This is a genomic window from Clostridioides sp. ZZV15-6597 (genome assembly GCF_020657815.1).
GTDB lineage: Bacteria > Bacillota > Clostridia > Peptostreptococcales > Peptostreptococcaceae > Clostridioides.
Map to the genome: position 1 here is coordinate 1 of NZ_JAGWCT010000030.1, position 43583 is coordinate 43583.

A 43583-nucleotide genomic window follows, 5' to 3' on the forward strand; every position below is an offset into this window, starting at 1 on the left:
CTATTATTATTATGGGAATATTAAATAATAGCATATTGGTATATAATATATATGTTACAAAAATAGAGAATCTTTAGGAGTGATATAATTTGGAAAAAAAATTAATTATAATAGATGGAAATTCAATAATAAATAGAGCGTTTTATGCTTTGCCAGAAATGAATAATAAAGAAGGCTTAAAAACTAATGCTATATACGGATTTACGACAATGTTGTTTAAAATAATAGATATATATAAACCAACACATATAAGTGTAGCTTTTGATAGAAAAGCACCTACATTTAGACACTTAGAGTATAAAGAGTATAAAGCAGGAAGAAAGGGAATGCCAGATGAATTAGCGGAGCAATTACAGCCACTAAAAGACCTTTTAGATAAATTTAAAATAAATAGATTAGAAATAGATGGTTATGAAGCTGATGATATTATAGGAACTGTTTCTAAAAAAGCAGAGGATAATGGATATAAGGTATACATAGTAACTGGAGATAAAGATGCCATTCAACTTGCTTCAGATAAGACTACTACTCTTATAACAAAAAAGGGTGTAGGAGAAGTTGAAGAATATGATTTTAACTCTGTAATTGAAAAATATGAAATGACTCCAACTCAGTTTATTGACTTAAAAGGGCTTATGGGAGATAAGTCAGATAACATACCAGGAGTACCTGGAATAGGAGAAAAAACAGGAATAAAACTTATAAAAGAGTTTTCTAGCATAGAGAATTTAATAGAAAATACAGATAAACTTAAAGGAAGTGTAAAAAAGAAGATAGAAGAAAATAAAGAAATAGCCATTCAAAGTAAAAGGCTTGCAACAATTATAAGGGATGTACCAATAGAAGTAAATTTAGATAGTATGATTTTTGGCGATTATGATAAAGATGAACTTTTAGATAAGTTTAGATATTTTGGATTTACAAGTCTTTTATCAAGATTAGTTGATTTGGTTGACTCAGATGATACTGAACAAGTAGAAGAAAAAATAGAAATATTAAAATTAAAAGATATAGATAAATTTATAGACGAAGTAAATAAAAAAGGACAAGTTATTTTAAAAACTGTTAGAGGACAAGGTAATATACTTGAAAAAAATATAATATATATCTTTATAAGTGTAGATGGAGAAAAAATATATTATATAGATTCAGATGAGATGACAAAATTAGATGGTATACTTTCAAATAAAGAAATCAAGAAATTTGGATATAATTTAAAGGATGATTATATATCTTTAAAGCCATATAATATAAACTTGGAAAATATAAATTTTGATATAACAATAGCTGAGTATTTAATAGATTCTACTTCATCTACCTCATATGACTGTAGTGCTATAGCTATGAAATACTTATCAAAAAAAGTTAAATCAAAAGAAGAATTACTAGGTAAAGGTGTTAAATCTAAGAACTACGAAGATTTAGAATTTGAAGAGTTAGCTGAGTATATGGGGCAAATAATATGCACAGTTAAAGAAACAATTCCTATGATGGAAAGAAGTTTAATCGATATGAGTATGGATGGTCTTTTTTATCATGTAGAAATGCCTTTAGTGGAAGTTTTAGGACATATGGAGTATGAAGGTATAAAAGTAGATAAGAGTATATTAGATGACCTAAGCATTGAGTTTAAAGAAATAATTTCTACACTAGAAAAGGAAATCTATGAATTATCAGGAGAGCCATTTAATATAAATTCACCAAAACAATTAGGTGTTATATTGTTTGAAAAATTAGAACTTCCAATAATCAAAAAAACTAAGACTGGATACTCAACTAATGCAGATGTTTTAGAAAAATTAAGGGATAAACATCCAATAATCGATAAAATAACTGAGTATAGACAAATAGTAAAGCTGAACTCTACTTATGTTGAAGGTCTTCTAAACATAATAAATCCAGAAAGTAATAGAATTCATTCATCATTTAATCAAACTATAACAACTACTGGAAGAATTTCATCTACAGAACCAAATCTTCAAAATATACCTATAAAAATGGAAATGGGTAGAAAAATAAGAAAGGTGTTTATTGCAGATGAAAATTGTAAGCTAGTTGATGCCGATTACTCACAAGTAGAACTTAGAGTTCTTGCACATATGAGTCAAGATGAAAATATGATAGAAGCATTCAAACATAATGAAGATATTCATACTAAAACAGCTTCACAAGTTTTTAATGTTTCTATGGAAGATGTAACTAGTGAGCTAAGAGGTGCAGCTAAGGCAGTAAACTTTGGTATTATATATGGTAAAAGTGATTTTGGATTGGCGGATGATTTAAATATACCTGTTCCAAAAGCAAAAGAGTATATAGAAAGTTATTTTGCTAAATATCATAAGATAAAAGAGTTTATGGACACTACAGTAGAAAAGGCTAGTGAAGATGGTTATGCTGTGACTATCTTAAACAGAAGGAGATATATACCAGAAATAAAGTCTAGCAATTTTATGGAGCGAAATAGAGGGAAGAGATTTGCAATGAATGCACCAATACAAGGAAGTGCAGCAGATATAATAAAGATTGCTATGATAAATGTTCACAAAAAGTTAGAAGAAAATAATTTGAAATCAAAACTTATACTACAAGTTCATGATGAATTGATAGTTGAAGCAATTGACGATGAAATAGATATAGTTAAAAAAATTGTAAAAGATGAAATGGAAAATGCTGTAAATATGGATGTTCACTTAGATGTAGATTTAAATGTTGGTAGTTCGTGGTATGAGACAAAGTAGGTGATTTTATGTTGATATTAGGACTTACAGGAGGAATAGGCTGTGGAAAAAGCAGCCTATCAAATATATTTAGAAAATTTAACATTATTATAGTGGATGCAGATATTATATCTAGACAAATATTTGATGATAAGTTGTTATTAGAAGCAGTATTTAAACATTTTGGTCGAAATATAAAAAAGGATGATGGGACTTTAGATAGAAAAGCTCTTGGGAAAATAGTTTTTAATGACGAAGAAAAACTTAATGAGTTAAATAATCTGACACATCCAATAATAAGAGAAAAAATAATAAGTGATATAGAAGAAGCCAGAAAAAAAGGCGAAAAGATAGTAATATTAGATGCAGCAATATTAGTAGAAAGTGGATTTTTGGAAATAGTAGATAAGCTATTAGTGGTTACTTGTAAACAAGAAGTACAAATTAGCCGAATACAAAAGAGAGATAATTGTAGTAAACAAGAAGCACTTAGCAGAATAAATTCACAAATGAGTCAGGAAGAAAAATCCAAATATGGTGATTATATAATAGATAATTCGGGAACAATAACTGAATTAGAGAATAAAGTATACAAATTTATTGAATACATGAAGGAGAATTGGCGTGAATAATAAGAAAGTATTGATTCTATCTATTTTTATAATCTTATTTGGGGCACTATTAATGGAAAGTAAAATAATACATAAGTTTTTGTATCCTAAAAAATACTCAGAGTATGTAGAAAAATATTCTAAAGAATTTAATTTAGATGAAAATATAGTTTACAGTGTCATAAAGGCAGAAAGTAAGTTTAATAGTTCTGCTGTTTCAAAAAAAGAGGCCAAAGGGTTAATGCAAATACTAGACATAACTAGAGATTGGGGAGCGGAAGAACTGAATCTAGAAAATATCGATATTTTTGACCCAGAAACTAACATAAGAATTGGTTGTTGGTATTTAAATAAATTATATAAAGAATTTGGTTCATTGGATTTAGTAATAGCTGCATATAATGGTGGTTCAGGTAATGTAAAGAAATGGTTAGAAAATAACGAATATAGTAAAGATGGAAAGAATCTACATGATATACCTTTTGAACAAACTTCAAAGTATGTAGAAAAAGTAAAAAATAATTATAAAAATTATAATAAGATATATGGCGAGAAGGGGAAAAACTAATGAAGAAAATAAAAATCTTAACAATAATTTTAGCTATAACTCTTATGATAGTTGGTTGTAGTAATACAAAAACAAAACAAAGTAGTAGCGAATCAAGTATTAAAAGTCAAAGCTCTATAGATGCCAAATATATAAACTTAACGATGGTGACTCCTAAGACTATAAACCCTATAACAAATACTGATAAGTCTGTTGGCTACATAATGAACTTAATCTATGATGGTTTGTTTACAATAGATGAAAACTATAATGTAACTCCTCAATTAGTGAAGGAGTACAATATAGCTCAAGATGGAATGAGTATAGATATAAAGCTAAATGATGCAAAATGGCATGATGGGAAAGCTGTTACTTCAAATGATGTAAACTATACAATTGGTTTAATTCAAAAAAGTGCAGAAAGTCCATATAATGAATTTACAAAAAATATAGCTTCTGTAAATATTAAATCAGATAAAGATTTTACAATAAAATTTAAAGCTAAATATGCTTTTTCTATTGATAGTTTAATTTTTCCAATAGTATCTCAAAATCATTTAGATTCAAAAGATGTAAATGACAAAAATAATAATATGATAGGAAATGGGAAATATAAAATAGAATCATATACAGAAAGAGAAGGAATGATTTTATCTGTGAACAAGGATTACTATGAAGAAGTTCCTAAAGCTATGAAAAATGTAAAAGTGGGAATGGTTCCTAATGAAGATGCTAGAACATCTATGGTTATGGCTCTTGATAGTGATATAACAAATGTTACACTGAATGATTTGAGCAAATTTCAAGAAAAAGAGTTTAATATAACAAAATATCAAGGTAGAGATTATGAATGTGTATTATTTAATTACAATAATTCTTTTTTTAAGGATGTCAATTTTAGAAAAGCAATTGCACATTCTATAAATAAAAATAGAATTATTAGTGAAGGTTATATGGATGATGCAACTCCTGTTAATTTTCCACTTAACTCAAAATCAAAATATTATAGTAGTGATGTGAAAGATTTAGAATACAATAAAGATAAAGCAATTGAGTATCTTAATAAAATAGAATATGCAAATATAAATGCAGTGAATACAAAAAATGATAAAGTAGATAAAAAACAAAAAAAATCAACTAAAAAAAATACAAAAAAACTTACTGCTGAAGAACAAAAAAAGGCTGAACAAGAAGAAGCTGAGAGAGTAAAAAAAGAAGCTGAAGATAAAAAAAATAAAGAAAAAGATGAAGTAAAGAAAAGACTTTCTGAAATGAATTTAAAAATAATAGTAAATAAAGATAATAGTGAGAGGCTAAAAACATCACATATAATAAGTGAAAACCTAAAAGCTATAGGAATAAACAATACAATAAATCAGTTATCAGATAAAGAAATGGAAAGTGTGCTTAATTCTAAAAATTACGATTTAGCATTGGTAGGGTGGAATTTATCGAGCGTACCAGATGTAAGTAGTATAATAGCAAGCAGTGGATATACTGATGATAAGTTAAATGGATATATGTCTGCACTGACAAGTTCTGCATCTGAAATTGAAACAAAGAAAGCATATAAAGTTGTACAGAAGTATGTTAGAGACAATGTAACATTTATCAGTTTAGCTATTAGAAACAACTATATTGTAAGCAATAGTAGACTAAAAGGAAAAATTACTCCAAATGAATTTGATGTATATGAGGGAATCTCTAACTTAGATATAAGCTCAAATGAATCAAAATAAATTAAATGATTAATTTATATTTAAAAAATTTAAACTGTATGATAAAATACCCTTATAGGGTATAAGGAGGTAATTGATATGAAAAAGAAACTATTAGTAGAAGGTATGAGTTGTGGACACTGTGTAAATCATCTTAAAACTGCATTAACAGAAGATATAGATGATGTTGAAGTTTTAGATGTAGATTTAGAAAATAAATGTGCATCTGTAGACATGAAAGATGATGTGTCAGTTGATAAGTTAAAAGAAGTAATAGCAGAGTTAGGTTTTGAATTAAAAGGAATTGAATAAAAAAATAATAAAATAAAAAAAGACCTCTATTGGGGGAGTAATAGAGGTCTAAAAATGGGGGAGATTGAGTATGTTTGATTTTACATTACTATTATCTCCCCTTTTAAATTAATATATACATAAAAAGTAAAAAATTTCGAGAAAGATTCACATTTCTTAAACTTTTTGAATATACTATAAATAGCTAAGGGAGGGAGTATCATGGAGTCTAGAGGATATAAAGAAGATTTAAAAAAAATGATACTTGATATGGCCCACAAAGAACTTGAGAGTTATGTATCACAAAAAGGAGCAAAAAAATACTTTGAAGGTAATTTGGATAAAGTTATTAATAATAATATAAAAAAATTCAATCAAAGTATTGGTCTTAATAGAGTATATTTAAAAATGTTAAAAAAGTGTGCATATCAAGAAAGTGTAACTTCGATATCAAGAACCATCAAAAAAGAAACATTATTTAAATCAAAAAAAGAGCTATTTGCTTTTTCAGAGTACTTAAAGCTTAATGTTAATAAGCGACTTTCATATAATCAGATTTTAAGAAAAATATCAAGGTATATATACTATAATAGAAATTCATATGCTCAAAAATACGTTACTTTCAAAAGAGGAGATGAAGAATATCTTTTAGAACCTGAGAAAATAAAAGATGAATTGATATCAAGCTATAGGTCAAAAACTAGAGAAGATATGAAATCAATAGCAAAACTTTTGGATATAGAAATAGAGGAAGATTATAGTGCTGAAGATATTAGAAAAAAAGTAATAAACTATATTATAAAAGAAAAAATTAAAAATTAAATATAAAAATTTTAAAAAATAAGTTCTATTATTTTACACAATCAAGATAACTTGAGTACAATTTTTTCATGTGTTTAATAGAACTTATTCTTTTTTTGACATATTCTTTTAAATAATTTAATGCTACTTAGGTATTACACAGCATTATTCAAATTTTTAACTTAATTTGATTTAAATAAAGTTATAATAATGATATAATATAAAAAAAGTAAAAATTGGAGAGTGATTTCAAAATGAAGTTTAGTTTTTGCCATAATAATTTTAATGTTACTAACTTAGAAAAAAGTTTGAATTTTTATGATAAAGCTTTAGGTCTAAAAGAAGTAAAACGTAAAGAAGCAGAAGATGGAAGTTTTATACTAGTTTATTTAGGAGATGGGATTACTAGCCATACATTAGAGTTAACTTGGCTTAGAGATTGGGATAGACCATATAATTTAGGGGATAATGAGTTCCATTTGGCTTTAGAAGTTGAAGAGTTTGATGAGGCAAAAAAACTTCATAAAGACTTAGATTGTATATGTTTTGAAAATGAAAGTATGGGAATTTATTTTATAGCGGACCCAGATAATTATTGGATTGAAATACTTCCTAAGAATCATTAATTTTAAGAATATAATTATAATTTCTTTACAATTAATAATAGAATAAGTTATCATTAAAATATAGTTCTTAAAAATGGATAATAGTGGTATGACTTTATGATTATAAAAATATGTTGGGGGGAGTGATAGTAGTGAAGAAAGCTATAACGGCTTTAGGGATTGGAGCAGTAGCAGTATCTGTTAGTTCTATACATGCAAGTGCCCTTGAAAAGGGAGTTGTGACAGCTAGTGCTTTAAATATAAGAAGCGGGCCAAGTGCTGATTGTGACAAAGTAGCAAAGTTATACAAGGGAAAAACTGTAGAAATTTTAGAAAAATCTAATGGATGGTATAAAGTAAGAGTATCAAGTTCTGTTGTTGGCTGGGGAAGTGCAAAATACATATCAACGAGTGGTTCATCTGGAAGTACTTCAAACCAAAATAATTCAACATCAAGTGGAACATCTATTAGTGGGAATGGAAAAGTAAATGTCAGTTCTAGATTAAATATAAGAAGTGGTGCAGGTACAAACTATTCATTAGTTGGTAAAGCAAATAATGGAGATGTAGTAAAGCTATTAGAACAAAGTAATGGATGGTATAAAATAAAACTATCAAATGGAGTTACTGGATGGGCTAGTAGTCAGTATATCTCAAAAACATCAGAAGATGTTGGAACAAATAATTCTAATTCAAGTAATACTAATAACAATAATAACGACACTGATAAAAATCAATCTAGTGAAGTATCGCTTGAAGGCAAGAAGGGGAAAGTAACATCCACTGTAAGTTTAAATGTAAGAAGTGGCCCTGGGACAAGCTATTCTGTAATAGGAAAATTAAGTGGTGGAGATGTTGTTGAGCTAAAAGCCAAAAATAATGGATGGTATAAAGTGAAATTATCAAATGGGACAACTGGATGGGTAAGTTCTAGTTATATTTCTGAGACTAATGAAGGATTAAAAGAAAACTCTAGTTCATCGTCTAATAGTAATTCCCAATCTAATAGTAATTCAAACTCTTCATCTATTGGAAATTCAGATAAATCGACTGTGAATGGTTCAAAAGTAGTAGACTTTGCATATACCCTTATTGGAATACCATATCAATGGGGGGCCTCAGGTCCAGATAAGTTTGATTGTTCTGGATTTACACAGTATGTTTTTAAACACTCAGTTGGACTTTCTATCCCAAGAGTTTCTAGAGAGCAAGCTCAATTTGGAAGTGCAGTTTCTATGGGTAACTATGCACCAGGAGATTTAGTTTACTTTGATACTGATGGAGATGGAGCAACGAACCATGTAGGTATATATGTAGGCAATAGTAAGTTTATACATTGTAGTGGAACTCAAACTAATCCTAATAAGGTTAAAGTGGACAATTTGACTACTTCATATTGGTCTAAAGCATTACTTGGAGCAAGAAGATTCGCTTAGTAGATATAATTTTTATTAAAAAATTAAAATAAATAAGTTTTCTATTCATAAATTGAGACTCTTAAAAATATACTTTATTAATAATATAATTTTGGGAGGGGACAAACTAATGAATAGAAGAAAGACGATATACAGAGGATTTAATAATAATAGACATAAGATAGATGTGCGTAAGTATATAATAACTATTGCTTGTTTATGTCTAATTGGCTATTATTCTTATACAAAAATAAAAGATAGCAAGATGTTAGAGTATATATCAGCTAAAATACCATTTCTAAATAGTTCATCAGATATAACTTATAAAGATATATCTGATGAATTAAATGCCATAAAAAATGGAAAAAAATCTAAATCGCAAACCAATTCAAAGGATAATCAAAATAATAATTCAGAAAAAGCAGTAAATAATACCAAGGAACCAGAAGAGGTAAAATTAGCTACTATTGAAGGATGGGATATATATACTATCCAAGTTGCTGCAATAGATAATGATGATGATTTGAAAAAAATACAAACATCATTAGTTAGTAGCGATATACCTTTTTCAGTTATGGAGAAAGATGGAGTAAAAAAAATACAAACATACTCTTCTTTTGATGAAAATGAAGTTAGAAAACATATGAGTTCTATAAGAAAAGTATTTCCAGATGCGTTTTTATCTCATTTAGATGCACCTATGCTATCTTTAGAATATACAAGCAATTATGCTTATATAGATAGTATATCAAAAGAGTTAAATAAATTAATAACAAACTTTAAAGAAGAATCAAGTTTTTGGTCGAATGATGAAAATAATGTAGATATGGAAAAATATAATACTATTTTGACAAATAGAAAGGCAATATCACAAAATATATCAAAAGAAGCGGAAAAGATTGATTATTCTGAAATGCGTTTATTTAAAGATAATTTAATTGGTTATGTAAACAACATAAACGAAAAAATTGATACTGCCTCAAAAGCAGCAAATGAAGAAAAATATAGTGTAAGTAAAAGTCTACTTTTATCATCTATGCAAGAGTATTCTTTGTTTATAAATTCTATAAAATAAAATACAGAAAATTTAGACTTTAGAAAGCTATAGGAAAAGGATTGTTTAATAAGACAATCCTTTTCCTCGTTTTAACTTAATAAAGAGGCATTGATTTATAAAATAAATTATAAAAATAGGGATATTTTTTTAACAATTGTTAAGATTTTTTAATATATATAGTATACTTATAGAAGGCAGAAAAAATGTTTTTTTATAGATAAGGGGGTAAAACAATGAAACTCTTAACTTTTAAGGGAGGGATACATCCTCCATATAGAAAAGAGTACTCTAACACAAAGGCACTTGAAAAAGCTCAAGCTCCAAAGATAGTTTACATTCCTCTTCAACAACATATAGGGGCACCAGCTAAACCTATTGTTGAAGTTGGTGATGAAGTAAAGTTTGGGCAAAAAATAGGTGAACAGCAAGGTTTCGTTTCATGTAACGTTCATTCTTCAGTATCAGGTAAAGTTATTGCTATTGAACAACATGAAGTACCAGGTGGTTCAGCTCAATGTGTAGTTATAGAAAATGACTTCAAGGAAGAATTACATGAAAGTGTTCAACCAAAAGGTCAGTTAGAGGATTTGAGCAAAGAAGACATAGTAGGTATCATAAAAGAGGCAGGAATAGTAGGTATGGGTGGAGCTACATTCCCTAACCATGTAAAAGTATCTCCTCCACCAGATAGTAAAGCAGAAGTAGTTATATTAAATGGGGCAGAATGTGAGCCATATTTAACTGCAGACCACAGATTAATGGTGGAAAACCCAGAAGATGTTGTATTTGGTTTAAGAGCATTAATGAAAGTATTAGATGTTAAAAAAGGATTTATAGGAATTGAAACAAATAAACCAGATGCTATAGAAGCAATTCAAAATGTAGCTAAAGATTATAGTGAAATCGAAGTTGTTGGCCTTCAAGTGAAATATCCACAAGGAGCAGAAAAACAACTTATTTATGCGTGTACAGGTAAGGAAGTTCCATCAGGCGGATTGCCAATAGCAGCAGGTGCAGTTGTTGACAACGTTGCCACAGCAGCTCAAATAGCTAAATCTATTAAAACAGGGATGCCTTTGGTAGAAAGAATTACTACAATAACAGGTAGTTGTATCAAAGAACCTAAAAACCTAATAACAAAAGTTGGTACATTAGTTTCAGAAATAATAGACCAATGTGGTGGTTTTAAAGAAGGTAAAAAAGTTGGTAAAGTTATAATGGGTGGACCTATGATGGGTATGACTCAATATACTATTGAAATAGCAACTAATAAAGGTTCTTCAGGAATTTTATGTTTAGATGAAGAAGAATCACGTACACCAGATGTTCAAAATTGTTTAAGATGTGGAAGATGTACAGATGTATGTCCATCATTCTTACAACCACTTTTCATAAGTGCATATTCTTTGAAGGAAGATTATGACACAGCTGAATATCATAGAGCTATGGATTGTATAGAATGTGGGTCTTGTTCATTTATTTGTCCAGCAAGAAGACCATTACTTCAATCTATAAGATCAGCAAAAAGAGAAATAGGAGCAAAGAGAAGAAAGCAAGCTGCTCAGAAATAAAGAAAGTTAAGGGGGAAAAACGATGGAAAATAAGTTGATAGTATCATCTTCTCCTCATGTGAGAAGTAATGAAGATACTTCATATATAATGAAACAAGTTATTATAGCACTCCTTCCAGCAGCAGTAGCAGGAGTATACTTCTTTAGACTTAATGCATTGAGTGCTATGTTTTTTTGTATACTTGGTACAGTAGGTACTGAATTTTTATATCAAAAACTTATGAAGCATAAAAGTACTATAGGAGATTTTTCAGCTGTTGTAACAGGATTATTATTAGCATTTAACGTACCAGCATCACTTCCTTGGTGGATGTGTCTAGTAGGAGGAATATTTGCAATATTAGTAGTTAAAATGGTATTTGGTGGAATTGGATGTAACTTTGTCAATCCAGCACTTGCTGCAAGAGCATTTTTATTAGCATCATTTCCAGTAGCAATGACTGCTTGGACTCAACCAGGTGTTAATTGGATAGGTAAAAATTTAGATGCAGTTACTACAGCAACACCATTAAGTTTTTTGAAAAATGGAGCAGCAGGATTAGCTGACCTTTCTAGTAATGGAATCAGCCTTGCTGATATGATGATTGGTAATATTGGTGGATGTATAGGTGAAACATCAGCAATATTATTATTATTAGGTGGAGTATACCTAATGTATAAAGGCATAATAAATTATGTTATCCCAGTATTTTACATAGCAACTGTATTTATATTAACATTCCTTTTAGGTGGATTTAATATAAATTTTGCAATATATCAACTGTTTGCTGGAGGCCTTATGTTAGGTGGATTCTTCATGCTTACGGATTATACAACTTCGCCTATGACTAAAAAAGGTCAAATCATATATGCTGTATTAGCAGGTCTTATAACAACTGTTATAAGAATGTATGGTGGATATCCAGAAGGTGTATCTTACTCAATACTACTAGTAAACTGTCTTGCACCACTTATAGATAAGTTTGTTAGAAACAGAGTGTTTGGGGAGGTGGCTAAATAATGAATAGTATGGTAAGACTAGGTGGAACTTTACTTGCTATAAGTGCAATAGCCTCATTAGCACTTGGAGCTACAAATCAAGTTACAGCTCCAGTAATAGAACAAAGAAACATACAAGCAAACAATGAACTTAGAAAAGCAGTACTTCCAGAAGCAAAAGAGTTTAAGGAAATGAAGGAAAGTACTTATAAAGACCTTGGAGATGGTCTTATAGCTGAGGTATATGAAGGATTAGATGGTTCTGAGGTAGTAGGATATACTTTAAAAGCTAAACCAAGTGGATATGGTGGAGAAATTGAAGTTATGGTAGGTATATCAGCTGATGGCCAAGTTACAGGTGTTGATATTGGTAATATGACAGAAACAGCAGGACTTGGAGCAAAAGCTAAGGATGATGCATTTAAAGGTCAATACAAAGGAAAAACTGCTGAACCTCTTGAAGTAGCAAAAGGAAGTACAACAGCAGAGAATCAAATATTAGCAATATCAGGTGCAACTATTACATCTACAGCAGTTACTACAGGAGTAAATGCTGCGATAGATGTTTTCAATAGTGCTCTTAATAAATAAGGAGGGTTAATTATGAATTTAGCTAAAGTATTTAAAAATGGGCTAATAGATGAGAACCCAACATTTGTGCAAGTTATAGGTATGTGTCCAACACTAGCCGTTACAACTTCAGCAATAAATGGAATTGGTATGGGTCTTTCAACAGCAGCAGTTTTAATATGTGCAAATCTAGTTATATCTTTAATAAGAAAAATTACACCAGATAAGATAAGAATACCTATATTTGTAGTAATTATAGCTACATTTGTTACAATAGTAGGAATGGTTTTAAAAGCATATGTTCCTGCTCTTGATAAGGCTCTTGGTATATATATACCATTAATAGTTGTTAACTGTTTAATACTAGCTCGTGCAGAAAGTTTTGCTTTTAAAACTGGTCCACTAGCTTCAATTGTTGATGGTGTAGGTCAAGGTCTTGGATTTACTGTTGCACTTACAATAATAGGTGCAGTTAGAGAATTACTTGGAAATGGTAGTTTATTTGGAATGACTTTATTTGGAGCATCTTTCCAACCAGTATTAATATTTATATTACCACCAGGTGCATTCTTAACATTAGGATTCTTATTTGCAGGATTTAATAAATTAAGAAGTAAAAAAGCGTAGTGGAGGTGTAATAAATGAATTTAATACTTTTATTTTTAAGTATCGTTCTTGTTAATAACGTTATAACATCTCAGTTCTTGGGTATATGTCCTTTCTTAGGAGTTTCTAAGAAAGTTGATACAGCAGTAGGGATGGGAGTTGCAGTTACATTCGTTCTAACTCTAGCTTCAATTATAACTTATTTTATACAAATTTTATTAGTAAAGACTGGAACTGAATTTTTACAAACAATAGCTTTTATTTTAGTTATAGCTTCTATAGTTCAGTTCGTTGAAATGGTAATTCAAAAGATGAGTCCATCTTTATATCAAGCATTAGGAGTTTACTTACCTCTTATAACTACAAACTGTGCAGTTCTTGGTATAGCTCTAGTTAATGTTCAAAAAAGTTATAACTTAGTAGAAACAATAATAAACGGATTTGGAGCAGGAGCAGGATTTACTTTAGCAATAGTAATATTCGCAGGTATAAGAGAAAGACTAGAATTAGCTGATATACCAGAAGCGTTTAAAGGTTTCCCTATAACACTTATATCAGCAAGTTTAATGTCAATAGCTTTCTTAGGATTTACAGGACTTATAAAGCTATAAAAAAGAGGGGTGAAAATAGTGATACTTACGGCTGTAGTAGTTTTAGGAATTATGGGCTTAATCTTCGGGATAGTATTAGATTTTGCTTCTAAAAAGTTTGCTGTAGAAGTAGACGAAAGAGTGGAAGCTATACTAGGAGTACTTCCAGGTGCTAACTGTGGTGGTTGTGGATTTCCAGGATGTGGAGGTCTTGCAAGTGCAATAGTTGAAGGAAAAGCACCAGTTAATGGTTGTCCTGTAGGTGGAGCAGATGTTGGTGTAAAAGTTGGAGAAATAATGGGAGTAAGTGCTGAAGCAGGTGAAAAACAAGTAGCAAAAGTTATTTGTAAAGGAACTTGTTCAAGCGCAAAAGATAAATACGTGTATGAAGGAATATCTGATTGTAGAGCAGCAAATGTTTTAAATTCAGGAGCTAAAATGTGTAAGTTTGGATGTTTAGGTCTTGGAACATGTAAGACTGTTTGTAAATTTGATGCTATTTCTATAGTTGATGGAGTAGCAGTAATAGATGAAGAAAAATGTGTTAACTGTGGAAAATGTAAAGAAGCATGCCCTAAGGGTATAATAATTACAAAACCAGAAAGCCAATCAATAGTTGTAGAATGTAATAGCAAAGAATTTGGTAAAGCTGTTAAAGAAAAATGTACTGCTGGATGTATTGGTTGCGGAATGTGTGTAAAAGCTTGTCAATTTGATGCAATAATATTTGAAAACAAAATAGCTAAAATAGACCCTAGCAAGTGTGTAGGTTGTATGCAATGTGTAGAAAAATGCCCTACAAAAGTAATTTCAGGTGATATAGCTAAGAGAAAGAAAGTTACTATTGACCAAGAACTTTGTGTAGGATGTACAGTGTGCAAAAAACAATGTAAGTTTGATGCAATAGAAGGTGAATTAAAAGAAAAACATAAGGTAGATGCAGACAAATGTGTAGGATGCCATTTATGTATGGAAAAATGTCCAAAGAAAGCTATTAAAATTTTGTAATATGGACAAAATAAAGATATGGAATAATTTCCATATCTCTAATGAGTACATAAAACAGAGGTATGGAATAATTTCCATACCTCTATTTTATGTATATTTATTTTATTGGTAATAAATATAACAATAGTGTAACAAAAAAGGTTCGACATTTCTGTTGAATTTTTTACAATATAGTGATAGACTAAATAGGTACAAATTACGTACAAATGAGGTGAATAAATGAATATAATCTTGGCATCAGCCTCTCCAAGAAGGAAAGAAATTCTAGAGAATACAAATGTAAGATTTGATATAATTAAAAGTGAAATTGATGAGATTATATTGGAAGGTGAAGCACCAAAACATTTAGTTATGAGATTAGCTTTTGAAAAAAGTATGTCTGTAGCATCTAAACATAATGAAGATGTTGTTATTGGAGCTGATACTGTTGTTGTTTTAGATAATGCTATTTTAGGAAAGCCTAAAGATGAGTCTTGTGCAAGAGACATGCTAAGGAGACTATCTGGAAGAGAGCATCAAGTCATAACAGGTATTAGCTTAATAAACTTGTGCAGAGATAAAAAAATAATTGACTATGTAATCAGCGATGTAAAATTTAAAACGTTATCAGAAAAAGATATTGAGGATTATCTGAAAACTAAAGAGTCATTTGACAAAGCAGGAGCTTATGGAATACAAGGATATGGAGCCTTGCTAGTTGAAGAAATTAGAGGAGATTATTTTAATATAGTTGGACTTCCAATTTCAAGGTTAGGTGACTTGCTAAAGGAACATTTTAATATAAATCTTTTTTATGGAGTGTGATTTATCTGAAAAAGTCATTTAATTCAACCATTAAGGTAAAAGAAATGGCACTAGAGGAAAGACCCAGAGAAAAGATGCTTGCTGAAGGAGTAAAAAGCTTATCAAATGCTGAATTGTTGGCTATACTTTTAAGAACTGGCAACAAACATAAAAACGCCATCGAGTTAGCTAACTATATAATAAATAGAGATATTCAGGGTATTAGACATTTAGAAGAAATGACAATAGAGGAGCTGTGTAATATAGATGGAATTGGATTGTCAAAATCAGCCCAAATTAAAGCAGCTTTAGAACTAGGCTTTAGAGTAGCTAGTTTTAAACCTATGAAGTATAAAATAAAAAATCCTTGGGATATACATAAATATTATATGAATAGTCTGAGGTATTTGAAAAAAGAGGTTTTTAAGGCAGTTCTTTTAAATACAAAAAATGAGATAATATCTGATGTAGATGTATCTGTAGGGACTTTAAACTCATCATTAGTCCATCCTAGAGAAGTTTTTAAAGAAGCTATAAAGAGAAGTGCAAGTAAAATAATAGTGATGCATAATCACCCCTCAGGAAGTGTAGAACCATCAAAGGAAGATAAAAATATTACATCCAGACTTATTAAATGTGGAGAAATAATTGGGATTGAAATAATTGACCATATAATAATTGGAGATGGATTATACTTTAGCTTTAAAGAAAATATGATAATTTGACTTTATATGTGATAAAATAGTAGGAGAATGTTTTAAACATGATTCTTAATTAGTAGGAAGGAGTAAAATCATGGCTAAGGAAAAAAAGAAAGAAAAAAGAGGTTTTTTTAGTTTTAACAAGATGACAAAGGATATGGGAATAGATTTAGGGACTGCAAATACATTAGTTTACATAAAAGGACAAGGTATTGTTGTTAGAGAACCCTCAGTTGTTGCAATAAGAGATGACAGTAAAGAAGTTTTAGCAGTAGGTGAAGAAGCTAAAAAAATGATAGGTAGAACACCAGGAAATATAGTGGCTATAAGACCAATGAAAGATGGAGTAATAGCTGACTTTGATATAACTCAATCAATGATTAGTTACTTTATACAAAAAGCAGCTGACAAAAAAGGTGTTGTAAGTCCAAGAATAGCTATATGTGTTCCTTTTGGAGTTACAGAAGTTGAAAAGAGAGCTATAGAAGAAGCTGCAAGACAAGCTGGTGCTAAAGATGCGTTCCTTATAGAAGAACCAATGGCAGCGGCTATAGGAGCTGGATTAAAGGTTGAAGAACCAGAAGGTAATATGGTAGTTGATATCGGTGGAGGTACTTCAGAAATAGCTGTAATATCTCTAGGAGGAATTGTTACTGCTAAATCTATAAGAATTGGTGGAGACGAATTTGATGAGTCTATAGTTGCCTATGTAAAAAAAGAATATAATCTTATGATAGGTGAAAGAACTGCTGAAAATGTTAAGATTAGCATAGGATCTACATTTAAAGATGATGAAGAAATAAATATGCAAATAAGAGGTAGAGATTTAATATCAGGATTACCTAAAACAATAGAAATATGTTCTACAGAAGTTAGAGAAGCATTAAAAGAGCCTGTGAGTTCAATAGTAGATGCTATAAAATCTACATTAGAAAAAACTCCACCAGAATTAGCATCAGACATAATGGAAAACGGAATAATGCTAACAGGAGGGGGAGCTATGCTTAGAGGCCTTGATAAACTTATTACACAAGAGACAGGAATGTCTGTTCAAATAGCAGAAGCTCCTCTTGATTGTGTTGCACTTGGAACAGGAAAATCTGTTGAAGACCAAGAAATTTTTGAAAAAGTATTAATGATGAATGCTAAAAATTAGAAGTTGGTGATGGCCTTGAGATTTGACAAGAATAAAAATGAGAAAAAAAGGATTAATGTTAAAGTGATAGCAACGGGCGTAGTTGCTATCACTTTAATTGGAATTGTGGGTATATCAATTGGTAAGTTTTCAAATGGAAGCCCAGTAAATTTAGGAATAGCATCAGATGCTATTACAAGTGTAGGAAAAGGAGTAAATGATGGATTTTCATTTATAAAAAATGGTTTTAAAGATATCTTAAATTATAGAGATAACTCTGAGAAGGTAAAAAAATTAGAATCAGAAAATGAAAAACTTAAAAAAGATGTTATAGCCTTGAATACCAAATTAGATAAGACAGAATCATTAGAAGAATTAAAGAAGACACTTAACTTTGTAGAGGAAAAATATAAAGCAACAAGTATCTCTACAAGTGTTGTAGGTAAAAATGATGGAAATTGGTATGAGAGTTTTATAATAGGTGCGGGAAAAAATTCAGGTGTAAAAAAAGAAAGTATAGTTATGAATGGCAGTGGTCTAGTTGGTATAGTTTATGAAGTTTCTAACGATTATAGTAAGGCAATTTCACTATTAGATTCTAAATCATCTGTAAGTTTTAAATTAGCAAAAAATGCTAGTGCTAAAGGCGCGATTACTCAAAATACTACTTTAGACAATAAGGATAGTTATAATAGTAAAGGCTACTTACAAGGTTATATGTTTGATTCATCATATAATGTAATTCAAGGAGATATAGTAACAACATCTGGTCTTGGATTTTTCCCAGAAGGCATACCAATTGGTGAGGTTGAAAAGGTAATTGATGATAAAGATAAATCACTAAAATATGTAGTTGTAAAACCTTATGTTGATTTTAAGAATATAGATGACGTTGTAGTCATAGAACCAAGAAATATAGGATAAAGGGGATAAAAAACAATGAAAAAAGTTTTACTTTGTCTATTGGGTATTGTGGTTATGACTATAGAGAATAGTATAACAAATTATATAAATATTTTTGGTATAAGCTTTAATTTAGTTCTTATATATGTGACTATAATTTCTCTTTATTTGGATGAATTAGAGGGTGGAATTATAGCAGCCATAATAGGGCTTATTAAGGACATAACCATTGGTGGAATTCTTGGTGTAAATGCATTAGTTTTGTTTGTTATTGCATATGCGATTGGGCACATGAGGGATCAACTATATAAAGGTAGCTATATTATTACTTTCGTTTTGGTTTTAATAGGAAGTTTAATTGATTCAATTGTCAATATAGGTACATCTAGTATAATCTATCAAAGCTATAGCATATCAACACTTTTAGTAAAGGGTCTACTAGTAGCACCAATAGTGAATAGTTTAATTGGTTTAATAATATATCGCTTGTCTAAAAGAGCAGTTTTAAAACTTAAAGAAGATTAGTTGGTGATTTCATGGAAGAAAATAAACAAGTTGATAGATTGAAAATAATGAAAATAGTCATAAGTTTGATATTTTTAGCTATTTTAGTAAAAATAGTCTACATGACTACATTTAAATATGAATACTACAATGAGTTAGCTGAAAATAAAACATATAAAAAATTGGCAATAGAAGCTCCAAGAGGAGAAATAAAAGACAGATATGGAAGATTGCTAGCAGGAAATAAAAATTTATTTACGGTTCAGGTTTCAGGTAACGATATTAATAAAAAAGATGCTAATAAGCGTTCAAGAGCAAATGAAATATCATTGAAGCTTATAAATTTACTTGAGAAAAATGGTGAAGAATATGTAGATGAATTTCCTATATATGTAGAAAATGGAAAGTACTATTATACATATGACAGAGAGATTAGAGAATATAAATCAGAAAATGGAATACCAAGTGATTATAATGCTAAAGAGAGTTTTTATTACTTGGTAGATAAACTTATATCAGCAGGAATCTTGTCTCAAGAAGATAAAAGGCTAGATGCAACAAAATTACAAGCAAAACTAAATGAAAATGGATACTATCCTCCTATTTTAGTTAGTAAATGGATGTTTACAGCAGAGAGAGATAAGAGAGATTGGTTGGCCAGTTATAAAATAAAAGAGACTAATTTAAGTGCTGAAAAAGCGTTTGAAAAAGTAAGAAATAGTGATGCATTTAAGATTGATAAAAGTTTAAGTAATGAAGATGCAAGAAAAATAATGGTTGTAAGAGACTTAATAAAATCAAAAGGATATTCTCAATATAATCCAGTAACAATTGCAAAAGATGTAGGAGAAACTACCATTGCACAGATTGAAGAAAGTGCTATGGACCTTGTTGGTGTTTCAGTAGCAGTTGAACCAGTGAGATATTATCCTAATGGAACTTTAGCTTCACATATGTTAGGGTATGTAGGAAAAATGCCATCAACTCAAATAGAATCATATCTACAAAAAGGATATAAAACAGGAGATATGGTAGGTCTTGCAGGAGTAGAAAAAAGTAATGAAAGCAAGCTAAGAGGAACTGATGGTTATAAAATGGTTAAAGTTGATGCATTGGGTAGAATCAGTAAAGAGATTGAATCTAAAAAACCTAAATCAGGAGATACTGTATACCTTACATTAGATAAAGATTTACAAGAGGTTTCAGATAATGCATTGAAACAGATAATAGAAGTTGCTTCAAAAGGAGGTACTTTTAAAAGTAAGTTTGGGGATAAGCCAATTAGTGCATATGCAGGAAAGGCACAATCAGCAGCTCTTATAGCTATTGATGTTAAAAATGGAGAAGTTTTAGCTTCATCAAGTTATCCTGACTATGACCCAAATAAATTTGCAAAGGGTATTTCTACAGAAGACTATAAAGCACTACAACCAAAGAATCCAAATGACTTACTAGCAGGAAGTCCACTATTAAACTTAGTTACACAAGGGGAATTCCAGCCAGGTTCTTCATTTAAGATGGTAACTTCAATGGCAGCTTTAGAAAATGGCCTAAATCCAAATTTCACTATAAATGACCCTGGAGTTATTATGTTAGGGAAAAAATCATTTGGGGACTATGTGTGGAACCATGGTAGAGGAAATCATGGTATGACAAATTTATATAAAGCTATACAAGAGTCTTGTAATATATATATGGCAACTATTGGTACAGGTAAGACATGGCCAGATGGAAAAAGTATTGGCATAGATATGAATGCAAATAAGATACTTGAGTATGCAAAATTATTTGGATTAGATGAAAATACTGGGCTTGAAGACGAAGTAGAAGAAAGAGCAGGTAAGGTGCCTAGTACAGAGGATAAATTAAAATCAACACAAGCATTGTTAAAATCAGCTTTAGATAGAGAAATGGCCAATGACTTTGTTGATATAACTAGAGATAAAAATCCTAAAGAATACGAAAAAAGAATCGATGAAATTGTAAGTTGGGCAGCTGAAAAGAAAACTCCTGGTAGAGTAGAAACAATGAATAGATTGAAAAAATTGGACGTTAAAGAAAATAGAGTGGAAGATGTAGCAGATATGGCAGTATTTAGTTACTTTAACTTTGCAAAATGGAGTACTGCTGATACATTCAACTTAGCTATAGGGCAAGGTGAAAATGCCTATACACCAGCTCAAATATCAAGATACGTAGCTGCTATAGCAAATGGAGGTAATTTAGTAGAATTATCTGTAGTTGATAGAGCTGTTTCAAGTGATTATTCATCAGTAAAAATCAATGACCAAAAGAAAGTAGAAAAAATAGCTTTCAAAAATCCTGATAATCTAAAGGAACTAACAAAAGGTATGAAATTGGTTGCGAGACAAGGTACAGCAAAAAGTGCTTTTGCTGATTTCCCAATAGATGTAGCAGCAAAGACTGGTACAGCTGAGAAAAGTGGTAAAATACCTACAGATAATGAATATGAATATTTAAAGAGTCATATGTCATCTTATAATGTTAATCTAAATGATGCAATTAAAATGGCTGATAAGATGAAGGCAGAAAAAGAAAAAGAACTTTCATTAGCTAAAGAAAAAGAAATAAAGAAAAAACTAGAAAATAAAGATTTAAAAGACGAAGAAAGAAAGAAATTAGAAGAAGAATTAGAAGATGGAGTAAAAGTTAAATTAGAAGATACTGATAAAGTGAATTCTTCATATTTAAGAAAAGCTATAAAAGAATTAAATCCAAAAATAACAGATGACCAAATAGATAAGTTTAAAGCAGATTATGGTTCTTTTACATGGACTGTTGCATTTGCACCAGCAGATGACCCAGAAATAGCTGTTGTATGTGTAATTCCTCAAGGAGATTCAAGTGTATTCTCACTTTTACCAACTAGAGAAGTTATTGGAACATATATGGGATTAGAGCCAACTAATGGCAAAAAAGACAACAAGACGGATGATGTTAATAATTCTTCTGACGAAAATATAAATTTCGAGTCACAAATCAATAGATAAGCTAAATCCATTTATAAACTTTAGCTTTATGTAGAAAAAATAAAAGGGTTTAAAGCGCATTTGAAGAATATAAATGATATATCACTCTGGAGGTTGTTATGTCTTTAAGAGAAATTTGTAGTCAAGAACTAGTAGAGTTCAAGGGTAATAAAAGAGGGATAATAGTAAATATAAAAAGAGAAGCTCCATTTGAAGAAATACAAGAAAATATAATAAACAAATTGGAAGCATATGTTGGTTTTTTTAATGGTGCTAAAATTAGTAAAATTAACAGTGATTATTTAACTGACATGGAGATTCTAGAATTAAAAGAAGGAATTACTTCTAGATTTGATGTGGAATTTGTTGAAGATCAAAAAATTGAAGAAAATAATAATTTTCAAACAAAATATGTCAATACCCTAAGATCTGGTGAAAATATTGAATTTGAAGGTGACGTAGTCATATTAAATGATATGAGACCTGGTTCAAAGGTCATTTCAAAATCAAATACAGTTGTTATGGGAGATATAAATGCTGGTGCTAAGGTTGTAGCAGGAGGAAATGTTTTTGTAATGGGGAAAATAGAAGGTTTTGTGCATGCAGGTTCAGAGGGTAATGAGTTTGCCTATGTTGTTGCTGGAAATCTTAATCCAAAAATATTGCAAATAGCAGATAATATTGCAGAAGCTCCAGATGATGAAGAAAATTATGAAATTGAATCAGAAATTAGCCCAGAAATAGCCTTTGTGAGTAATGGAAGAATTGTAATCGAAAGCTATTTGTCAAAGTTGGACAAATAGAAAGAAAAATAGGGGGTAGTATTATGAGCGAAGTTATAGTTATAACATCCGGTAAAGGTGGAGTTGGAAAAACTACTACCGCAGCAAACTTAGGAACTGCGCTAAGCCTAGAAAATAAAAAAACTGTAGTTGTAGATGCAGATATTGGACTTAGAAATTTAGATGTAGTAATGGGTCTTGAAAATCGAATAGTTTACGACATAGTAGATGTTGTTGAAGGAACTTGTAGGCTTAAGCAAGCTCTAATAAAAGACAAAAGATTTGATAATCTATATTTATTACCAGCAGCACAAACTAGAGATAAAAATGCTGTATCAGTTGAGCAAATGGTTGACCTATGTGAAAAATTAAAAGAATCTTTCGAGTATGTAATAATAGACTGCCCAGCAGGTATTGAACAAGGATTTAAAAATGCAATAGCAGGTGCAGATAGAGCTATCGTGGTTACAAATCCAGAGATATCAGCAGTAAGAGATGCAGATAGAATAATAGGTCTATTAGAAGCAAATGAAATAAAAGAAATAAGATTAGTTATAAATAGAATTAGAAATGATATGGTTAAGCGTGGAGACATGATGGACAAACAAGATATAATAGAAATACTAGCAATAGATTTATTAGGTCTTGTTCCTGATGATGAGAGTATAATTATATCAACAAATAAAGGGGAACCAGCAATACTTGATTCAAAATCTCTTGCTGGTCAAGCATACAAAAATATCGCAAAAAGGATACTAAATGAAGAAGTTCCTCTACTTGAACTTGAAGTTGAAGATGGATTCTTTGGTAGACTAAAAAAAATGTTTAGCATGGCTAAGTAGCAAAGGAGGATACATCTGTGTTAGATTTATTTAGAGTTTTTTCTAACGAAGCTAAAACTAGTAAATCTGTTGCTAAAGAGAGGTTAAAACTAGTTTTAGTTCATGATAGAGTAGATTGTTCACCACAACTTTTAGAGATGATAAAAACAGATATTTTAAAAGTAATAGCCAACTATGCAGAAATAGAAGAAGATGGCCTTGAAATAAAAATGTCTAAATGCAGAGGTGAACATGATGACAAACCTGTATCTGCATTAGTTGCTAATATACCATTAAAGAATATTAAAGATAGATGTATGTAATTAGTGCTTAAAAGGGGGATATCCTTATTGGTATATGCCCCTTTTATTTAATTATGTGTTTAAAGATAGAAAGACGGTGATTCTTTGAAAAAAATCAATATTAATTATAAGTCGACAATTAAGTTGATAAAACAGTTAGACTGGAAACTTATAGTTACAGTATTAGCTATCTTTATTTTTGGACTTGTTATACTTAGTAGTGCAACACATGCTAATTCTACAGGTTCATATGAGCAATTACTTAAGCAAGGACTAGCTTTTGTGCTTGGAATAGGAATGATTATAGTCATACTATTTTTTGACTATAATCTTCTAGGAAGGTACTATAAAGCTCTTTATATAATAAGCCTTGTTTTATTAGCTCTTGTTTTATTACCTGGAATTGGTGTAGAAAGAGCTGGAGCAAGGTCTTGGTTAAATTTAGGTCCACTTGATTTGCAAACATCTGAAATAGTCAAATTAACATTTGTACTTAGTTATGCAAAGATACTTGAGACAAAAAAGGATAAATTAAATACATTAAAAGAAGTTATACCTGTTGTAGTTTATTCTCTTCCATTTATTGGATTACTACTTGCTCAACCAGACTTAGGAACAGGAATTGTATTTTGTTGTATGGTATTTGCAATGCTGTTTACAGCAGGTCTTAGTTCTAAGCTAATAAAAAGAGGAATAATAATACTATTGGTATCAATGCCATTGATGTATTTAATGATGGCAGACCATCAAAAAGTAAGAATAGAAGCCTTCCTAAATCCAGAAGATATAACATTAAAGGGAAACTATCAGGTTATGCAATCTTTGATAGCAATAGGCTCTGGTGGTATGACTGGAAAAGGTCTATATAATGGAAGTCAGAACCAAGAAGATTTCTTACCAGTACAAGACAGTGACTTTATATTTGCTGTTGTGGGTGAAGAACTTGGTGTAATAGGAATGGCAGTGCTTATAATCTTATTTGCAATATTTCTATTACGGATTTTAGCAATTGCAAGAGATGCTAAGGATTTTTATGGAACCCTCATTGTAGTTGGTGTTATGGGTATGTTTGCTTACCAGATAATCCAAAACATTGCTATGACTGTTGCGTTAATTCCGGTAACAGGAGTAACATTACCTTTTGTAAGTTATGGAGGAAGTTCACTATTAACATCTTTAGCCAATTTAGGATTAGTACTAAATGTTTGTATGAGAAGAAAGAAAATAAATTTCTAAGTGTAAGACTTCTAAACATAAATTGAGGAGATTGAGTATAATGAATATAGCATTAGTAGCACATGACCAAATGAAAAATACTATGGTAGGATTTTGTATAGGTTATGAAGCGATTTTAAAAAAATATGGACTATATGCAACTGGAACTACAGGAAAAAGAATAATGGATGAAACTGAATTAAAGATTACTAGATTGGCATCTGGACCTTTAGGCGGAGACCAGCAAATAGGTTCTTTAATAGTGACACAAGAGATAGATTTAGTTATTTTTTTGAGAGACCCACTTACATCTCAACCTCATGAAACAGATATACAAGCTTTGATAAGACTTTGTGATGTGTACCACGTTCCAATAGCTACAAATCTAGCTTCTGCGGAAATATTTATAAAAGCTCTTGATAGGGGAGAACTATCATGGAGAGAAGTTAGGAAGAACAAAAGTCAGCGTGTCTAATAAAAATAAATAGTATATAAAATTAGAGGTAGCTAAAATAGCTACCTCATTTTAATTTGCTCTATAAGATAAAAACTCTAATATAAGTTTTTTATATAATTTGAATGATGGACTATAGATATATGTCATTTAAATAAAAATAACTATTTAACTAATTTTGCAAATTTTGCACCAAATTCCATACATTCGTTTAATGTTTCTTCACTAGGGAAGAATTTTTTCTTAAGAGATTCTACAGGCATTTTGAATGTCATAGCTTTAAGTAAAGTTTCAGCCATAGTTATACCTTCACCACTCCAACCAAATGAACCAAATACTCCTGCTATCTTACCTTGATTAGCCATTGGGTCTATAACAGAGAATAAATCCCACATAGGTTTAACCATTGTTTTGTTTATAGTTGGAGAACCTAATAGTATTACTTTTGATACTACTAATGTATCATGCATCTCTGTCAATGTCATATTTTCTAAATCATATAATTCAGCTTTTGCACCTTCTTTATCAAGTCCTTCTTTTATCTTTTTAGCCATTTCTAAAGTATTGCTATAAGCTGATAAGTAGAATATAGAAACTTGATTTTGATTAGTTGTATTAATAGCTTCTGTAGACCACTCAACATATCTCTTTACAGCCGCCATTGGGTCTTTAGTAAGCATTGGACCATGAGAAGTCAATATAGTATCAAATTCTATGTTCATTCCTACAACCTTATCTACAGCACTTAAAACGTGCTTAGCAAATGGCTTAACTATGCAATCATAGTAATGTTTAGCTGATTTTAGATAATCTTCACTGTTTACCACTTCTGCATCAACACTTGCAAAGTGGCAACCAAATGCGTCACAAGTTAAAAGAGTCTTGTCCTCTTCAATGTAAGTAAACATTGTATCAACCCAATGTAAGAATGGAGCAGTTATAAATTTAAGATTTCTCTTACCGATATTTAAAACTTCACCATCTTTTATTACATGACAATTAAAAGGTCTATTTATTTGACCATCTAAGTATAATTTAGCAGCTTTAGTACAATAAACTTCTATATTAGGATTTAAATCTAATAAGTATTTTAAACTACCAGCATGGTCTGGCTCTGTATGATGGACTACAACATAGTCAATTTTAGCTATATCAGTAACTTCTGATAAATTACTTAGAAATTCATCCTTAAAATTTGCTTTTACTGTGTCAAATAAAACCGTTTTTTCGTCCTTTATTAAGTAAGAATTATAAGTTGTCCCAAACTCAGTTTCCATTATTATGTCGAATACTTTTAAACCTTCATCTACTACGCCAGTAAAGTAGATATCTTTTTTTACTTCAAAAACTTTACTCATTTTTAACCCTCCTAAAAATTATCATTATATAAATAACATACCCCATTTTGAGGTTAGTGAAACAAAAGATGTCATTATAAGTCACTAAAAACATAGTTTTATGTTTATAATATATCATATTTAGTAAAAAATCTGTATTTTAATAAAAATTTAATAGAAAATATTATTAAATATTTTTAGATATCCTATTTTGTGAATAATATAGCTTTTAAATTCAATATTTTAGTTATATTTTTGATAGAAAATATTTTATCGTGTATAATATTACTTATAAATAAGAATAAAAATAAAGAACTTGTTTGGAGGAATTTTAATAAATGAATAAAGTAGACTTAAAAAAAATCTTAAAAAAAGTAGAAAAGCCTGCTAGATATCTTGGGAATGAAATAAATTCAATTCATAAAGATACTAGTAATAGTGAATTGATAAGATATGCACATTGCTTTCCAGACCTGTATGAAGTTGGTATGAGTCATCTAGGGAGCCATATATTATACGATGTAATAAATAAAAGTGAAGATGTATTTTGTGAGAGAGTGTATTCTCCTGCTGTTGACATGGAAAATATAATGAGAGAAAAAAATATACCATTATTTGCATTAGAGTCAAGAGAGCCTATAACAAACTTTGATTTTGTTACTTTTACACTTCAATATGAACTTTCATACACTAATATCTTAAATATATTAGATTTAGCTAATATACCAATATTAAAAGAAGAAAGAAAATTGGAAGACCCATTTATAATGGTTGGTGGTCCTTGTGCTTATAACTCTGAACCTTTAGCAGATTTTGTAGATGTAGTAATATTAGGTGAAGGTGAAGAAGTTAACTTAGAAGTAGTAAATGAGTATAAAGAGTGGAAGAAAAATAAAACAACTAGAGATGATTTTTTATACAGAATATCAAGTATAGAAGGAGTATACATACCAAGTTTTTATGATGTTAAATACAATGAAGATGGCACAGTTCAAAGTGTAACTCCTAATAGAGAAGGGATTATTAAGAGTCCTACTAAGAGGATAATAAAAGATGTTGAAACTGTAGATTATCCAGAAAAATTAATAGTACCTTATATAGATACTGTTCATGATAGAATAGTGTTAGAATTGTTTAGAGGCTGTACAAGAGGATGTAGATTTTGTCAAGCTGGTATGATATACAGACCAATAAGAGAAAAGAGTGTTGAAAGACTTAAAGAGATACTTGACAAATTAGTTAAAAATACTGGATATGATGAGATATCATTATCATCACTTAGTACAAGTGATTATAGTAAGTTGTCTGAGCTTACTGATTATTTAGTAGACGAATATGCATCTAATAATATAGGAATTTCACTTCCATCACTTAGATTAGACAATTTCTCAATGGAGATTGCTGATAAAATACAACAAGTAAGAAAGTCTGGACTTACTTTTGCTCCAGAGGCAGGAACTCAGAGACTTAGAGACGTTATAAATAAAGGTGTTACAGAAGAAGACTTAGAAAATGCAACAAAAAGAGCTTTTGAAATGGGATGGAATAGTGTTAAACTATATTTTATGATTGGATTGCCAACTGAGACTTATGACGATTTGGATGGAATAGCCAAATTAGCTTATAAAGTTATTGATATTTACAGAAATGTAAATGGAGGAAAGCTAAAGAGAAGCTTTGGTGTTACAGTAAGTACATCTACATTTGTACCAAAACCATTTACACCTTTCCAGTGGCATGGTCAAGATACGACAGAAGAAGTAGTTGATAAGCAAAGACATTTAGTCAATAAATTGAGAAATAACAATATAAAATATAACTACCATGATTCAAAGACTAGCTTAATGGAAGCTGTAGTAGCTAGAGGAGATAGAAAGATAGGAAAAGTTATATATGACGCATTTAAATTAGGTGCAAAATTTGATGGCTGGGCAGAACACTTCAGTTTAGATATATGGAAGGAAGCTATGGAAAAAAACAATCTTTCTATAGATTTCTATGCACATAGAAATAGAGGGTATGAAGAGGTATTCCCTTGGGACCATATAGATGTAGGTGTAAGTAAAAAATTCTTGATTAGAGAAGATGAAAATGCTAAAAAAGAAAAAATCACTTCTGATTGCAGACATAATTGTAATGGTTGTGGAATAAATATACATGATATAGGAAGGGGGCTTTGTTAATATGAGTAAAATAATGAGAGTCAAATTTAAAAAAGAAGGTGATATGATATATATATCACATCTTGACCTTCAACGATTATTACAAAGAGCATTTAGGAGAGCTGAAATAAATTTATCGCATTCTCAAGGATTTAACCCTCATCCTAAGATGAGTTATGGTAATGCTTTAGCATTAGGAATAGAAAGCCAAGGCGAGTATGTAGATATTGAGATAGAAGATGATTTATCGGTAGATGAGTTTTTAGGTAAAGTGTCAGTTCAACTTCCAGAGGGGATAGAGTTTATTAAAGCAAAGGAAATTGATAGACAGACACCTTCTCTTTCTTCTGTGATAGATTATGGAGAGTATCTGTTTAATATAGATTTAAAAAGACCTTTGACTAAAGAATTTGTAAAAAGAAAAGTAATTGACTTTATGAATAATAAAGAAATAATCATAACAAAAAAGAATAAAAAAGGAAAAATGGTTGAAGTTGATATAAGACCTATGATAAGAACTTTTGATGTTTTAAATTTAGAAGATGACCATATTACTCTTACGGCTACTATAGCTACAGGCTCAAAAACTAATTTAAATACTAATATACTTATTCCTAAAATGTTAGAGATGTTTGAACTGGATATTGACCCATTAGAAGTTGATATATTGAGAAGAGATTTATATGTATTAGAAGATGGGGAATTAGTGACTCCTATGTAAGTTCGTGAGAGGTGAAGTTGTGAAGAAGATAGTTATTGAGTCCTTAATAGGGTCTCAGAAAACAGCAGTGCTTGAAGATGGAAAGTTAGTAGAACTTTTTGTTGAAGATAATTTAAATAAAAAAACTGTATCCAATATATATCGTGGAATTGTAAAAAAAGTTATACCAGGAATAGAAGCATGTTTTGTAGATATTGGATTTAAGAAACTTGCTTATTTACAGTTAAAAAAAGAAAGTACCATAAAATCTGGTCAAGATATTTTGGTTCAAGTAAATAAAGAAGAAATTGGTACTAAGGGTGCAAAATTAAATACTGAAATTAGTATATCTGGAAGGTATATTGTTTATATACCTTCCAACGACAGAACGACTATATCAAATAAAATTACTGATGAAAGAGAAAGATTTAGATTAAAAAAAATTACCAAAGCAGTGAATAAAGAAAATTTGGGGTTAATAATAAGAACTGAAGCTCAAGGATGTACTCATGATGAAATAAAAAAAGATATAGAAGAGTTGAAGTTGAAGTATGATAATATTTTAAAAGAATATAAACTTGGTATAGGACCAAAGTTATTATATAAGTCCTTAGATTTTGCAACTAAATATGTAAAAGATAATGTAAATGATGAGATTGAGTCTATAATTACCAATAATTATGATAAATATTGTGAATTAAAACCTACTTTGAAGCTTATAAATAATGATTATATTGATAAATTATGCCTTGAAGAAAATAAAGATGTATTTGATTTATATAGAATAGAATCTCAAATAGAAAAATTATTAAATGAAAAAGTATGGTTAAAGAGTGGTGGTTATTTAATAATAGAAAAGACAGAAGCTCTTACCGTTATAGATGTAAATACAGGTAAGTTTGTTGGAACTGGTAAACTTGATGATACTGTTTATAAAACAAATATTGAAGCTGCAAAGGAAATTGTAAGACAACTTAGAATCAGAGATATAGCTGGAATAATAATAATTGATTTTATTGATATGTATAAAAAGAAATATCAAAATGAGGTATTACACATATTAGAGGAAGAGTTTAGTAAAGATAAGAGAAAAGCTGAAGTGTTAGGCATGACAAAACTTGGCTTAGTGGAAGTTGCAAGAAGAAGAGAAAAAGAGTCTGTTGATAAGTATTATTTAATGGCTTGCCCATGCTGTGATGGAATGAAAGCTATAAAATCTATACATCATATAGTAGATAGTGTCGAAAAAGAAATTATGAGAATAAGTGAGCATACAGTTTACAAAAACATAATAATAGAATTCAATGATTTTGTTTTTAAACAAATAAAAGAGGATTATATGGATATAATTGATAAAATTGGTGAAAAATATAATATAAAAATTTCTTTAAACGCAAACAGCGCATTAAAACACAACAAAACAAATGTTATTTTTGATAAAGTAGTTGACAATAAAATGTAAATATTTTATAATTAATAATTGTAATGCCGCACAGTAAAGGTCTAAATCTTCTAATGAAGTACCTTGTACTGGCGAGTTTGAGGCCGAGGAGGTGTATTTAATGTACGCTATAGTAAAGACTGGTGGAAAGCAATATAAAGTTTCTGAAGGTGATGTATTATTCGTTGAAAAGTTAGAAGCTAACGCAGGTGATGTTGTTACTTTAAACGAAGTATTAGCTTGCTCTAAAGATGGAGAATTAAAATTAGGTTCTCCAGTAGTAGAAGGAGCATCTGTTCAAGCAAAAGTTGTTGAGCAAGGTAAAGCTAAGAAAGTTATAGTTTTCAAGTATAAAGCAAAAAAAGATTACAGAAGAAAACAAGGACATCGTCAATCATACACTAAGATAGTTGTAGAAAAAATCAACGCTTAGTTATTGGACTAGTTATGATAAAGGTTAAATATTATTATAATGATGATTTCTTGTTGCAAGGTTTTTGTTTAAAGGGACATGCTGATTTTGCTGAAATAGGCTATGATATAGTCTGTGCTGCAGTTACGTCTAATGCTATTGCAGTTATAAACTCTTTAGACAAGTTACAAAAGATTGAATTTGAAAAAGTAGTAGGAGAAGAGGGGCATATCGAATGTATCGTTAAAGATACATATCTAAAAGATGCACAGTTATTACTAAATCACTTTCAATTAGCGGTTGAAGAAATTAAACGGGAATACCCAAAAAATATAAAAATTTTAAAAAAGTAGGGGGTGACTCCATATGTTAAACATGAATTTACAATTATTAGCATCTAAAAAAGGGGTAGGTTCTTCTAAAAATGGTAGAGATTCTATATCTAAAAGATTAGGTGTTAAGAGATTCGATGGGCAATTAGTAACTGCTGGAAGTATAATAGTTAGACAAAGAGGAACTAAAATACATCCAGGAACTAATGTTGGAAAAGGTAGCGATGATACTTTATTTGCATTAGTTGATGGTACTGTTAAATTCGAAAGAAAAGACAAGAAGAGAAAAAAAGTTAGTATATATCCAGTAGCAATAGCTGAGTAATATACATAAAAGGAGTGTTGAGGCACTCCTTTTTCTTATAATACTGATGAATTTATAATAGTATTTTTGGTAATGCTAATTAAAAGTTTTCAATTAAGTAGGTGAAGAATTTGTTTATAGATAAAGCGAGAATATTTGTTAAAGCTGGAAATGGTGGAAATGGTTCGGTAGCATTTAGAAAAGAAAAATATGTTCCAGCTGGTGGGCCAGATGGTGGAGATGGTGGTCGTGGAGCGAGCATCATATTTGAAGTTGATTTAGGTCTTAGAACATTAATGGACTTTAAATACCAGAAAAAATATCAAGCTCAACATGGTGGCGACGGTAGCAAAGGTAAAAGAGCTGGTAAAAATGGAGAAAGCTTAATATTAAAAGTACCAGCAGGTACAGTAGTAAGAGATGAAGCGACAGGTCTTGTATTAGCAGATTTAAAGAAAGAAGGAGATACAGCAGTAGTTGCAAAAGGTGGTATAGGTGGTAAAGGTAATCAACACTTTGCAAATGCAGTAAGACAAGCTCCGGCTTTTGCAAAGTCTGGTACAGATGGAGAAGAAAGATGGATAACTCTTGAACTTAAAATGATAGCAGATGTAGGTCTTTTAGGATTTCCAAATGTAGGGAAGTCAACATTTTTATCAGTTGTAACTAAAGCTAAGCCAAAAATTGCAAACTATCATTTTACAACATTGACACCAAATTTAGGTGTTGTTCAAACTAAGTTTGGAGATAGTTTTGTATTGGCAGATATACCTGGAATTATAGAGGGTGCTTCTGAAGGTATAGGATTAGGTCATGAATTCTTAAGACATGTTGAAAGAACTAAGGTATTGATACATATTGTAGATATATCTGGACTAGAAGGTAGAGACCCGATTGAGGATTTTGACAAAATAAATGATGAGCTTAAATTATATAATGAGAAGCTTTCAACAAGACCTCAGGTTGTAGTTGCAAATAAATTTGATATATTGGAAGATGAAAGCCAATTTGAAAAATTTAAGGATGAATTAGAAGGTAGAGGATATACAGTATTTAAGATGTCTGCAGCAACTCGTCAAGGAATAGATGATGTAATTGCCTATGTTTCTAAAATGTTAAAAGAAGTAGAAGATGTGGAATTAGTTTCAGAAGAAGAAATGTATAGACCAGAACTTGATATTGGAACAGAGGAAGAATTAAACATAGATGTTGAAGATGGTGTATATGTAGTTACAGGTAAGGCACTTAGAAGAATAATGTATTCTGTGAATTTTGATGATATGGAATCACTTCAATATTTCCAAAAAGCTATGGAAGGTCAAGGTGTATTTGACAGGCTTAGAGCGATGGGAATTGAAGATGGGGATGTAGTTAGAATTTACGAATTAGAATTTGAATTTTACAATTAATTTTGATATAGAATTATAGAGGTGATAATATGTTAAAAGGAAAGCAAAGAGCATATTTAAGATCTTTAGCAAATACTTTAAAGCCTACTACACAAATTGGTAAGGAAGGCGTTACAGAAAGCTTTTTAGAGCAATTAGAGGATATGCTAAGAGTTAGAGAACTAGTAAAGGTTACTATACTAGAAAATGCAGGTCTTGATGCTAAAGAAACTGCTAATGCAGTATGTGAAGCTTTAAGAGCAGAGTTTGTTCAAGCTATTGGTTTTAAATTTACTATTTACAAGAGAAATATTGATGAGCCTAAGATACTTTTCCCAGGGCATGAGCAGGCAAAAGCTAAGGTTAAAAATAACAATGTTACAAAAAAAGGTAAACCAACTAAAAGAGCAGTTAGATAATTAATTAGATTATTTTAGAAATAATAAGTTAAAAAATATAGTGACAATTGGAAAAAATTGTATTATACTATTAACAATAAATTTAAATTAGCAATCTTATCAAGAGAGGCAGAGGGACTGGCCCTATGAAGCCCGGCAACCAGTATATTTTAATATACATTGGTGCTAAATCCTGCAGCAATTACGCTGAAAGATGAGTATAAACCCGTCATATGGCTTGAGTTTATACTCAAGCTTTTTTAATTGGCATATTTATATATATAAATAAATTAATATAATCAAAAATGATGGGGGTATGTAACAGTGAAGATAGGAATATTAGGGTATGGAACAGTAGGAAGTGGATTAATAGATTTAATAGAGAATAATACTTCAAAAAGAGAAATAGAAATAGTTGGAATTTTAGTTAAAAATAAAGAGAAGCATAAATCAAAGAGATATTTTGATAAGGTAACAACAGATATAGAAGATATATTTAACAAAGATATTGATATATTAGTCGAAGTAATTGGAGGGCTAAATCCAGCTCTTGATTATGTAACAAGAGCTCTAAATAAAAAAATACATGTAGTAACAGCAAATAAAGATTTATTAGCTGAAAGAGGTAGTGACCTTATAGAGCTGGCTAACTTAAATGATGTTAGCATTAAATTTGAAGCATCAGTAGCAGGTGGTATTCCAGTTTTAAAGCCATTAATAGAATCATTAGAAGGTAATAGTATAAAAAGTATAAATGCTATTTTAAACGGAACATGCAACTTTATATTATCAAAGATGTATGATGAAAATTTACCATATGATGTAGCTTTAAAACAAGCACAAGAGTTAGGCTTTGCAGAAGTTAATCCTGATGCAGATGTTTTAGGATATGATAGTGCTAGAAAATTATCTATATTATCTACTTTATCTTATGGGAAAATAGTATATTGGAAAGATTTGTTATTAGAAGGAATAACTTCAATAGATGAAAAGGATATAGAATATGCTAAGAAATTAAATTGTAAGATAAAATTAGTTGCTAGAAGTAAATATGAATTGGGTGAAGTAAGTGGATTTGTTAGACCAGCATTGGTGGATAATGATAATATGCTATCTAAAATAGATAATGAGTTTAATGTAGTAATTATAGTGGGAGACTCAGTAGGAGAACTTTCTTTTGTAGGTAAGGGTGCTGGAAGAGGTGCAACAGGAAGTGCTGTTTATGCTGATATCATAGATATAATAGATAATAGGAGTTCAAATATAAAGTCTTTTTCAAAAGGTAAATTGGATTTGAGTGGGCTTATAGAAGATGAATGTAGTGCGGTAGTCAGATTTAGTGAATATAATAGAGAGGGCATTTTAAAATGTTTAGATAAGTATGTAGATAGCTATAATATTATAGATGAAGAAGAGCTTGCTATTTTTGTAAATGCAAAATCAGAGCATGAAATTGACAGGTTCTTAGAAGATGTAAAAAGAAATGACTATAGTAAGTCAGTTAGAAAACTATTAAAAGTAGATTAAAACATCTATGTAATGATTGTAAAAATTTAAAGGTGAAGAAAAACAAACGTTTATTTTGTTTTTCTTCACCTTTTTAACATCTGGTGACTTAATAAGATAATAGAAAAATAGATAGATTATAACATTTTACTTATTCAATAAAAAAATTTTCACTAGCCTCGTTAATAGCTTGCTGGGTTACCCTTATATATCGCTGTGTAGTGGCTACAGAACTATGGTTTAAGAGTTCCTTAACTAATTCTAAGTTATTGTTACTCTTTTCAAATTGAGTAGTAGCGTAGAGCTTTCTAAAGCTATGTGTGCTTATGTTATACAAATTTAAGTATTTACAAATTATCCTCAATTGTTTCTGGATAGCTTTTGTCTTTATATTTACTAAGTAGTCATCTGATTTAAGATTATACTTTCTTGCATGTTCATTTATAGATTCAATTATATTTTTGTTAACAGGTCTATACTGTAGTTTACCCGTTTTTTTTTCGTTTATTTCCAACATATTACCTTTAAAATTACCTATTTTTAATCTTAAAATATCTGATATTCTTAGACCTAAATTAGCTTCTAACATTAGTGCTAATGCAACCTTAGGATTCTTTCTAAATCTTTTTTCAACGCCATTTTCACTATAAATAAAGCCCGTATGTAGTAGTTCCATTATCTTTTTATATTCGTCTATTTCTATAGGTCTTGTTGCCATTTTCAACCACTCCTCTTAGTTTGATTTGATAAGTTTAGGTCGGTATTTATTATATAATATAAATGAAATATTATATATTGGAAAAATATACCAATTAGTTTATATAAGTGTACTATATGTGATTAAGGAGAATTTTTGAAAAATATTGTTATAAAAAATTATCAAATTGTGATGAAGTAACTATGATGATAAAGTAATTAAAAAGGTTATTAAGATTATGACAAATATAATTAGAAAATGGAAGCGTTTAGTTAATTTTTATACATTTTATTTTTTTCGAAATAAGTTTTTTATAAAAAAAGTATTTTTATATCTAATCAATTTTCCGCTTGTAGATAAATTTCTCATGTGTTTTTTAGCAACAAATAAAGCTGAAATTAAGTAAATTATTATTATAATTTGAAGAATCGTGTCATAATAGCTAATATAATAGAACCAAATTAGATTATTATATATGATATTATATGTATCAGCAAAGCTAGAAACTAATACAGTAGAATTTGCAATAGGATAAAGTATAAAAATAAATAAACCTGCTAAAAGTCCATGTGCAAACTTACTTAGTATGTATAATTTTAAGTCTATATCTGTTTTTGATAAAAATGTACAACATTGAGCTAGTATAGATAATCCACTAAATCCTATCAGAAAACTAGCTAAAGATGCTCTGAGGATTTCTGGGGCACTTGTTATACTAGATACCTTATTACAACCAATTGTGATTTCAAATAGACCACTTACAAATGCTTGACAGAGTTCCTTGTTGACACCTAAAAGTGAAAGAGGTAAATATATAACTGATGCTATTAATGAGATTACATTAAATAGTGATAGTATTTTAAATACTACCGAAAAAACAATTACAAATCCACCAACTGTAAGTAATGTATTTACTCCATTAAAGACAGCATTTCCAAATAGAACAAAAAACCCATTACCACTAGAACTTCTAATATTAATTGTGTTTTTTATGTTTGTTTTTAAATCTAATTTTGTCTTTGGAAGATTTTCATTTCCATAATTTCTAAAAAAAAGACCAACCAATATAGTTCCCAAGTAATGACATAAAATCATCAAGTAACCTAAATTTGAATTTTGAAACATACCTGTACCAACTGAGCCTATTATAAATAAAGGTCCTGATGTAGAACAAAAAGATACAAGTCTTTGGGCTTCATACTTAGAAATCTGTTTATTGCTTCTAAATTCAGAAGCTAGACTTGCTCCCACTGGATAACCAGATACTGCTGATATTGCAAAAGCTAAAGCACTTTTTCCTGATACATTAAACACAAGTCTAGTTATGGGATTAATAATAAACCCTATAATATCTACTATTTTTAAATCGACAATTAGGTTTGCACCAATTATAAAAGGGAGTAGTGATGGGACTAGAACATTAGACCATATGGAAAAACCCTCTCTTGCAGATTTTATAGCTTCATTTGGGTATAAAATAATGCCTAAAACTAGAACTCCAACTATGATAGCAGGAGCGAAAAAACCAATAATTTTATTTTTTTTCATAATATCACCTGTAAATTTGAGTTATAAGATATTATATTAAAAGTAACAAAAATATATGAATCTAATAGCTTAAGATATATAATAGATATATATAACAACGACTACTACATGGGAGGGAAAAATGTTTAATAGTATAGCTAGTAAAAAAGTTTATGAACAAGTAATTGAGCAAATTCAACATAAGATATTAAATGGAGAGTTAAAAAAGGGTGATAAACTACTGTCTGAAAGAGAATTGTCTGAACAAATGAATGTAAGTAGAACCTCTATTAGAGAAGCTATCAGAGTTTTGGAAACTATGGGTGTGATAGAAAGCAGACAAGGTGAGGGTAATTTTATATGCACAAATATAGACAAAACTTTAATAGAGCCTCTATCTATGATTTTTAAACTGAATAATGGTACACTTGAAGACATACTAGAGCTTAGAATAATTTTAGAAATTGAGATTGCAAAACTTGCTTCAAAGAGAATAACTTCTTCTGAATCTATAGAATTAAAAAGTATAATAGATGAAATGAGAATAGAAACCAAGAAAAAAGATAATAATCAAATTTTGGTTTTATTAGATCAAAAATTTCACAGCAAATTGGCTACAATAAGTAAAAATTATTTAATTCAAAGTCTTTTTATAACAGCATCAAAATTGTTTGATGGATTTATAGAAGATGCAAGAGAGAAGATAATTGCAGAACCTTTAAATGAAACTATCTTACTTAAGCAACATGAAGCTATATATAATGCGGTTATAGAAAATAATACGGAACTTGCACATGAAAAAGCGAAAGAGCATATGAGATTTATAAGCAAAAACTACAGAAAAAATGAAAATTAAAAGTTTGTTATAAAATAAATTATTCTTGCAAATAGAAGATAATGGTACTATTATATAAATGTAAAACTGGTATGACCACATACCAATTTTATAGTTTATTATAATGGGAGATTAAAAATGGTAAAGTTAAAAGTACCTTATTCAAAGCAAGGAATGATTTTAGAAATACCTAACAAACGTTTTCTTGGTGTCTTGGAATCAAAGTCGGATAATTATGTAAAACATAAGACGCAAGAAGAAATAGTTGAAGAATCCATGAATAATCCAATAGGCTCTTTATCATTGGAAGAGTTAGTTAAAGGAAAAAAGAATGTAGTTATAATTACAAGTGACCATACGAGACCTGTTCCAAGTAAAGTAACTATGCCAATTATTTTAAGAAGAATCAGGAAAGCTAATCCTAAAATTGATGTGAAGATTATAGTAGCAACTGGTTTTCATAGGCCAAGTACAAGAGAAGAATTAGTTTATAAGATGGGAGAAGAAATTGTAGATAATGAAGAAATAATCATGCATATATCTACTGATGATGAAGCTATGTGCAAGGTGGGTGTATTACCTTCAGGTGGGGATTTATATATAAATAAACTTGCATATGAGGCAGAACTTTTAATCGCAGAAGGTTTTATAGAACCGCATTTTTTTGCAGGTTTCTCAGGAGGAAGAAAAAGTGTACTCCCAGGAATAGCCTCTGCAAAAACTATAATGTATAACCATTGTAGTGATTTTATAGATAGTGACAATTCGAGAACTGGAAAATTAAAAAATAATCCTATTCATGAAGATATGGTATATGCAGCTAAGGTTGCTAAACTAGCATTTATATTGAATGTTGTAATAGATAAAGAGAAAAAAGTAATAGCATCATTTGCTGGTGATGTCGAAAAAGCACATACCAAAGGTTGTGAATTTGTAACAGAGCTTTCAAAAGTAAATTCCATAAAGTCAGATATTGTAGTGAGTACAAATGGTGGATACCCATTAGACCAAAATATTTATCAAGCAGTTAAAGGTATGACAGCAGCAGAGGCTACATGTAAAGAAGGTGGAGTAATAATAATGATTGCAGCATGTAATGATGGTCATGGAGGTCAATCCTTTTATGAAAATGTAGCAAACGCAGATTCTCCAAAACAACTTTTAGAAAAAATTAGGAGTGTTGGCAGATGTGATACAATTCCAGACCAATGGGAATTTCAGATATTAGCAAGAATACTATCTAAGTATACTGTAATAATGGTAACAGATAAGTGTAGTCCTGAAATGATAAAGAAAATGCATATGAAACATGCATTTAATTTTAAGGATGCTTTAGATATGGCTACTAATATAGCTGGTGAAGATAGTAAAGTTACAGTTATACCTGATGGAGTATCAGTGATAGTTAAATAAAAAAGGGGTGTAGTTTATGGAAATTTTGACATGTATTAAACAAGTACCTGGAACAACCGCAGTAGAGGTTGATGAATCCACAGGTGTACTAAAGAGAGATGGAGTAGATTCAAAAATGAATCCTTATGATTTATATGCTTTAGAAACAGCACTTAGAATAAAAAAAGACACAAAAGCGAATCTAAAAGTACTTACTATGGGTCCTCCACAAGCAAAGAAGGTAATAGAAGAGAGTTTTATGATGGGGGCAGATGAAGGAGCTTTAATAAGCGATAGAAGATTTGGAGGAGCAGATGTCTTGGCAACTTCTTACACTATATCGCAAGGCATTAGAAAAATGGGTAGAGTAGACTTAATAATTTGTGGAAAACAAACCACTGATGGTGATACAGCACAGGTTGGACCTGAAGTAGCTGAGTTTTTAGATATACCTCATGTAACTAATGTTACAAAATTAATTGAAATCAAAGAGAAAAGCATAGTTGTTGAAATAGATATGCCAAATGATTTACAAGTATGTGAAATTGAGTATCCTTGTTTGATAACAGTAGAAAAAGATATTTTTCAACCAAGATTGCCTTCATTTAAGTTAAAGCTAGAGACTAGAGAAAGAAAAATACCTGTGTACAGTCTAGATGATTTTGAGGACAAGGACGAAAATAATTATGGATTAAATGGTTCCCCTACTCAAGTTGTAAGAATATTTCCTCCTAAGCCAAATACAGATAAAAATATTATGAGAGGAAATGCAGAAGAGTTAAGTACTGCACTTATAAATAAATTAGAGGAATTAAAATTAGTCTAAGGGGGAAGAAGAAATGTCAAAAATAGTTGTAAATCAAGATAAAATAACTGATTTGAAAAGCGTACTAGAAATTTGTCCTTTTGGTGCTATAGAAGAAAAATCAGGTAAGGTAGAAATAAGTGCTGGCTGTAAGATGTGCAAATTGTGTGTCAAAAGTGGACCCAAAGGTGCATTTGAATTTATAGAGAGTAATAAAGCAAAAATAAATAAGGATGAATGGAAAGGAGTGGCAGTATATGTAGAACATCATAATGGGAATATACATCCTGTAACATATGAACTTATAGGGAAAGCTCGTGAAATGGCATCAAAAATAAAGCAACCTGTATATTGTGTATTTGTAGGAAAAGGTATAAAAGATAAATGTAAGAATCTTATCTCTTATGGTATTGATGAAGTATTTGTATATGATGAAGATGAATTTAAAGAGTTTAGGATAGAACCGTATGCAAAAGCAATAGAAAACTTTATAAATAAAATAAAACCAACAATAATGTTGGTTGGTGGAACTACATTAGGTAGGTCATTAGCTCCAAGGCTTGCTGCTAGATTTAAAACAGGGCTTACAGCAGATTGTACAATACTTGATGTGCAATCAAACACTGATTTAGACCAAATAAGACCAGCATTTGGTGGAAATATAATGGCTCACATAAATACACCTAATAATAGACCTCAATTTGCCACTGTAAGATATAAAATATTTTCAGCTCCAGAAAAGGTAGAAAATGCAACAGGAAAAATAACTTTATGTGAAATAGAAAAAAAAGAGTTAAAATCTAAGATTAAAGTACTGAGTGTAAAGGAAAAAAGTAAAGAAGTTGGTCTTGAAGAAGCAGAAGTAATAGTAGTTGCAAGTAGAGCAATAAAGAAACAAGAAGATATGGATATGATATATAAATTAGCTGACAAGTTAAATGCTCAAGTAGCAGGAACAAGACCGATTATAGAAGCAGGTTGGATAGATGCTAAAAAACAAATAGGTCTTAGTGGTAGAACTGTCAAGCCTAAATTAATAATAACTTGTGGTGTATCTGGAGCTGTTCAATTTGTTGCAGGAATGCAAGGAGCTGATTATATAGTAGCTATAAATAAAGATGATAAAGCACCTATACTAGATGTAGCACACTTAGCTTTAATAGGAGATATTTATGATATTATTCCTAAATTGATTAAAAAAATAGAAAATAAAAAAGATGATAAGCAAATATATGTGGCATCAGCAGCTGAATAGGGGGATAGAAATGTATAAATCAATTGATAAAAAAGATATAAATTTTTTAATAGATATTTGTGGAGATGAAAATGTAGTAGTTGGAAGTGATATAAATGAAGATTTTTCACATGATGAACTTGGAGGAATAGAAAAATATCCTGAAGTTCTAGTAAATGTGCTTGAAACCGAACAAGTATCTAAAATAATGAAATATGCATATGAAAACAATATACCAGTTACGCCAAGAGGACAAGGAACTGGTCTTGTAGGAGCTGCTGTTGCCATAAATGGTGGAATAATGATTAATCTATGTAAAATGAATAAAATACTTGAGGTTGATTATGAAAATCTAACATTGACAGTAGAACCAGGAGTTTTGCTTATGACAATAGGTCAATATGTTCAAGAGAGAGATTTATTTTATCCACCTGACCCAGGTGAGAAGAGTGCTACAATAGCAGGTAATATAAATACTAATGCAGGTGGAATGAGAGCAGTAAAATATGGTGTTACAAGAGATTATGTTAGAGGTCTTGAAGTAGTATTACCAAATGGAGAAGTTATAAATATAGGGGGAAAAGTAGTTAAAAATAGTTCTGGATATAGCATAAAAGATTTATTAATAGGTTCAGAAGGAACTCTAGGAATAGTTACAAAGGCGATATTAAAATTACTTCCTTTACCAAAGAAAAGTGTAAGTTTACTTATACCTTTTCCAAATTTATCAATGGCAATAGAGACTGTTCCTAAAATAATAAAATCAAAATCAATACCAACAGCCATAGAATTTATGGAAAGAGATGTAATATTGGCTGCGGAAGAATTTTTAGGTAAAAAGTTTCCAGATAATACATCAGATGCTTATCTTCTACTTACGTTTGATGGAAATAGTATTGAAGATATAGAAAAAGAATATGAAAAAGTCGCTAATCTGTGTTTAGAAAATGGAGCATTAGATGTATTTATATCAGATACACAAGAAAGAAATGATTCTATCTGGTCAGCCAGAGGGGCTTTCTTAGAAGCTATAAAGGCATCTACAACAGAAATGGATGAATGTGATGTCGTTGTACCAAGAGACAGGGTAGCAGAGTTTATAAGATATACTCATGAGCTTCAAGATGAGTTAAAAATAAGAATAAAAAGTTTTGGTCATGCAGGTGATGGAAATCTACACATATATATATTAAAAGATGGTATGGATGAACATACTTGGAAATCAAGATTAAAAGAAACTTTTGACTGTATGTATAAAAAATCTAGAGAACTTAATGGTCAAGTCTCAGGTGAACATGGTATAGGATATGCAAAAAAAGAGTATTTACATGAATCAAACTCAGATGCCTATATGATGTTAATTAAAAATATAAAAGTAGCTTTTGCAATATCAGCAGTATCTGGTTATCCAGTGGGAGCAAGTCTAGCTTCTGAATTT

General features: G+C 30.1%; 43 protein-coding genes and 1 riboswitch. Of the genes, 40 read left to right on the plus strand and 3 right to left on the minus strand.

The window, feature by feature from the left end:
• Positions 1-89 precede the first annotated feature (89 nt).
• From polA to KGF52_RS08980, 26 genes are all read left to right on the plus strand, one after another.
• Positions 90-2738: a DNA polymerase I gene (gene polA, locus KGF52_RS08855; RefSeq protein ID WP_227827059.1), complete on the plus strand. Its 2649-nt coding sequence runs from the start codon at positions 90-92 to the stop codon at positions 2736-2738.
• An 8-nt stretch (positions 2739-2746) separates the two neighbouring features.
• A complete protein-coding gene (gene coaE / locus KGF52_RS08860; RefSeq protein ID WP_227839855.1) occupies positions 2747-3349 on the plus strand; it encodes a dephospho-CoA kinase in 603 nt (200 codons plus the stop codon).
• Complete coding sequence (locus KGF52_RS08865) at positions 3342-3896, plus strand: lytic transglycosylase domain-containing protein (protein WP_227839862.1); 555 nt, start codon at positions 3342-3344, stop codon at positions 3894-3896. Before coaE ends, KGF52_RS08865 begins: the two co-directional genes overlap by 8 nt.
• The gene (locus tag KGF52_RS08870; RefSeq protein ID WP_227839864.1) at positions 3896-5614 is read left to right on the plus strand and encodes an ABC transporter substrate-binding protein; all 1719 of its coding nucleotides are present in this window, start codon (positions 3896-3898) and stop codon (positions 5612-5614) included. Before KGF52_RS08865 ends, KGF52_RS08870 begins: the two co-directional genes overlap by 1 nt.
• 78 nt (positions 5615-5692) lie before the next feature.
• Positions 5693-5905, plus strand: coding sequence for a cation transporter (locus KGF52_RS08875; protein ID WP_227839866.1), 213 nt, complete (start codon positions 5693-5695; stop codon positions 5903-5905).
• A gap of 201 nt (positions 5906-6106) precedes the next feature.
• Positions 6107-6706 carry a hypothetical protein gene (locus tag KGF52_RS08880; RefSeq protein ID WP_227827063.1) on the plus strand — a complete coding sequence of 200 codons (600 nt, stop codon included), beginning with the start codon at positions 6107-6109 and terminating at the stop codon, positions 6704-6706.
• A 233-nt stretch (positions 6707-6939) separates the two neighbouring features.
• Positions 6940-7311, plus strand: coding sequence for a VOC family protein (locus tag KGF52_RS08885; protein ID WP_227434067.1), 372 nt, complete (start codon positions 6940-6942; stop codon positions 7309-7311).
• A gap of 131 nt (positions 7312-7442) precedes the next feature.
• A complete protein-coding gene (locus KGF52_RS08890; protein WP_227827065.1) occupies positions 7443-8726 on the plus strand; it encodes a C40 family peptidase in 1284 nt (427 codons plus the stop codon).
• Positions 8727-8835: 109 nt separating this feature from the next.
• The gene (locus tag KGF52_RS08895) at positions 8836-9780 is read left to right on the plus strand and encodes a hypothetical protein (protein WP_227839869.1); all 945 of its coding nucleotides are present in this window, start codon (positions 8836-8838) and stop codon (positions 9778-9780) included.
• Positions 9781-9995: 215 nt separating this feature from the next.
• Positions 9996-11333: an electron transport complex subunit RsxC gene (gene rsxC, locus KGF52_RS08900; RefSeq protein WP_227827067.1), complete on the plus strand. Its 1338-nt coding sequence runs from the start codon at positions 9996-9998 to the stop codon at positions 11331-11333.
• Positions 11334-11355: 22 nt separating this feature from the next.
• Positions 11356-12333 carry an RnfABCDGE type electron transport complex subunit D gene (locus KGF52_RS08905; RefSeq protein ID WP_227434071.1) on the plus strand — a complete coding sequence of 326 codons (978 nt, stop codon included), beginning with the start codon at positions 11356-11358 and terminating at the stop codon, positions 12331-12333.
• The gene (locus KGF52_RS08910; RefSeq protein ID WP_227839875.1) at positions 12333-12902 is read left to right on the plus strand and encodes an RnfABCDGE type electron transport complex subunit G; all 570 of its coding nucleotides are present in this window, start codon (positions 12333-12335) and stop codon (positions 12900-12902) included. Before KGF52_RS08905 ends, KGF52_RS08910 begins: the two co-directional genes overlap by 1 nt.
• Before the next feature lie 12 nt (positions 12903-12914).
• A complete protein-coding gene (gene rsxE, locus KGF52_RS08915) occupies positions 12915-13508 on the plus strand; it encodes an electron transport complex subunit RsxE (RefSeq protein WP_227827069.1) in 594 nt (197 codons plus the stop codon).
• A gap of 14 nt (positions 13509-13522) precedes the next feature.
• Positions 13523-14098, plus strand: a complete 576-nt coding sequence (gene rsxA / locus KGF52_RS08920) for an electron transport complex subunit RsxA (protein WP_054269663.1) — start codon at positions 13523-13525, stop codon at positions 14096-14098.
• Positions 14099-14113: 15 nt separating this feature from the next.
• Complete coding sequence (locus tag KGF52_RS08925; protein ID WP_227827469.1) at positions 14114-15085, plus strand: RnfABCDGE type electron transport complex subunit B; 972 nt, start codon at positions 14114-14116, stop codon at positions 15083-15085.
• Positions 15086-15304: 219 nt separating this feature from the next.
• Positions 15305-15889, plus strand: a complete 585-nt coding sequence (locus KGF52_RS08930) for a Maf family protein (protein WP_227839877.1) — start codon at positions 15305-15307, stop codon at positions 15887-15889.
• A gap of 44 nt (positions 15890-15933) precedes the next feature.
• Positions 15934-16593: a RadC family protein gene (gene radC, locus KGF52_RS08935; RefSeq protein ID WP_227827470.1), complete on the plus strand. Its 660-nt coding sequence runs from the start codon at positions 15934-15936 to the stop codon at positions 16591-16593.
• A 70-nt stretch (positions 16594-16663) separates the two neighbouring features.
• Positions 16664-17725: a rod shape-determining protein gene (locus tag KGF52_RS08940; RefSeq protein WP_285891643.1), complete on the plus strand. Its 1062-nt coding sequence runs from the start codon at positions 16664-16666 to the stop codon at positions 17723-17725.
• Between the two features lie 9 nt (positions 17726-17734).
• Positions 17735-18628 carry a rod shape-determining protein MreC gene (gene mreC, locus KGF52_RS08945; protein WP_227827071.1) on the plus strand — a complete coding sequence of 298 codons (894 nt, stop codon included), beginning with the start codon at positions 17735-17737 and terminating at the stop codon, positions 18626-18628.
• A gap of 15 nt (positions 18629-18643) precedes the next feature.
• A complete protein-coding gene (mreD, locus tag KGF52_RS08950) occupies positions 18644-19132 on the plus strand; it encodes a rod shape-determining protein MreD (RefSeq protein WP_227434076.1) in 489 nt (162 codons plus the stop codon).
• 11 nt (positions 19133-19143) lie between these two features.
• Positions 19144-22122 (plus strand): penicillin-binding transpeptidase domain-containing protein, encoded by a 2979-nt coding sequence (locus KGF52_RS08955; RefSeq protein WP_227827072.1) that lies wholly within the window; start codon positions 19144-19146, stop codon positions 22120-22122.
• Positions 22123-22220: 98 nt separating this feature from the next.
• Positions 22221-22904: a septum site-determining protein MinC gene (minC, locus tag KGF52_RS08960; RefSeq protein WP_227434078.1), complete on the plus strand. Its 684-nt coding sequence runs from the start codon at positions 22221-22223 to the stop codon at positions 22902-22904.
• Between the two features lie 23 nt (positions 22905-22927).
• On the plus strand, positions 22928-23725 hold the full coding sequence (gene minD, locus KGF52_RS08965; protein ID WP_227434079.1) for a septum site-determining protein MinD: 798 nt from the start codon (positions 22928-22930) through the stop codon (positions 23723-23725).
• A 17-nt stretch (positions 23726-23742) separates the two neighbouring features.
• Positions 23743-24027 (plus strand): cell division topological specificity factor MinE, encoded by a 285-nt coding sequence (minE, locus tag KGF52_RS08970; RefSeq protein WP_054273171.1) that lies wholly within the window; start codon positions 23743-23745, stop codon positions 24025-24027.
• A gap of 84 nt (positions 24028-24111) precedes the next feature.
• The gene (rodA, locus tag KGF52_RS08975) at positions 24112-25242 is read left to right on the plus strand and encodes a rod shape-determining protein RodA (RefSeq protein WP_227839879.1); all 1131 of its coding nucleotides are present in this window, start codon (positions 24112-24114) and stop codon (positions 25240-25242) included.
• Between the two features lie 40 nt (positions 25243-25282).
• On the plus strand, positions 25283-25696 hold the full coding sequence (locus KGF52_RS08980; protein ID WP_227827075.1) for a methylglyoxal synthase: 414 nt from the start codon (positions 25283-25285) through the stop codon (positions 25694-25696).
• Between the two features lie 143 nt (positions 25697-25839).
• Here KGF52_RS08980 and KGF52_RS08985 read toward each other — a convergent pair whose 3' ends face one another.
• Positions 25840-27033, minus strand: coding sequence for an FprA family A-type flavoprotein (locus KGF52_RS08985; RefSeq protein WP_227839886.1), 1194 nt, complete (start codon positions 27031-27033; stop codon positions 25840-25842).
• A 317-nt stretch (positions 27034-27350) separates the two neighbouring features.
• Between KGF52_RS08985 and KGF52_RS08990 the strand changes: the two genes are divergently transcribed.
• The 9 genes from KGF52_RS08990 to KGF52_RS09030 all read left to right on the plus strand — a co-directional run bounded on the left by KGF52_RS08990 (position 27351) and on the right by KGF52_RS09030 (position 35676).
• A complete protein-coding gene (locus KGF52_RS08990) occupies positions 27351-29195 on the plus strand; it encodes a TIGR03960 family B12-binding radical SAM protein (protein ID WP_227839888.1) in 1845 nt (614 codons plus the stop codon).
• Position 29196: 1 nt separating this feature from the next.
• Entirely contained in the window at positions 29197-29895 is a 699-nt protein-coding gene (locus tag KGF52_RS08995) for a TIGR03936 family radical SAM-associated protein (RefSeq protein WP_227839890.1), read from the plus strand.
• Positions 29896-29914: 19 nt separating this feature from the next.
• Complete coding sequence (locus tag KGF52_RS09000) at positions 29915-31336, plus strand: Rne/Rng family ribonuclease (RefSeq protein WP_227839892.1); 1422 nt, start codon at positions 29915-29917, stop codon at positions 31334-31336.
• Between the two features lie 100 nt (positions 31337-31436).
• The gene (rplU, locus tag KGF52_RS09005; protein ID WP_003419082.1) at positions 31437-31748 is read left to right on the plus strand and encodes a 50S ribosomal protein L21; all 312 of its coding nucleotides are present in this window, start codon (positions 31437-31439) and stop codon (positions 31746-31748) included.
• A 14-nt stretch (positions 31749-31762) separates the two neighbouring features.
• Positions 31763-32080, plus strand: coding sequence for a ribosomal-processing cysteine protease Prp (locus KGF52_RS09010; RefSeq protein ID WP_227839894.1), 318 nt, complete (start codon positions 31763-31765; stop codon positions 32078-32080).
• Positions 32081-32093: 13 nt separating this feature from the next.
• Complete coding sequence (gene rpmA, locus KGF52_RS09015) at positions 32094-32384, plus strand: 50S ribosomal protein L27 (RefSeq protein ID WP_003419086.1); 291 nt, start codon at positions 32094-32096, stop codon at positions 32382-32384.
• 110 nt (positions 32385-32494) lie between these two features.
• On the plus strand, positions 32495-33772 hold the full coding sequence (gene obgE / locus KGF52_RS09020; protein ID WP_227839896.1) for a GTPase ObgE: 1278 nt from the start codon (positions 32495-32497) through the stop codon (positions 33770-33772).
• A 29-nt stretch (positions 33773-33801) separates the two neighbouring features.
• The gene (locus tag KGF52_RS09025) at positions 33802-34170 is read left to right on the plus strand and encodes a YhbY family RNA-binding protein (RefSeq protein ID WP_227434088.1); all 369 of its coding nucleotides are present in this window, start codon (positions 33802-33804) and stop codon (positions 34168-34170) included.
• Positions 34171-34263: 93 nt separating this feature from the next.
• Positions 34264-34370, plus strand: a riboswitch (SAM riboswitch).
• Positions 34371-34473: 103 nt separating this feature from the next.
• Positions 34474-35676: a homoserine dehydrogenase gene (locus tag KGF52_RS09030; protein ID WP_227839898.1), complete on the plus strand. Its 1203-nt coding sequence runs from the start codon at positions 34474-34476 to the stop codon at positions 35674-35676.
• 130 nt (positions 35677-35806) lie between these two features.
• Here KGF52_RS09030 and KGF52_RS09035 read toward each other — a convergent pair whose 3' ends face one another.
• Positions 35807-36373, minus strand: a complete 567-nt coding sequence (locus KGF52_RS09035) for a tyrosine-type recombinase/integrase (protein ID WP_227434090.1) — start codon at positions 36371-36373, stop codon at positions 35807-35809.
• A 267-nt stretch (positions 36374-36640) separates the two neighbouring features.
• A complete protein-coding gene (locus KGF52_RS09040; protein WP_227839900.1) occupies positions 36641-37900 on the minus strand; it encodes a nucleoside recognition domain-containing protein in 1260 nt (419 codons plus the stop codon).
• Between the two features lie 121 nt (positions 37901-38021).
• Here KGF52_RS09040 and KGF52_RS09045 point away from each other — a divergent pair, with 121 nt between their 5' ends.
• From KGF52_RS09045 to KGF52_RS09065, 5 genes are all read left to right on the plus strand, one after another.
• Complete coding sequence (locus KGF52_RS09045; protein ID WP_227839901.1) at positions 38022-38735, plus strand: FadR/GntR family transcriptional regulator; 714 nt, start codon at positions 38022-38024, stop codon at positions 38733-38735.
• 117 nt (positions 38736-38852) lie between these two features.
• Positions 38853-40127, plus strand: a complete 1275-nt coding sequence (gene larA, locus KGF52_RS09050; protein WP_227839902.1) for a nickel-dependent lactate racemase — start codon at positions 38853-38855, stop codon at positions 40125-40127.
• Between the two features lie 16 nt (positions 40128-40143).
• Positions 40144-40932, plus strand: a complete 789-nt coding sequence (locus tag KGF52_RS09055) for an electron transfer flavoprotein subunit beta/FixA family protein (protein WP_227839903.1) — start codon at positions 40144-40146, stop codon at positions 40930-40932.
• 13 nt (positions 40933-40945) lie between these two features.
• Entirely contained in the window at positions 40946-42166 is a 1221-nt protein-coding gene (locus KGF52_RS09060) for an FAD-binding protein (protein WP_227839904.1), read from the plus strand.
• A 10-nt stretch (positions 42167-42176) separates the two neighbouring features.
• Positions 42177-43583, plus strand: a 1407-nt coding sequence (locus tag KGF52_RS09065) for an FAD-binding oxidoreductase (RefSeq protein ID WP_227839905.1), incomplete at its 3' end; no start/stop codon positions are given.

Bases quoted from the DNA above. Each gene is read 5' to 3' on its own strand.
- KGF52_RS08995 (WP_227839890.1), top strand. From the start codon at position 29,197: ATGAGTAAAATAATGAGAGTCAAATTTAAAAAAGAAGGTGATATGATA.
- KGF52_RS08980 (WP_227827075.1), top strand. From the start codon at position 25,283: ATGAATATAGCATTAGTAGCACATGACCAAATGAAAAATACTATGGTA.
- KGF52_RS08870 (WP_227839864.1), top strand. From the start codon at position 3,896: ATGAAGAAAATAAAAATCTTAACAATAATTTTAGCTATAACTCTTATG.
- rsxE (WP_227827069.1), top strand. From the start codon at position 12,915: ATGAATTTAGCTAAAGTATTTAAAAATGGGCTAATAGATGAGAACCCA.
- KGF52_RS09035 (WP_227434090.1), bottom strand. From the start codon at position 36,373: ATGGCAACAAGACCTATAGAAATAGACGAATATAAAAAGATAATGGAA.
- minD (WP_227434079.1), top strand. From the start codon at position 22,928: ATGAGCGAAGTTATAGTTATAACATCCGGTAAAGGTGGAGTTGGAAAA.
- KGF52_RS09045 (WP_227839901.1), top strand. From the start codon at position 38,022: ATGTTTAATAGTATAGCTAGTAAAAAAGTTTATGAACAAGTAATTGAG.
- rsxC (WP_227827067.1), top strand. From the start codon at position 9,996: ATGAAACTCTTAACTTTTAAGGGAGGGATACATCCTCCATATAGAAAA.
- KGF52_RS09055 (WP_227839903.1), top strand. From the start codon at position 40,144: ATGGAAATTTTGACATGTATTAAACAAGTACCTGGAACAACCGCAGTA.
- KGF52_RS09025 (WP_227434088.1), top strand. From the start codon at position 33,802: ATGTTAAAAGGAAAGCAAAGAGCATATTTAAGATCTTTAGCAAATACT.
- KGF52_RS08905 (WP_227434071.1), top strand. From the start codon at position 11,356: ATGGAAAATAAGTTGATAGTATCATCTTCTCCTCATGTGAGAAGTAAT.
- KGF52_RS09010 (WP_227839894.1), top strand. From the start codon at position 31,763: ATGATAAAGGTTAAATATTATTATAATGATGATTTCTTGTTGCAAGGT.
- KGF52_RS08930 (WP_227839877.1), top strand. From the start codon at position 15,305: ATGAATATAATCTTGGCATCAGCCTCTCCAAGAAGGAAAGAAATTCTA.
- KGF52_RS08895 (WP_227839869.1), top strand. From the start codon at position 8,836: ATGAATAGAAGAAAGACGATATACAGAGGATTTAATAATAATAGACAT.
- KGF52_RS08990 (WP_227839888.1), top strand. From the start codon at position 27,351: ATGAATAAAGTAGACTTAAAAAAAATCTTAAAAAAAGTAGAAAAGCCT.
- mreD (WP_227434076.1), top strand. From the start codon at position 18,644: ATGAAAAAAGTTTTACTTTGTCTATTGGGTATTGTGGTTATGACTATA.
- rsxA (WP_054269663.1), top strand. From the start codon at position 13,523: ATGAATTTAATACTTTTATTTTTAAGTATCGTTCTTGTTAATAACGTT.
- KGF52_RS08940 (WP_285891643.1), top strand. From the start codon at position 16,664: ATGGCTAAGGAAAAAAAGAAAGAAAAAAGAGGTTTTTTTAGTTTTAAC.
- KGF52_RS09060 (WP_227839904.1), top strand. From the start codon at position 40,946: ATGTCAAAAATAGTTGTAAATCAAGATAAAATAACTGATTTGAAAAGC.
- rplU (WP_003419082.1), top strand. From the start codon at position 31,437: ATGTACGCTATAGTAAAGACTGGTGGAAAGCAATATAAAGTTTCTGAA.
- KGF52_RS08910 (WP_227839875.1), top strand. From the start codon at position 12,333: ATGAATAGTATGGTAAGACTAGGTGGAACTTTACTTGCTATAAGTGCA.
- KGF52_RS08955 (WP_227827072.1), top strand. From the start codon at position 19,144: ATGGAAGAAAATAAACAAGTTGATAGATTGAAAATAATGAAAATAGTC.
- mreC (WP_227827071.1), top strand. From the start codon at position 17,735: ATGGCCTTGAGATTTGACAAGAATAAAAATGAGAAAAAAAGGATTAAT.
- rpmA (WP_003419086.1), top strand. From the start codon at position 32,094: ATGTTAAACATGAATTTACAATTATTAGCATCTAAAAAAGGGGTAGGT.
- larA (WP_227839902.1), top strand. From the start codon at position 38,853: ATGGTAAAGTTAAAAGTACCTTATTCAAAGCAAGGAATGATTTTAGAA.
- KGF52_RS08985 (WP_227839886.1), bottom strand. From the start codon at position 27,033: ATGAGTAAAGTTTTTGAAGTAAAAAAAGATATCTACTTTACTGGCGTA.
- KGF52_RS08885 (WP_227434067.1), top strand. From the start codon at position 6,940: ATGAAGTTTAGTTTTTGCCATAATAATTTTAATGTTACTAACTTAGAA.
- KGF52_RS08880 (WP_227827063.1), top strand. From the start codon at position 6,107: ATGGAGTCTAGAGGATATAAAGAAGATTTAAAAAAAATGATACTTGAT.
- KGF52_RS09040 (WP_227839900.1), bottom strand. From the start codon at position 37,900: ATGAAAAAAAATAAAATTATTGGTTTTTTCGCTCCTGCTATCATAGTT.
- coaE (WP_227839855.1), top strand. From the start codon at position 2,747: ATGTTGATATTAGGACTTACAGGAGGAATAGGCTGTGGAAAAAGCAGC.
- radC (WP_227827470.1), top strand. From the start codon at position 15,934: ATGGCACTAGAGGAAAGACCCAGAGAAAAGATGCTTGCTGAAGGAGTA.
- KGF52_RS08875 (WP_227839866.1), top strand. From the start codon at position 5,693: ATGAAAAAGAAACTATTAGTAGAAGGTATGAGTTGTGGACACTGTGTA.
- minC (WP_227434078.1), top strand. From the start codon at position 22,221: ATGTCTTTAAGAGAAATTTGTAGTCAAGAACTAGTAGAGTTCAAGGGT.